Source organism: Ruminococcus bromii (assembly GCF_928721825.1).
GTDB classification, from domain to species: Bacteria; Bacillota; Clostridia; order Oscillospirales; family Acutalibacteraceae; genus Ruminococcoides; species Ruminococcoides bromii.
This window is the reverse complement of record NZ_CAKMVP010000003.1, coordinates 749,731-807,401: the sequence shown is the minus strand read 5'-3', so window position 1 is coordinate 807,401 and position 57,671 is coordinate 749,731. Positions and strand designations below refer to the sequence as shown.

Below are 57,671 nucleotides of genomic sequence, written 5' to 3'. Positions count from 1 at the left end.
AACGGCCGCTGAAGTTTTTCCTTTAGCGGCTTGTTTTTTTAACAACGGAAGAATTTAATATATACTGAGCCGTCGCCAAGCGGTAAGGCAACGGACTTTGACTCCGTCACCCGTGGGTTCGAATCCCGCCGGCTCAGCCATAAAGAGGTGCTTGCATAATCTTGTAAGTGCCTTTTTCCGTTGTATCAGTCTTTCGGTGGGTTACATTTTTCGTACAGGTTTTGTAAGCATCAATGGCAGACACTAATTTGCAAAAGATGTTAAAAAAACTCTTGACCTAAAGTTAGCTTTAGGCTGTATAATAAAGCCAAAGAGAAACTTCTCTGATTTATATTTAAAATTTATGCGATAAGGAGCTCTGATTACAATGTATATTGAAAAAATAAACGGACCGCAGGATGTTAAGAAGCTCAGTCTTGATGAGCTTAACGCTCTTGCATCGGAGATGCGTGACGCTTTACTTCACCGTGCAAGTGTCCACGGCGGTCACTTCGGTCCGAATTTCGGTATTGTAGAGGCTACAATTGCCCTTCATTATGTTTTTGATTCACCACATGACAAGTTTGTGTTTGATGTATCACACCAGTCATATCCTCATAAAATCCTCACAGGCAGAAAAGAGGCATATATTGCACAGGAGCATTACGATGATGTAACAGGCTATTCAAGCCCCATAGAGAGCGAACACGATATGTTTACTGTCGGTCATACATCAACCTCTGTCAGCCTTGCCTGCGGACTTGCAAGGGGCAGAGATGTAACAAACGGCAAGGGTAATGTTATTGCACTCATCGGTGACGGCTCAATCAGCGGCGGTGAGGCTCTTGAAGGTTTTAATGTTGCCGGTGAAATGGATTCAAACCTGATTATTATAGCAAATGATAACCAAATGTCGATTGCAGAAAATCACGGCGGACTCTATAAAAATCTCAAACTTCTTCGTGACACAGACGGCAAGGCTGAATGTAACCTTTTTAAGTCAATGGGGCTTGATTATGTATATGTCAAGGACGGCAACAATATTGAAGAGCTTATCAAAGCTTTTAAGTCTGTAAAAGACATTGATCATCCTGTTGTTGTTCATATTAACACTCTTAAAGGTAAAGGTTATAAGCCTGCTGAAACTGACAAAGAAAGCTGGCATTGGTGTATGCCGTTTGATATTGAAACAGGCAAAACTACTGTTAATTTTCCTGATGAGGAGGACTACAGCTCAATTACAACAGAATATCTCAGAAATAAGATGAAGTCTGACAAGTCAGTTGTGGCGATTACAGCCGGCACTCCCGCACTTTACGGCTTTACTCCTGATGAGAGAAAAGCATTCGGCAGACAGTTTCTTGATGTAGGCATCGCAGAACAGACAGCCGTTGCAATGGCATCTGCTATCGCAAAGAACGGCGGCAAGCCCGTATTCAATGTTTACAGCTCATTCATTCAGAGAACCTACGATCAGCTTTCACAGGACTTGTGCATTGACTCAAACCCTGCAACAATCCTTGTTCAGACTGCGTCGGTAAACGGTATGACAGATGTTACGCATCTCGGAATTTTTGATATTCCCATGATTTCAAACATTCCTAACCTTGTTTATATCGCTCCGACAACTAAGGAAGATTACCTTGCAGTCCTCGACTGGAGCATTGAGCAGACAGATTACCCTGTTGCAATTCGTGTTCCTGTTGCAGAACTTCTTTCAACAGGCAAGCCTTGCACAAAGAATTTTGCAGAACTTAATAAATATGAAGTTGCTCAGCAGGGCGGTAAGATTGCCGTAATCGCACTCGGTTCATTCTATGGAATGGGTGAACAGGCTGCAAAGCTTATTGAAGAAAAAACAGGTACAGCACCTACTCTTATCAATCCTTACTACATTACAGGCGTTGACACAGAACTTCTTGAAAGCCTCAAGAAAGACCATGATGTTGTTGTAACACTTGAAGACGGAGTGCTTGACGGCGGATTTGGTGAGAAGATTGCCCGTTTCTACGGTCCGTCAGATGTTAAGGTTATCAATTTCGGTCTTAAAAAGGAATTCCTTGACAGATATAATCCTGCCGATATCCTCAAAGAAAACCGCCTCACACCCGAACAGATTGCAGAAGATGCAGTCGCTTTGATTTAAATAATTTAAAAATAACTATTATAAACGAATTTTAGGAGTTGATATCAATGGTAAAACAGACAGCAGGAAGAGATAAACTCGGTGAGTTTGCACCGAAATTTGCAGAAATTAATGACGATGTGCTTTTCGGTGAAGTGTGGAGTAGGGAAGACAAGCTTTCACTTCGTGACCGTTCACTTGTTACAGTTGTTGCACTTATGTCACAGGGACTTGTAGATTCTTCTTTTAAGTATCATCTTATGTCAGCCAAAAACAACGGCATTACAAAGGAAGAAATTGCAGAAATCATCACTCATTCCGCATTCTATGCAGGATGGTCAAAAGCTTGGGCAGCTTTCAATATGGCAAAAGAGGTTTGGACAGAAGAATAAAGAGCAGTTGCATATATATTTCTCTTGTGATACAATAAACTCAGTTATCTTAAATCTTAATTTTTACAAAGGGAAGTATTATGAAAAAGACTAAATTTGTAATTACCTTGTTAATGGCTGCTCTGATGAGTTTTTCTTCGGCCTTTTGTCAAAGTGTATCTGCGGCGTCTTCGCCCGATGAGGCGGTGATTTCGGGCAATTATGACGGCATTGAGCCTATTCCCACAGAAAAGCCCGAGGACAAGCCCGTAAAGCACGGCAAGGGTTTTTCAAGCGAGGATTACGCATTGTTTTATACTCAGACAACATTCCTCGCACTTCTTGCAGGATATTTGATTATTTTCAAAGCAAAGGGTACAAAGACAAAAGAGAAAATGCACAGAAGAAAACTTGACAGAAAGTGAAGTGAAATATGAAAACAAGTGAAATATTTTTAACTGTTCTTTTTATTTTTTCGGCACTTTCGTCTTTACTGACCCAAATACCTGTTATAAGAAATTCGATGGTATTTTTTATTCTCTTGTTAGCACAGCTTTTGTTTGTATTTATATTTCATCACAACATAAAGAAAATGAAAATATACGGTACTGTTATTACTGTGCTTGCTGTATCCAACATTATCAACGGTATTATCGCATGGTGTTGGGCGTATCAATCAATTAACAGCATAAGCGTACCAATAAAACAGGGAACGGACATACTTGGAATTGTTATGGCAAAGGCATCATTTGGTATGTTTGCCTACCTTATTTCAGGGATTGCAATAGTTGTTTTTGCAGAATGTATTGTTTCGGTATTTATAAAATACCGAACAAAAAAGAAACAACAGCTTATTCACAACATCTAAAACAAAACGGATTGGCTCAATAAAAATGCCAATCCGTTTTATTAATGGGTTTACCCAGTGCCACGCTTGCGTGGCACAAACAACCACCCGCTATGCGGGTGTGCATAAAAAGTTATACAAAAAAATCACCAATCGTATTACAATAAGAATGTTCAAGTCTATTGTAAAAAAAGAAAGGTGATTTTAATGGCAAATAAAACAAATAGTTTATCCCACACAAAATGGATGTGCAAATACCATGTAGTGTTTGTGCCAAAGTATAGAAGAAAAATAATATATGCACAGTATCGACAGAGTTTGCAAGACATAATAAGATTGTTATGTCAGTACAAAGGAGTGGAGATACTAGAGGGGCATATGATGATAGATCATGTACACTTGCTCTTAAGTATACCACCGAAGATGAGTGTGTCAAGTTTTATGGGATATTTAAAAGGAAAAAGTGCGTTAATGATGTTTGAGAAACACGCAAATCTGAAGTATAAGTTTGGAAATAGGCACTTTTGGGCAGAAGGATATTATGTGAGTACAGTAGGTCTAAATGAAGCAACCATAAGGAAATACATAGAAGACCAAGAAAAGCATGATATAGCACTAGATAAATTAAGTGTACGAGAATATGAAGACCCTTTTAAGGGTGGCGAGTAATACAAACACCCTTTAAGGGGTGGCGAAAGAGGCAAAGGCAATAGGCTTGAACCAAGTGAAAGCCAGCGTCTTGAGACGCTGGCCGGTAGCATGGGCTTATAGCCCTAGAGCAAACCACCCGTTGGACGGGTGGTTTTGATTATGTTGACACATTAAAACAGCCCGACCAAATTACGGTCGGGCTGATAATTTATGCGCTTTCAGCACTTAATTCTTTAGCTTTTTTCAAAGCAGCATCTTTTTGCTTTTTCTTTTTGATTACCTTGAGTCGGCTGAATTCCTCACGATCCTTTTCGTCAAGTGCGTCGGAAATGAACTTAACTGTTTCCTCAAAACGGGGAATCATAATGTTCTTGAGAGCGTTTGCTCTCTTCTGAGTTTTCTTGATTGAATCGGCAAGGCGGTAAATGCTGTTCTCAATCTCGGCAAGCTCAACTGTAAGATTTTTAACTTCGGTAAATTTCGTATAAACCTTATCAATTGCCGAATTTGTTGTGCGCAGACCGTAGTGTAGGTAGTTATGGTCCTCTCGTTCCTCAATAGTGAGAATCGGAATTTCAACACCCATAACACTTCTTGAATCAAGCTTCAAGCCGTTCTCATAGGGAATAGCGTTAGAAATATCTTCACAAAAGCCGTTGGTAACATTTGCCGTTTGAAGTGCTGTGTAAGCCTCTGCATAAGCGTCATCAATTTTCTGCTGGATTGCGTTTGCATGGTCGATAAGCGTCATCATTTCTCTGATGAGAATGTTACGCTTTCTGTCCAACAGTTCATAGCCGTTTTTGGCGAGTGCAAGGGATTTCTTAGTATTCATAAGATTACCCTTGGTAGGTACTGTCTGTACTGCCATAAATGCTCACACTCCTTTCTTCAAACGATTATTTGTCACCCTTATAGTACTGATCAAGTAAAGCATCGTCAACACGGTCAAGTTCTGCTCTCGGCAATGTTGAAAGCAATTCCCAACCAAGGTCAAGACTCTGTTCAATACTTCTGTTTTCATTAAAGCCCTGATTAACGAACTTTGATTCAAACAATCTGCCAAACTCAATGTACTTCTTATCAGTAGGAGAAAGCTCCTCTTCACCGATAACAGATGCAAGCGATCTTGCGTCAATTACCTTTGCATAAGAAGCAAAAAGCTGGTTTGCAAGAGGCTGGTGATCGGCTCTTGTATAACCCTCACCGATACCGTCCTTCATAAGACGGGAAAGGGAAGGAAGAACATTAACAGGCGGATACAATCCCTGTCCCTGAAGTGAACGGTCAAGAACAATCTGTCCCTCTGTAATGTAACCTGTAAGGTCAGGGATAGGATGAGTAATATCGTCGTTAGGCATTGTCAAAATCGGAATCTGTGTAACAGAACCGTTGTGACCTTTAATCATACCTGCACGCTCATAAAGTGATGCAAGGTCAGAATAAAGATAACCGGGGTAACCCTTTCTGCCCGGAATTTCACCTTTTGATGACGAGAACTCACGAAGAGCCTCGGCATAAGATGTCATATCGGTCATAATAACGAGAATGTGCATATCAAGCTCAAATGCAAGATATTCAGCAATTGTAAGAGCACATCTCGGTGTAAGAGTTCTTTCAATGATAGGATCGTTTGAAAGGTTCAAAAGCATTACAACTCTTGAAAGTACGCCGCTTTCTTCAAAGCTCTTCTTGAAGTATTCGGCAACATCCTTCTGAACACCCATTGCGGCAAATACAACACCGAAGTTAGAGCTGTTTGCGCCGCTGATTTTAGCCTGTCTTACAATCTGAACGGCAAGGTCATTATGTTTCATACCTGAGCCGGAGAAGATAGGCAGCTTCTGACCTCTGATAAGAGTCATAAGCGTATCAATGGTTGAAATACCAGTGTTGATGTAGTTTTTAGGATAAACACGGGAAACAGGGTTGATAGGAGTACCGTTGATATTAGCCTTTTTAACAGGGAAAATATCTCCGAGTCCGTCAATAGGTTTGCCCGCACCGTCAAGTACACGGCCGATAATTTCAGGGGAAAGAGGCATCTCCATAGGATGACCTGTAAGTCTTGTTCTTGTGTTTTTAAGGCTGATTCTTCTTGTACCCTCAAAAACCTGAACAACTATTCTTTCGCCCTCAATCTGAACGACACGACCCTGACGCATTGTACCGTTATCAAGACGAATGTCAACAATTTCCTCGTTGGAAACGCCCTTAACACCGTCCATAACTATAAGAGAGCCGTTAATTTCTTTAACGCCTACATAATCTATAATCATTATTGCGTTCCCTCCTTATTAAGAAATTGCAGCAAGCTTTTCGTCAATTTCCTTAATGTAATCGTCAAACATTTCAGGCTTGCTGTTAGGAATATCATACTTCATCTTTGTAAGCTTATCAAACAGACCAAGGTTAAGAATCTTGGAAAGCGGAATATTCTGAGCAACTATATCCTTAGCTTTGGCATGAAGATGAAGAATGGTTTTCATCATAAGCTTTTGCTTTTCAAGCGGAACATAAGTATCATCGGCATGGAAAGCGTTCTGCTGTAAGAAACCTACACGAATTACTCTTGCTGTTTCAATTACAAGCTTTTGGTCATCGGGGAGTACATCCGAACCGATAAGCTTTACGATTTCCATAAGTGAACTTTCTTCCTGTAAAAGTGCGCTTATTCTGTTTCTGTATTCGATGAAATCCTCACCGAGATTTTCCTTAAACCATGGGTCAAGGTCATTGAAATATTCGCTGTAGCTGTCCATCCAGTTAATGGCAGGATAATGTCTTGAATAAGCAAGAGCTTTATCAAGAGCCCAGAAACATCTTGTAAAACGCTTTGTGTTCTGTGTTACAGGCTCAGAGAAGTCTGAACCCTGCGGAGAAACCGCACCGATAAGTGTTACAGAACCTTCGCCGCCGCTGAGAACCTCGGCACGACCGCCACGCTCATAGAACTCGGCAAGTCTTGAAGGAAGATATGCAGGGAAACCTTCTTCTGCAGGCATCTCTTCAAGTCGGCCTGAAATCTCACGGAGAGCCTCAGCCCAACGGGATGTTGAGTCAGCCATCATGGCAACATGGTAGCCCATATCTCTGTAGTATTCGCCAAGAGTAATACCTGTGTAAATTGAAGCCTCACGAGCCGCAACAGGCATATTTGATGTGTTGGCGATAAGTACGGTTCTGTCGGTCATAGGGCGCTGTGACTTTGGGTCAATAAGCTCTGAGAATTCCTCAAGAACCTGGCTCATCTCGTTACCACGCTCACCGCAACCGACATAGATGATGATATCGGCGTCGCACCATTTTGCAAGCTGGTGCTGAGTCATTGTTTTACCTGTACCGAAACCGCCCGGAATAGCCGCTGTACCGCCCTTTGCGATAGGGAAGAGAGTATCAATAACTCTCTGACCCGTGATAAGCGGAACAGATGATGTAAGTCTTTCCTTAACAGGACGGGAAGTTCTGATTGGCCACTGCTGACAAAGTGTAAGGTTGTGTTCAACGCCTTCGTCATCCTTGATTACAACAACTGTATCAAAGAGCTTGTAGTCGCCGTTGGGATTAACCTTTACAACTTCACCCGAAAGCTCAGGCGGAACCATAAGTCTGTGTTCAATGATAGGAGTTTCGGGGAGAGTAGCGTAAATCTGACCGCCCTCAAGCTTGTCACCGACTTTAACCTTCATTGTAACATTCCACAGCTTCTTGTCATCAAGAGCAGAAACCGAAGAACCACGGTTAATAAACGCACCTGCTTCTTCTTCAATAGCCTTCAGCGGTCTTTCGATACCGTCAAAGATGTTATCAATAATACCGGGGCCGAGAAGAACATTCATAGGAGCACCGGTACCCTCAACGGGATCGCCCGGTTTAAGTCCTGTTGTTTCCTCATAAACCTGAATAGTTGTGATGTCGTCTGTAATACCGATGATTTCACCGACAAGCTTTTGCTTGCCTACATGAACCATTTCCATCATCTCAAAGCTGTCGGTATTTTTTACGGTAACAACAGGTCCGTTTATTCCATATATAACATTGTTGTTTTCCATATTATTACCATCTCTTTCAAAAGAAATTAACAGTCAGCAAGATTAAAGCACACTCAGTCCGGAATTTTCAATAAACCATTCTTTCTGTGCATAGAGCTTGCTGTCAAGAGTTTCATCGGCAACAATATTCATTGCCTTGCAAAAGCCTTTGATTCCGCCGATTTTAATTGATTTGTCGGCAACAACCTCGGTGCTTCCTGCAAAAACTGCCTTGATTTTGTCTGAGTTCTTCATATCTCTTTCGTTGACATAAACAACACAGTCGTTGTCTGCAAAAAGCTTAGCAACTTCCTTTGCACTTTTAACAAGGCTGTTTGTATATTCTGATGTTTTTGTGTATTCAACAAGCTTTTCCTCAGCCTTTTTAAATACGCTTTTCGTCATTTCAGCTCTTTCAAGAAACAGTTTTTTCTGACCTTCCTGAATTTTCTTTGCAAGAATACCCGTCTGTCTGTTTCTTGATTCTTCAAGTTTGTCCTTGATATATTTTTCGCTGTCATGTCTGCCTTTTTCGGTTGCCTCTTTCAGCTTTTCTTCTTTAAGCTGAGCAACCTCTGTCTGCATGGCACTTCTTTGTTCATCAGCATATTTTTTAATGGCTTTCAGAAAGTTATCTGTTTTGTTTTTGGAGTTTTCCATTAAAAATAACCTCCCTGAATAGATTCAGATATGTGATAATTACAGCTTTACGCCGATTGCGTCCTGAACATATTTTGTAATACTGTCCTTGGTTCTTCCGTTACCGTGACGGTCGGGAATTTCAACAATAAGCGGCTGCTTGCGGTTAAGCTTAAGGTCATAAATAAGGTCGGGACAGAGCGAAACAAGTGTTTCCGTAATAAGAATAACTGCAATATCATCCCTGTTCACAGCCTTTTCAAGCTCACTGCGTACCTCATCCTCCTGATGAACAACTACGCCTTCAATACCTGCAAATCTCATACCCATTTTGGTATCGACATTATCACTTATAAGAAAAAATTTCATAATAATCAATCCTTAACGAAACTTAAATCGCTTAAATTATCTTGCAAAGATAAGAAGAATTGAAACGAGCATACCGTAAATAGCGATACCTTCACCAAGTACAACGAAGATGATTGCTTTACCGAATGCCTTAGGATCTTCACTTGTAGCACCGATAGCGGCAGGAGCAGCGTTACCAACGGCAATACCGCCGCCGATACATGAAAGACCTGTTGCAAGAGCGGCACCGATATATGCAAGACCGTCAGCCATACCCGATGTAGCGGCAGCGGCGTCACCTGTAGCAGCGCTTGCTACGATAGGGCATACCATGCAGAATGCAAATACAGCAGCGAATGAGCAAATCTGAGTAAGAACTGTTTTCTTTCTGCTCTTGCCGTGTTCAAAAGCCTTTACTGCAAGAATTGCAGATGCACAAAGGAATACTACCGGAACAGCTAACATAATTAAATTGAATAACATAATAATACCTCCAAAAAATTATCAATCAATATTTAATTTAACAGGTTCGTAAGGTCTGCCTTCACCGGAATAGAAACGGCTGAACATCTCGTAATATTCAAGTCTTAAAACCTGAATTGCAACAAGAAGTGCCTCAAGAACCATTACAAAAACATTACCTAAAACAACTACGGGCCAGTATGCAACGGCGGGAGCTGTTTGGGCAAGCACGAAAACAACTGTCATCATACCTGCGTGTACAAGAACGAATGCACCGACTCTCAAAAAGCTTACCGTGTTTGTAACATATTCAAGCAAAAATTCGATTGACTCGATGGCATGTTCAAGAATATATCCGCCCCAGCTTTCGGGCTGCCAGTCTTTTTCTCCTGCAATAAGAAGTCCGAGAGGCTCGCCAAAGAAGATAAGCAGATAGGGGAGAACGATAAGGCAAAGAATGTATGCAAGTGAGAATACCTGAAGACCGAGCACAAGCTGTCCTGCAACACCGAAAATAATTGAACAGTAGAATACAAGACCTGCACAACCGCTTGATCCGAACAAGGCTCTTCCCACATCTCCCTGCTTGAAGGAACTGTAAATATTAAGTCCCATAGCAACCACAACAAGCGTAATACCTATTGAAACCGCCGCAAGAAGAATCATAACAATTGAGTTTGATGACATTACTTCAATCGGTTTTTCATCAAGTCCGAAAAGTGCCTTGTAAAGAGGATCGAGTACATGCTCAAATCCGAACACACTTCCGAACACACAGCCGAATATCGCAGAAGAAATTCCGCACGGCATAAGAATTTTACCGATTTTCATTTTCTTGAGTTTCCACATAAGCGCACCGACAATTGATACACAGATGCCCTGACCGAGGTCAGCAAACATTATGCCGAATATAATGACATAAGTGATGGCGATAAAGAGCGACGGGTCAATTTCGTTATATTTCGGAACACCGTACATCTCCGTGTAAAATTCAAACGGTTTTGCAAGGAAACAGTTTTTGAGTTTGACAGGCGGCGATTTTGCAATCTCCGTCTTGCCGTCTGAAAAATCTACATTGACGCTGGCAATTTTTTTGAGTCTGCGTCTGAGAGGCTTAGCATCCTCTGTAGGAACCCAACCTACAATGATAAAGCTCTTGCTGTACTGCAATGCTTTGGTGCGGATTTTAGCATAAAGATTAAGCTCTTCAAGCTTAGAAAGGTATTTACAGATTCTAACCTCATATTTGTCAACATAATCGTCAACCCGTTTTTGAGCTTCTTTAAGCTTTTCCTCAAGGTGGGGGATAAGACTCTCAAGTTTTTTCAGATGAATTCTCGGTGTGTCATTAACTCCGAGAACATCGCATTTTTCAAAATATAATCCCGAAAAGATTCTGTCAATTTCCTCGGTTTTATCAATCGGAGCAAAATAAACACCCCAATAGTGTGATTTGTCTTCGGTACAGACAATAAAATCTACATAAGGATTATCTTTATAGGCTGAAAGCTTTTCAAAGCTTTCCTTAGGCAGTCTGCCAAAGCGTGAACTGATATACTTTAAGGTTAAAACCTTTTCAATTTCAACCCCAAGTCCGACAAAGTGTGTGGTTTCAACAAGATTTTCCTTTGCCTGCATCAGCTGTTCTTCAACAAACAGCCTGTCATCTGCAAGAACTTCAATGTCGCTGTTTATTTGATTTGTAAACAGTTCAATTTCTTTAAAGGTCGGATTAAAGTCACTTACATCAACAAGATTAAACTTGCGTTTTGTAAGACTTAATGTTGCCTTAAGAGTGTTAAGAGGTTCAGCATAGATGTTTTTTGATTGCAGATGCGTAAAATCCTTTGTGTTGCTGTAAAAGGATGAAACATCATCGGGATGGAACACACCTGATTCACCAAGTACCGATATTACATTATCAATATCATTTGTAAGCCCGATAATGCTTACGGCCTGCATGGTTGAAACAGCCAAATTTTAATCACCTCTTCTTAACAGTCATCACATTTTTTATTTAATAAGCAATGACTGCGTAAGTTTATTGTCAAGTTCATATCTTGTGCCTTCAATCAAAGTGATAATATTCATCAGCTCTGTTTCGGCAACAAACATATATGAAATCATTACAACCGAAGGGTTGTTGGAAAAGTGCATATTTTTCTTTGCAAGCCTGTATTTTACTCTTGGCGAAATATCGCTTGCATAGACATATCCGATTTTATCAATCAGTCTTCCGTTATGCGTATTCTGCATAATAGAAAATATCTCTCCGGAAGATTCTGCCTTACACATCATATCAATGGTTCTTTCGTTGAGATTAGTGTAATTAAGCAGAAGATTTGATTTGATGTCATCGGGAGAAAGCTTATAATATTTTTTCAATCTCAAAATTCTTGAGAAAATATTATAGTCGTTAATCGTGAAGAAAAAGTTGATTAACTCACGCTTTTCCTGTCCTTTGGTTGTTGCTTTAATCAGTTTGGTCAGCTTTCCGAACACTAAGTCATACAGCTTGTTCTCAATGTCCGATATCGGAAGTCGATTTTTCTCATCGGGAGAAAATTGCTTGAGAATATCGTAGAATTGGGAGGACTGTGTGGCGTTCAGAAACTCTTCATAATTTGTTGCATTGGCAAGCTTGTTGACATCAATTTCCGTATGCTTTGAAATATAACCCGGAAACTGGTAAATAAACTTGTCCGTTGAGTTTGAACTGAGCAGGATAAGAAATCTTACAATCTGCTCAACCTCTAATGTCGAGATAATGTACGATGACAACCCCGAGCTTACACTCGAATCGTATCTGCACAAAGAGTCAAATTCATAGAAAAGATTTTGCCTCAAAAGAGCCTCAAGCCTTCCTCTGTGAATTTCACGCTCGCTGACATCCGTCAGAGCCTTGGAGTAGTGCGTATTGTTTTTGAGATACGACATAATTTCTCCGACACTCTGGCACGCAAGCAAACTCTGGTAGTCCTTTTCTGTCAGTCTTTTACCAAACTTGGATCTTGCTTTCGTCAGAACGGCGAATGAAGTTTTTGACATTATCCGCATACACCTCCTTGTAAACAGTCAATGAAAGTTATTGAGCGACTGTTCTTTTGACGATTTCGTCAACCCACTTGTCGCAGTTAAGCTTAAAATCAGAGTCAAGCTTGATATGCACTGAATTGTGCTTGCCCTGAATTTTTTCCCATTGCTGCTCAGCTTTCTTTGCTTCCTGAATATCGTTGCGTTTCACAACCTCTTCAGCTTTTGCCATATAGTCATCGTAGATTTTCTTTGTCTCGATTTCTATAGATTTGGAAAGTTCCTCTTTTTCTTCAAGAGTATCCTTTTCCATGGCTTTGGCTTCGTTGTCGGCATCAACGATTTTTTTAATCATATTTTCCACAATACCACCCCCGTGAAAAATTAGTTTTTAAGCGCCTGAAGCGGAGCCGGAATCCTTCCGCCGCGCTTAATGAATACCTCCGGAGAACCTTTCCTTACAGGCATAACGGGACCTCTGCCGAGCAGTCCGCCGAAATTAAGTTCTTCGCCTGCACTTTTTCCGATAGCCGGAATAAGTCTTACCGCCGTTGTTTTGGTATTTACCATACCAATTGCAGCCTCGTCGGCAATGATTGCCGAGATAACCTCAGGAGTAATGTCCCCCGGCACTACAATCATATCAAGTCCAACCGAACAAACGGCTGTCATTGATTCAAGCTTTGTAATGTCAAGGAAACCTTCGTTGGCAGCATGAATCATACCTGCATCCTCAGAAACAGGGATGAAAGCACCGCTTAAACCGCCGACATGGGAAGAAGCCATAACGCCGCCTTTTTTAACAGCGTCGTTAAGAAGTGCGAGAGCAGCGGTTGTGCCGTGACATCCGCACACTTCAAGTCCCATCTCCTCAAGAATATATGCAACACTGTCGCCGACAGCAGGTGTCGGGGCAAGTGAAAGGTCAACAATACCAAAGGGAACACAAAGCCGCTTGCTTGCTTCTCTTGCAACAAGCTGTCCCATACGGGTGATTTTGAATGCAGTTTTCTTAACCATATCTGCAATTTCCGTGATGTCTTTTCCGGCACCGTCCTTTGCAAGAGCGGCTCTTACAACGCCGGGACCCGATACACCGACATTGATAACGGTATCGGCTTCACCGACACCGTGGAAAGCACCCGCCATAAACGGGTTGTCTTCGGGAGCGTTACAGAATACAACGAGCTTTGCCGCACCGATGCAGTTTCTGTCGGCTGTAACTTCTGCAGTCTGCTTAACGACCTTACCCATCATCTTAACTGCGTCCATATTGATACCGGCCTTAGTAGAACCGATATTTACAGATGAACAAACAAAATCGGTTTCGCTCAAGGCCTGTGGAATACTCTCGATAAGAGCATAGTCACCGCTTGCAAAACCCTTCTGTACAAGAGCGGAATAACCGCCGATGAAATTTACGCCGAGTTCCTTTGCGGCTTTGTCAAGAGTGTGGGCAAACTTGACAACATTCTTGCTCTGGCACGGAGCTGCTACCATACCGATAGGGGTAACTGAAATTCTTTTATGAATAATAGGAATACCAAATTCCTTCTGGATGTCTTCACCTGTTTTAACAAGGTCTTTGGCACTGCGGCAAATTTTGTCGTAAACCTTTGTACAAGCTTTGTCAATGTCCTCGTCAATGCAGTCGAGCAATGAAATACCCATCGTAATTGTTCTTACATCAAGGTTTTCATTATCTATCATATTTATAGTTTCAAGTATATCTCTTGTCTCCAACATATTATGTATATCCTTTCAATTCGGTAGCTCAGATTTAAATTCTGTGCATGCTGTTAAAGATGTCCTCGTGCATAACATGAACCTTTGTGTTTGTTGATTTGCCGACAGCCTTAAGATTTGTCTGAAGCTGTTCAAATCCAATGTTGGATTTGTCAATTTCAACAAGCATAATCATTGCAAACATATCCTGAAGAACGCTCTGCGTTACTTCAACGATGTTTACATCAGCCTTTGAGCAGGCTTCCGAAACTTTTGCAAGGATTCCAACGCTGTCTTTACCGATTACTGTGATAACTGCCTTCATTTTTTACCTCCTGCTTATGCAGATTTTCGTTGGAATTCTGCATAAAACTGCTTTTCTTTATTTGTGCATATTATATAACGATTTTTTAATAAAGTAAAGTGCAATATTGAAAAAATTTTTTTCATATGTTATCATCTTTTTTGTGAGGTGTTTTACTAATGAAAATATGTGATATTCATACCCATTCAAGCAACTCTTTTGACGCTGAAAATACAGTTGAAGAAATGTGTAACAGTGCCTGTAACAAGGGACTTTTTGCACTTGCAATCACCGACCACTGCGAAGCTCCCGAAATTCCGCTCGGCTCTGAAAGTGAGTACGGAGATTTCAGTAAGTTAATTCCAAAATCGAATTATGAAACTTCGGTTATGCAGGATAGATTTAAGGGAAAAATCAAAATCCTTAAAGGCATTGAACTCGGTGAGCCGATTCACAATGCCGAATGTACAAAAAAAGCACTTTGTTTTGGTGATTTTGACATAATAATCGCATCGGTGCATAACCTGAGAAACAGACCTGATTTTTATTATATGGATTTTAAAAAAGAAGATGTTAAGGCAATACTGAATATGTACTTTGACGAGCTTCTCGAAACCGCGTCATTTTCCGATTTCTGTACGCTTGCCCATCTTACATATCCTTTGAGATATATTAAGCGTGACACGGGCGTTATTCCGAGTCTTTCACCGTACAGAGATAAGATTGATCTTATCTATGAAACGCTTATTAAAAATGACAAGGCACTTGAAATTAATGTTTCGGGGCTGTTCAAAGGACTCGGTGAAACTCTCCCTGCATTTGATGAAATTAAACGCTATCACGATCTCGGCGGAAAATATATTACCGTTGGAAGTGACGCACACAATATAAATGATGTCGGCAGAGATATTGAAAAGGGGATAGAGCTTGCTTTTAAAGCCGGATTCAAATCATACTATACATATGAAAACTGTTGCCCCTATGAAATAACAATTGAATAACAAAGAATTAAAATAGTTCTTAAAAGCAAAAAGAGGATTTCGCACTGATATGATGTGAAATCCTCCTTGTTTTTTTGAATCCAATATTTAACTGCAGCACATTATACTGCACTTTTCTGAAAATTGCAATACCTTTTTACAAAGTTTTTGCAAGATTTTTTATGTAATCCTTCAATAAATCCTTTGTTTCAGGGTGTTCAAGCCCAATTTCTATCTGAGCCTGCAAGATTCCAAACTTATTGCCCATATCGTATCTCTTGCCCTCAAACTCAACGGCTGTCATTCCTTTTGTTATTGCAATCTCTCTCATTGCGTCTGTAAGCTGAATTTCTCCGCCGATTCCGGGCTTTGTATTTTCCAGAATTTCGAAAATCTCTGCCGGAAGAACGCATCTGTCAAGAATTGAATAAAGAGAAAGAACTTCTTCGGGAGTCTGCGGTTTTTCCTTCATATCGGTGCAGGCAAAAACATTGTCGTGCATATGTTCAACTTTGAGCGAGCCGTACTTATGAATGTCTTTGGCGTCAACCTTTTTAACGCCTACAACGCCTTCACCGTATTCACCGTAACAGTCAATGAGCTGTTTGATTGCAGGAACCTTGCCTGTAATAACGCCGTCACCGTACATAACGGCAAACGGTTCGTTGCCCACAAAGGATTTTGCCTTGAGAACGGCATGTCCAAGACCTTTCATTTCTTTCTGTCTGATAAAAGAAATGTTTGCAAGGTTTGAAATATTTCTGACTGTTTCAAGAAGTTCTGTTTTGCCGCTCTTTTCAAGCAGACTTTCAAGTTCGGGAGAAGCATCAAAATGATCCTCCATAAGTCCTTTACCACGGTTTGTGATGATGAGAATATCTGTAATTCCTGCCGCAACAGCCTCTTCAACAATAAACTGTATAGTAGGCTTGTCAACAATAGGGTACATTTCCTTTGGCATATTTTTTGTGGCGGGAAGAACTCGTGTTCCAAGACCTGCCGCCGGAATAACTGCTTTTGTAATGTGCATAGTGTTCCTTCTTTCTGCTTTGTTTTAGAGTTTTATTTAAATAAAAAATATCGGTAGATAATTTGCAACAATCAGTGCGGCTGCAACTGAGATTGCAAGCGGAAGGTTGACGCCGCCTTTGGTTTCAAGAACTTCTGTAAGATGTTCTTTATCTGTTGTGCTTTTGATTTTTTTAATCTTTTTAACTGAATGGTTAAAAAAGCATTTGTTTGCTGTTAAGCCGCATATCAACATCACCGCCATGGAAATTATATTTGCAATCAAGGGTGATAAAAACAGCCAAAAATCTTCGGCTGAAAGTCCAAAATTATTTGAGAGCGAAACAACCTGACCCGAACCCTGTGCCTGAAGTATGTTATTGTATATATTTTGCCAAGCAGGAAGAGTTTTTATATAACCCGAAGCAATTGTAGAACCGAATGTCAGCACGGAGAAAAGTATTCCCAAAGCATACATTTTTCTGTAAAGGAAATATATACCCGACAGAATAAATGCCGTAAAGTTAAATCTGCTCTTTTTGTACTTTTTGATAAAGCTGAAAACTCTCAAATGGTAAGGAGTATTCTTGCCGATAAACTTGGCGGCCTCACCTGCCGTAATGTCATCAATAAGCGGTTCATCGCTCTTCATGCCTGCCATAGGGTCAAAAGCGGCAGCCATCTGCGGATTTGTCTGACCGAAAGGAAAGCCAAACGGCGGCATTCCTTGATTTTGTTCGAAATTAGGATTAGGCTGACCGTTATTTTGATTTTGTCGAGGATTTTGTGTTTCCTCTTTATTATCGTAAAGCGGCGCTCCGCAGTTACTGCAATAGAACATTTCTTTAGGATTATCCGTACCGCAGCGTTTGCAGACCACTGTGCCGCTTTCGTCATCCTGCTCAGCCTGATCATCGGCAGCTCCGGACTGTTCCTTTTCAAAAGAGAAGCCGTCGCCGTGTTTGTCTGCAAAATGACAGCGGCCTTCTTTTTCGTAACATTCTCTGTGATGCGGTGCTCCGCATTCGGGACAAACAACAATATCGTCGCCCTTTTTAAATTGCTCACCGCACACCGGACATTTGTATTCTGTAAATTCCATTATTAACCTCCAAGGGGTACATAATATGGTGTACCTACACAACATAATTATAACAAATAGTATCGACAAATGCAACTTGTTTTTGTATATAAGTTCACTTGCAAACAAAATATCTGTTTTTCTTTACTTTTAAAGATAATTTTGTTATAATGTTTAATTGTGAAAGAATAAACTAAATTCAGAAAGGTACATGTTTATGGTACAGTTTGAGGAATTACTTTTAAAGCTTCAGGCCCTCAAGCCTGAAATAGACGATTTGTCCGACGCACTCGGTATGAAGGGTATGCTCTCGGAGATTCAGCAGCTTGAACTCAAGGCAACCGAACCGGGATTTTGGGACGATGTAGAAAAATCACAAAAAGTATTACAGCGTACAGGTTCTTTAAAGGGCAAGGTTGAAGCTTATGAAAACCTTGTTGCCAAATATGAAGATACACACGCTTTGATTGAGCTTGCAAATGAGGAAGAGGACGAATCTCTCCTTGAAGAGGCGGAAAGCGAAGTTGAGGCTGTCAAGGAAAATCTTGAAAAACAGCGTTTGCAGACCTTGCTCACAGGCGAATATGATAAAAATAACGCAATTCTTACATTTCACGCAGGTTCGGGTGGAACTGAGGCTCAGGACTGGGCTGAAATGCTTTACAGAATGTACACCCGTTGGGCAGAGGCTCACGGCTTTAAGGTTAAAGAAGTTGACTACCTTGACGGCGATGAGGCAGGACTTAAAAGTGCTGTGCTTCTTGTTGAAGGTGAAAATGCTTACGGTTACTTAAAGAGTGAGGCAGGCGTTCACCGTCTTGTCCGTGTATCTCCGTTTGACTCGGCAGGCAGAAGACACACAAGCTTCTCTTCTCTTGAAGTTATGCCTGAAATTGCAAAGGATACAGAAGTTCACATTCCGCCCGAAGACATTAAAATGGATGTTTACCGTGCCAGCGGTGCAGGCGGTCAGAAAGTAAATAAGACATCATCAGCTGTTCGTCTTACTCATATTCCTACCGGTATCGTTGTTGCCAGTCAGGTTGAGCGAAGCCAGTATCAGAACCGTGATGTTGCTATGAATATGCTTATCTCAAAGCTCGTTGAAATCAAAGAGCGTGAGCATCTTGAAAAGATTGAGGACATCAAGGGTGTTCAAAAGGAAATTACCTGGGGTTCACAGATCCGAAGCTATGTGTTTATGCCGTATACAATGGTAAAGGACCACAGAACCGGCTTTGAAACAGGTAACATTCAGGCTGTTATGGATGGCGATCTTGACGGCTTTATCAACGCATATTTAAAGTGTGCAAGTCTTGGCACACTTCAGAAATAAATTTCATATTATACGGAAAGGCTATGAATCGGTATGAAGTATTTAGTAATGCTCTGTGACGGTATGGCTGATGAGCCAAACGCACAGCTTGATAATTCAACTCCTATGGCAAAGGCTGTTAAGCCTTGTATGGATTACCTTGCCTCAAAGGGCGAGGTCGGAATGGTTAAAACCGTTGCCGAAGGACTTAAGCCCGGCAGCGATGTTGCAAACCTCTCTGTTCTCGGTTACGAACCTGCTGTTTATTACAGCGGACGCTCTCCGCTTGAGGCGGCAAGTATCGGTATTGACCTTAAAGACACCGATGTAACATTAAGATGTAACCTTGTAACTCTGTCCGATGAAGAAAACTACGAGGACAAGTCTATGGTTGACTACTGTGCAGGCGATATTTCAACAGAAGAGGCAAGAGAGCTTATCAACTATGTTGATGAAAAGCTCGGCAACGATATTTTTAAGTTCTATTCGGGTGTTGCATACCGCCATTGCCTTGTATGGAAAAACGGCAATCCTCATCCGGGCGAACTCACACCTCCTCACGATATCTCAGGTCGTGTGATTAAAGAATACATTCCAAAGGGTGACGATACTGCCGCTCTCTATGATTTGATGAAGAAAAGTTATGATTTGCTCAAGAATCATCCTGTAAACAAGGCAAGAGTTGAAAAAGGACTTCGTCCTGCCAATTCAATTTGGCTCTGGGGCGAGGGTACAAAACCCGCTCTTGACAGCTTCTTCGGCAAGTTCGGCAAAAAGGGCAGTATGATTTCTGCTGTTGACCTTCTCAAAGGCATTGCAATTTGTGCCGGCATGAAGAGCGTTGATGTTGAAGGTGCAACAGGCTATATTGACACAAACTTTGACGGAAAGTGCAAAGCCGCCATTGATGAATTCAAAAACGGTGCAGATTTCGTTTATATCCATGTTGAAGCTCCTGACGAATGTGGTCATAGGGGAGAGATAGAAAACAAAGTTAAGGCAATTGAACTCATTGATGAGCATATTCTCAAGCCTGTAACTGATTTTCTCAGAACATTTGATGATTTTGCCGTACTCGTATGCCCCGATCATCCCACACCGCTTTCTATCCGCACACATACTTCAAACCCTGTCCCTTATCTTATCTATGACAGCAAAAACGAAGTTGACAGCGGCGTAAGCAAATTCTGCGAAGAAGAGGCTAAAAAGACAGGCAATTATATTGAAAAAGGCTTCACAATGATGAACTATTTCCTTTCAAAATAATTTTTTGCTCTATACTACATAATTAACCAAAAAAATAACATCCTTGCAGATATAATGTAATTAAAAATCTGCAAGGATGTTTTTATGTTGTGTTTGTTCATTATCATAACAATAATGAGTATAATTACCTTGTTTGTAATTGTATTTTCTTATGCAGTAAAATTCCTTATCAGAATAATAAAGAAACTTATATGCAGAAAATGATTTAGATAAGTTTTAATGCTTCAACAAGAGCCTTTGAAAGCTGATCGGGGCAGGATGTGCCTCTGCCACGGCAGTCAATGCCTTTTAATCTGTCAATAGCGTCTTTTGCGTCCATACCTTTAACAAGCATACAAATGCCCTGAGTGTTGCCTGAACAGCCACCAACAAACTCACAGCTTGTGATTTTACCGTTGTCATCAAGTTCAAGATTGATCTGTCTGGAGCAAACTCCCGTAGGAAAATATGAATATTTCATTGTAATACCTCTTTTCATAATTTGAAATCATATTATCACAGAAACAGAAAAAAATCCAGATAATTTTATTTTTTTGTTTTTAAAATTGAAAATCTATGTTATAATTTAAATATAGATTGCACTTTGTTACAAACCTTGCTCCATGTTATGAAAGCAGAGCGTTGTTCTGATTAAAATCCAAGTGCAGATGTTCCATTACTTTAAGAGAATGAAACTATTATAAATATTGTAACAGACATTTACAAAAGCAAATCACAGAAAGTAGGATATAATGTCAATAAATATAGATTTGGGAGTATGGAACTCAATTTTTGCAGTTCCCTCCAAAGTAGTCGATGAAGGATTAAAATTTTCTGACGGCGTAAAGCTTAAAGTCCTTTTGTTTGTCCTTCGTAATGCAGGCTCATCTTTTGATGAATCTGAAATATCAAAAGCCACAGGCGTCAATGTAACGGATATTCCCGAGGCGCTTGACTATTGGGTAAGTATGGGTGTGTTTAATCGAATTGAAAATACCTTTACTCCTGCAAAAAATAACGAGGAATTTGTTCCTGCACCGCAGACTTCCGCTCAAACGGAACAGACACCGCAACCTGTTCAGACTGTTTTACAGCCACAACAGACAGTGCCACAGCCTGTTCAAGCGGTTCGAGAGCCTGTAAAACAGGAAACAGAACAGTCACCAAAGGAAAACGCAGAAGAACCGCAAAAACATTTTACGGCTACAAGACCGCAAAAGCCTGATTTTGTATTTACGGCACAAAGACTTGCAGTTGATGAAGAATTAAAAATGCTCGTTGACGAAACACAGACAACACTCGGAAAAGTTCTTTCAAATTCCGATATTGCAACTCTGCTTATGCTCAAGGATACCTGCGGACTTCCGCTTGATGTTATCTTTATGCTCATTCATTATTGCGTAAGCATTGATAAGGGCAATATAAGAACGATTGAAAATATCGGTATTCAATGGGCAAATGACGGTGTTTATTCGCTTGAGGCGGCTGATAACAAGATTGAGCAGATTCAGAAAACCACAGCTAATTTTTCTGTTGTTTCAAAGGCGTTCGGACTCAAAAATGTCGGATCGCCAACAAAAAAACAGCTTGAATACGGTGACAAGTGGATAAGCGAATGGAAGTTTTCTCCGGAAATGCTCAGAGAGGCGTATGAAAGATGCGTTGATACAAAGGGAACAATGAATCTTCGCTACATTGACGGAATCCTTAAGCGTTGGCACGCAGGCAATGTTCATACAATTGATGAACTTAATAAATATGAAAAGTCAGTAAATAAGCCGTCGCAAAAGCAGGCGTCGTCTTACGATATTAGTGAATTTGAAAAAATTAATTTACTGGAAGATTTTAAATAAGAGGTTAGTATGGGATACAGCAACAGTGTTTATAAGGCCGCTTCGGATATATTACATGAACGCAGGCTTAATGCCGAAAAGGCAGCAGAGAGAAGAAAAGAAGAGGTGTATGAAAGGTTTCCCCGTGTGAAAGAGCTTGAAAAGCAGATTTCCATGAGCGGAATCAAAACCGCCCGTGCAGTTCTTGCAGGCGGAGATGTAAAAGTTGAGGTAGAGAAACTTCGTGACAAAGATCTTGCAATGCAGGCGGAAGTCAAGAGGATTCTTACAGATAACGGATATCCTGCTAATTATTTTGAACCAAAATATTTTTGTAAAAAGTGTGAAGATAAGGGCTACTATGACATTAACGGCAAGACTGTAAGATGTTCGTGTATGAAATCGGCACTTATTTCTTGTGCGTGTGCAGAACTTAACAGATATGCACCCTTGTCGCTTTCTACATTTGAAAGCTTTAATCTTGACTATTATGATAAAACAGTAGATCCTGAACTTAAACTGTCTAACTATGACCTTATGAGTCGAGTTTTTAATTTCTGTCAAAATTATGCCGAAAAATTTAATGAGCATTCAAAAAGCATACTTATGAAGGGGGCAACCGGACTCGGTAAAACTCATCTGTCTCTTGCAATTGCCAATGAAGTAATTAAGAAGGGATACGGTGTAATTTACGCTTCTGCTCCGTCGCTTGTTTCTAAACTTGAAAAAAATTATTTTTCAAACAATGATGATGACTCCGCATTTAGTATACTTGTTGATTGCGACCTTCTCATTATAGACGACCTCGGAACGGAATTTCATTCTCAGTTTGGCGTGTCACAGTTTTACAATATTTTTAATTCAAGAATGTTATCAAACAAGCCTATAATCATAAATACAAATCTCTCGGTTAAGGAGTTGGAAAATAATTATTCTCAAAGATTCGTTTCAAGAATCTGCGGAAATGCTCAACAACTTAATTTTAAGGGAAAAGATATACGAGCTATACGAAGATAATTTTAAGCTTGTTATTTGTAAAAAATCCCATTGCTGCCGCACTTTTTAAAAGCCGCAGAACAGGTTCGGAAATTTTTTGAAAAAATTTTCAAAAAGGTATTGACTTTTAACCCGATATGTCTTATAATTCATATCGTTGCAAGTTCGGTAGCAATTACATCTTGTGGAATAGTGTAACGGTAGCACGACAGACTCTGACTCTGTTTGTTGGGGTTCGAATCCCTATTCCACAGCCATAGCCCCGAAAGTTTTCGGGGCTTTTTTACTACGAGGTGTAGCGCAGTTTGGTAGCGCACATCGTTCGGGACGATGGGGTCGCAAGTTCGAATCTTGTCACCTCGACCATTCAGCACCGAGCTCTTAGGAGTTCGGTGCTGTTTTTTTAATATTTTGGAGGTAGGTTTATGAAAAAAGTAATCTCATTTGCGGCTGTTCTTATCCTTTGTCTTTCAATCTTTGCCGGTTGCGGGGCAAAGGATGTTAATCTCGGCGATGTTTTGGATAAGATGAATACCGAATACAGTGTAGATGCTACCAAGTATGAAACAAAAGAAGATATGTACAAGTACTATAACATAAATGCCGATGACATCAAGCAGTTTGCCGCTGAGGTCGGTAAGTCTGATACAGACAGCAAGAATACAGAAATCGTTCTTGTTGAGGTAACTGATTCGGATGCCGCTTCAAGAGTTGAAACTGCTCTTACAAACCGCTATAATTCAATCTTCCAGCAGAATGCTTCCTATTCAGCTGAAGAGCTTGATATGGTGAAAAATTGTAAGGTTACAAAAGACGGTAACTTTGTGACAATGATTATCGGAGAAAAGGCATCCGATATGCTTACAATGTTTAATGACAGCATTAAATAATCGGATTAAACAAAACATAGGGCGAACATCGTTCGCCCATTTCTTTTGCAGAATAATTTAAGGCAGGATAATAATGTTACAGACTGAAATTCAGAAAAACTTTTCACATATGAACGATATGCAGAAACAGGCAGTTTTCTGCACGGAAGGTCCGTTGCTCATTCTTGCGGGAGCCGGTTCGGGCAAGACCACAGTTCTTGTCAACAGAATAGCCTATATTTTACAGTGTGAGCTTTGCAAGCCGTGGCAGATACTTGCCATTACCTTTACCAATAAAGCGGCAGGAGAGCTTAAAGAACGAATCTGTGCGGCAGTTCCCGAGGGCGGTGCCGACATCTGGGCGGCTACCTTTCATTCAACCTGTGCAAGAATCCTGCGCAGATACGGTGACAGAATCGGTTATACAAGTCATTTCACCGTTTACGGAACAGACGATCAGAAAAAGCTTGTTAAGGATATCCTGAAACAGCTTAATATCGCCGAGAAAACCTTGCCTGTAAAATCAATTCTTTCTGAAATTTCAAGGGCTAAGGATAAAATGCTCACCCCCGAAGAAATGCGTAAAGAGGCTGAATTTGACAGCCGTAAGGCACAGATTGCAAAGGTTTATGAAATCTATCAGACAAAGCTTAAAACAGCCGACGCAATGGATTTTGACGATATGCTTTGTAATACCGTAAAGCTTTTTGAAACAGCACCCGATATTCTTGATTATTACAGAAATCAGTTTAAGTACATTATGGTCGATGAGTATCAGGACACAAATAAGGTACAGTATAAGTTTGTAAGCCTGCTTGCAAGCAAATACGGCAACATCTGCGTTGTCGGTGATGATGACCAGAGTATCTACAAATTCCGCGGCGCTACAATAGAAAATATTCTTTCTTTTGAAAATACATTCAAGAACGCAAAGATGATTCGCCTTGAACAGAATTACAGAAGTACACAGAATATCCTCAATGCCGCTAACGAGGTTATCTCAAATAACACAATGCGTAAGGGTAAAACCTTGTGGACCGAAAACGGTCAGGGCGAGAAAATTAAGGTGCATACAGCCGAAAATGAGCGTGACGAGGCGAATTTTATTGCTCAGACTATTCTTGACGGTGTAGCCGACGGAAGAAAATATTCCGACTATGCAATTCTTTACAGAATGAATGCCCAGTCAAACGCAATTGAGCAGGCTTTGTCACGAAGCGGTGTTCCGCACCGTGTAATCGGCGGTCACAGATTCTATGACCGTGAAGAAATCCGTGATATGGTTGCTTATCTTCAGGTTATAAATAATCCTCATGATGATGTCAGACTTTCAAGAATTATCAATGTTCCGAAGAGGGGAATAGGTGCGACAACCGTTTCCTATGCCGCAGACATTGCCGCAGGACTCGGCGAAAGCATTTACGATGTAATCAAGGAGGCGGAAAACTATCCGCAGCTTTCTCGTGCCTCTGCAAAGCTCAAGGGCTTTGTTGCACTTATTGACGGACTTATTGAAGCCGAGCAGAGCGGCGATTATTCTCTTGCGGAATTATACAATCTTGTGATTGAACATACATCATACGAACAGTATCTTAAAACCGAAAAGGACAACCCCGAGGTTCGTATTGAAAATATCGAAGAGCTTTCTTCAAATATCGTCAAGTTTGAAGAGGACTACGGCGATGAGGCAGACCTCTCGGCATTTCTCGAAGAAATTTCTCTCCAGACCGATATTGATAACTACGACGCAGACGCAGATACATGTGTAATGATGACATTACATTCGGCAAAGGGACTTGAATTTCCTGTTGTATTCATTGCAGGTATGGAAGAAGGAATGTTCCCGTCTGTTGCGACGATGATGAATCCCGATGAACTCAACGAGGAAAGGCGACTTGCTTATGTCGGAATTACAAGAGCAAAGGAAATTCTCTATTTCACAAAAACAAATTCGAGAATGCTCTTCGGTTCAACAAGCTACAACAAGGGTTCAAGATTCTTAAACGAGATTCCCGATAATCTTCTTGAATACAGCGGCGGAAGAAAGCAGATGTTCACACAGGCATCTTCCGGCTTTGCATCGGGAACAGGTGAAAAAGTTTCCGTCGGCAAATCTTCGGGTAGCTCGTATTCACCAAATAAATCGTTCGGATTTACAAAGCCTCCCGTTAAGAGCGGTGCAGTGTTCAATGTCGGAGATTGTGTTCAGCACAAGGTATTCGGCAAGGGTATGGTAATGAAAGCCGAGAAAATGGGCAATGATACAATGCTTGAAATTGCCTTTGACAAAGCCGGCACAAAAACTCTTATGGCGAACTATTGCAGTAATATGAAAAAAATCTGAGGTGATTAAAGTGCTTATATCATCAAAAAAAATTCTGTGCCTTGCAATTTCTGCGTTGACAGCTTTTTCTGTGTGCTTTACAGGCTGCGGAAAAGACACGCAGTCTTCTGTATCCGCTACCGAGAAAACAACCGCCGTTGCTGCTTCACAGCCTGTAACAAAGGCGGCAACTTCCGATGAACAGAAGCAAGAACCAACATGGAATTATTCCGAACTTAAAAGAAAATCTGCTGATATCAGCAACACCCTTGATGATATAATTACAAGCAACAAGTATCGCGGAACGGTTTATGTGAAAATCGGAAATGCCCTTGAATATATCGGCACTAACGGATTTTCCGATAAGGACAGGCACACAAAAAATTCTACGGATACATGCTTTAGAATAGCTTCGCTCACAAAGCAGTTTACCGCAGTTGCGGTTATGCAGCTTGTTGAGGACGGAAAGCTTTCGCTTGATGCTACAATCGACAAATATTTTCCGTCATACAAATACGGCAAAAAAATCACCATTAAAAACCTGCTTACAATGACAGCGGGCATAAAGGATTACATCAACAAAGACGGCGATACAAATACTTATGCATATAACGAATCTCAGCTTGAATATAAGGTTTCAGCCAAAAATTCTGCAAAAGAAAATAAAAAGGCTGTAATGGACTGGATTTTTAATCAGAAACTCAATTTTGAACCTGATGAAAAATATATGTATTCAAACAGCGCATATTTTCTTCTCGGTGATATTATTGAACAGGTCAGCAAGACTTCATACGAAAAATATGTTGAAGAGAAAATTCTCAAACCGTCGGGAATGATGAACACAGGCTTTGAGAGCACAGATAAACTTGCAGTCGGATATCAGGATATATACGATAACGCGTGGACTTTATATCCCGGTGTAGGATATTCTGCAACTGGTTTAATTTCCAATGTTCCCGATTTACTCAAATGGGTTGACGCTCTTTGTACAAACAAGCTTGTTTCGGAAGAAACTTTTAAAGAAATGACAACACCTTACAAGGACAATTACGGTTACGGTTTTGTTGTATCAGAAGAAAGTAATGCGGTTTCTCACACAGGAAAAATCGACAAATATAATGCCGCTCTTGTTTTCACCAAAGACGGAAATCAAATTTATATAGCACTTTCAAACTATTCAAACAGCAGTCCGATTGCTCTGTTTAATAACATTCAGAAAACGCTTGCTCCGTTTTACGGATAAATTTCGGCTGTTAATCACCAAAAACAAAAACCTCCATAAAATGTATTGTTACAGTGCATTTATTGAACTGTCAATACTTTTACGGAGGTTATTTTTATGTCAGATGTACCTTTCTGTTCCTCGGAAAATGTATGTGCCGAAGGTAATGGGCAAACCAACGGCTGCGAACCTGTTTGTATCAATGTTTCACGAATTTATGACAGCTGCGGAGCAAAAGACTGCCTTTCAAATCTGCCTGTTATGTTTACCGAAGCAAACCAGAAAATTATTGATGGGGCTTGTTCCGTAAAGATAAGCAATGTGCGCATAATTACATCTACCGTTGAGGTTGAGCCTGTTGCGTTCCACCGTGGCTTTTATTCGGTTGATATAATGTACTATTTCGCTGTCACCGTAGAAGCCTACACAGCCGCAGGTGCAATTCCCGAAACCGTTACAGGTATTGCAATGTACGGCAAAAGGGTTGTACTTTACGGCGGAGAGGGCTGCGTAAAGTCATTCTCCAGCGACGAAGATGTTGTTTGCGATACATCGGATTCGGATTGTCTGTGCAAATATCCCTGCTGTCTGCCGAGAGCAACGGTTCAGGTTTCAAACCCAATGGCATTGTCCGCAAAGCTTCAGGATTACAACAATGCAAATCCGTCTGCTGTTTGCAGAACATTTCCAAATTGCGTTATTGATTATCTTGACGGAGAGCCTGCACAGCCTGAAACACAGCGAGTGCTTGCCACAATCGGTATTTTTACAATCACAAGGCTTGAAAGAGATGTTCAGATTATGATTCCGTCCTATGATTTTTGTGTTCCCCGCAAGGAATGTCCGTCAACACCTGATGACCCATGTGAAGTTTTCAGTAAAATTGATTTCCCGACAGATTCATTCTTTCCGCCGAGCACAATACATCAGGGTGATTGTGACTCCTCTCATACATCTTCTTACAAATGCGGTTGTGAAAACTGATTGCACAGAGAAAACGGGGCTGAGTTCAGTCCCGTTTTGTTATGTTAATTTGCAATTGTTTCATAAAGTAATTTTATTCCGCTTTCAATTTTTTTGTCCTTAATTCCCGAAAAACTTAGCACAATCATATTTTCGGCTTTGTTGAACTGCATAATTTTAATTGATGCGTCATCAATTTTTTTTGTAACAGCTTCGCCGATTATTTTATCCTTGAAAAACAGAGAAACATAAAGAGAGGTTTCGTTGAACACAATTTTAACGGAGGTCCCGAAATATTTTTTTATGCTTGAAAGCATAAGCTTACTTTTTTCAAGATAAATTCTTCTTGCTTTTCTCAGATGAACATCAAGCTTGCCGTTGTTAATGTACTTTGCAAGGGCAATTTGTTCCGTTTTTGACGCTGTCTGATTGGTGTATTTTTTGATTTTGTTGTATTCATCGGTTAATTTTTGCGGAAGAACCATATAACTGATTCTGACAGAGGGAAGAAGTATCTTTGAGAAAGAGCCGAGATAAACCGTGTTTTCGGTATCATAATTCTGCACGCACGGCATAGGATGCGTGCTGTATCTAAGCTCACCGTTGTAATCGTCCTCGATAATCAAAGCATTGTTTTCCTTTGCCCATTTAATTATCTCAAGTCTGCGTGTAACAGGCATTGTAATGTTGCTGTTTACGGTAAAATTAGGATTTAAAAGAATTATATCGGGATTGATTTCTTCAAGTGAATCAATACAGGCTCCGTATTTATCGCATCGAAAATATTTGATGTCATAACCGTGACTGTTGAACACATATTCGCTCTGAATGTAGCTGTAATCCGCAAGTGCGATTTTTTTATTATTACCGAGAAGTGAACAGAGTATGTGCAAAAGAGTCTGAGTACCTGCACCGACTATAATATTTTCGTAGGAGGTGTTTACGCTTCGTGTGCCTAAGCTGTATTTTTGCAACGCATTTCTCAAAATTTCTTCACCCTGTTCTTCACCGTATGAGGTGAGCAGATAATTTTGATTTAAAACTTCTTTTACATACTTTTTCCATTCGTTTATATTGATTATACCGTCATCAATACTTTTACTGCTGAAATCATATTCATAATACTTTTTTGACTTGTTTGCGGCAGATGAAGCTTTATCTGCTTTTGAGGGTGTATCGCTGAACTGCGCCTCAACATAGTAGCCGCTCTGGGGCTTGTTTGAAATATATCCCTCGGCGCAAAGCTGTTCATATGCACCGTTGACAGTAGTTTTTGAAACATCAAGGTCGGCACTCAATCGCCTTATTGACGGAAGCTTTGTTCCTTTTTTAAGACTGCCCGTTTCAATTGACTTTCTGACAGACATATAAATCTGCCTGTAAAGCGGAGTTTTATCTTTTTTATTGATAATTATAAAATCGTACAGCATAACATCACCTCTTATATTTTAACATTTTAAAAATATTATTGCAATATTGGTGTATACGGTTGAAATTGTAACTTTAAAAATGTATAATTGAAAGGTATGGCATAATCCTGCCGATACGGTATAAAATACTAAAATGGCATAAAATACTAATTGTAGAGGGGATTTTACAATGAACGCTATGGCTGATAAATTTTTTGACAGCATAAAAGGAAAAAAAGTTACTTTTATCGGAATCGGTACAAGCAATCTTCCGCTTATAAAGCTTTTTATCGAAAAAGGTGCAAAAGTAACGGCTTGCGATAAGAAGAATTTTGAAGATTTGGGACAGAACGGCATAAAGGCAAAGGAGTACGGTGCGGAGCTTTTGCTCGGCGAAAACTATCTTTCCGAGATTGACGCCGACATCGTTTTCAGAAGTCCCGGTACTCCTTTTTATAAGAATGAGCTTGTCGCACTTCGTAACAAGGGCGTTGTTCTTACATCTGAAATGGAAGTGTTTTTTGACCTTTGCCCGTGCAAAATTATTGCTGTGACAGGTTCTGACGGCAAAACAACCACAACTACAATTATTTCGGAATTTTTAAAGGCGGCAGGTCTTAATGTTCACCTCGGAGGCAATATCGGCAAGCCGCTTCTTCCGGATATTGAAAGTGTGAATGATGATGATTTTGCGGTAGTTGAGCTGTCGAGCTTTCAGCTTATCTCTATGAGAAAAAGTCCGGACATCGCTGTGGTAACAAACCTTGCTCCAAATCACCTTGACATACATAAGGATATGCAGGAGTATATTGATTCAAAGAAAAATATCATTCTTCATCAAAACGCTTTTTCAAAGGCTGTCCTTAATCTTGACAATGAAATCACAAACGGCTTTTCCGACAGCGTAAGAGGTCAGCTTGCAAAGTTCTCTGTAAAACAAAATGTTTCAAACGGTGCTTTTCTTGACGGCGATACAATCTGCTATAATGACTACGGAAAAATTACCCGCATTATGAACATTCACGACATCAAAATTCCGGGTATGCATAATGTAGAAAATTATCTTGCCGCTATTTCTGCCGTATGGGGACTTGTAGATGTTGAAACAATGGCAGCTGTTGCAAAAACCTTTGGCGGTGTTGCTCACCGTGCAGAGTTTGTAAGAGAGGTTGACGGTGTTAAGTATTACAACGATTCAATTGCGTCAAGTCCTACAAGAACCGCACTCGGCACACTTTCACTTTACAAGCAGAAAATCTGCATTATTGCAGGCGGATATGATAAGCATATTCCGTATGAGCCGCTCGGACCCGTAATCAACGATAAAGTAAAACTCCTTATTCTTCTCGGTGATACTGCCCCGAAAATTGAAAAAGCCGTTAAAGAGGCTTCAAACTATGACGCAGATGAAATTGAAATCGTCAATGTAACAAATATGGAAGAGGCTGTAGCTGTTGCCCGTGAGCGTTCAACAAAGGGAGATATTGTTTCGCTTTCACCCGCAAGTGCAAGCTTCGGACTTTACAAGAATTTTGAAGAAAGAGGTAATCACTTCAAGTCAATTGTCAACGCTTTGAAGTAAGATATACAATGAACACAAAAGAACTTATTTTTGAACTCTGTTGTGCAATGGGTGTGTCGGGCAGGGAAGAACCCGCTTTGTCTGTTGCCGAAAAGTTTTTATCGGATTACACGGATGACATAAAGATATCAAACGGCAGTCTTATGGCTGTTTGCGGTAACAAAAATTCAGATAAAACCATATTACTGGACGCTCACATTGACCGCATAGGATTTATGGTTACCGAAATAAATGAAAACGGATTTGTAAAAGCTTCTCCGTGCGGAGGAATTGACGCAAGAACTCTTGCCGATACTCTGATTTGTCTGCAAAACAATCCTGATGTAACAGGTGTTGTATGCTGTATGCCTCCTCATCTTTCCGACGGAAAAGAGGACAAGGCTATGCCAACCGACAAAATCTGGGTTGATTTCGGTCTGCCGTATGATGAAGTTAATAAACTCATTTCATTCGGTGATATGCTGACATTTGCCTCAAAGCCGGCAAATCTTTTGGACGGCAGAATTGTTGCGCCTTGCCTTGATAACAGATGTGGTGTTGCGTCACTTGTTAAGTGTGCAGAGTTATTGAAAGACAATGAAACAGATTATAAAGTAATTATCCTTTTAAGCTCTCAGGAAGAAACATTTGGCACAGGTGCTAAAACAGGTGCTTTTACAGTTGAAGCAGACGAGTCAATTGTTGTTGATGTAAGCTTTGCATCTCAGCCGGATGTTTTGGGATTTTATTCTTCAATTGAGCTTGACAAAGGTCCTATGATTTGCATTTCTTCAATTCTCAACAAAGAAATGAGCAAATCGCTTGAAAGCGTTGCAAAGAATAAAAATATACCGTATCAGCTTGAACCGATAGCAGGCAGAACCGGTACGAATGCCGACCATATTACAATCAGCGGAAAAGGTGTAAAAACTGCTGTTGTATCAATCCCACAGCGATATATGCATACACAGAATGAAGTTATTTCTGTAGCTGATGTTGACAATACGGCAAAGCTTATTGCCGAATACATTAAATGCGGAGGTGCTTTCAATGATTGACATAAAATTGCTTGAACAGCTTTGCCTTTGCAACGGTATTTCGGGTGATGAGGTTAATGTTCGCAATCTGATAATTAACGAGATTAAAGACTGTGCCGATGATATTAAAATAGATAATCTCGGCAACCTTATTGTGTTTAAAAAGGGAAAAAAGTCTGCAAAAAGCAAGCTTATGGTGTCGGCACATATGGACGAAGTAGGTCTTATGGTAACGGATATAACATCTGAAGGCTATCTTAAATTTGACGAGGTCGGCGGAATTGACAGAAGGGTTCTTCCGGGCAAGCGTGTATGTGTTGGCAGAAACGGTCTTAACGGTGTTATCGGTGTAAAGCCGATTCATCTTACAAACGGTGATGAAAAAACTGCTGTTCCGAAAATGAGTGATATGTACATTGATATCGGCGCCGAAAGCAGGGAAGATGCGCTTAAATATGTAAGCTACGGTGACAGTGTTAATTTTGAGGGTGATTTTAAGATTAACGGAAGAACTGTTGTTACAAAGGCACTTGATGACCGTTTCGGCTGCTATGTGCTTATCAACCTTATAAAATCCGAACCCGAGTATGATATGTATTTCACATTTGTTGTTCAGGAAGAGGTGGGACTCCGCGGTGCAAGACCAGCGGCTTTTACGGTCAATCCTGATTTTGCTCTTGTTATCGAAAGCACAACTGCCGCTGATGTTGCAGAGGTTGATGCATCTCATCAGGTATGCAATTTGACAAAAGGCGCAACGGTTACCGTAATGGATAGGGCGACAGTTTATGATAAAGAAATGATAAGTGCCGCTTTTGAACTTGCCGAGAAGAATAACATAAATGTTCAGTATAAGAGAGCAGTTGCAGGCGGTAATGATTCGGGTGCAATTCATCAGAGCAGAGGCGGAGTGAGAACTCTGGCGGTATCACTTCCGTCAAGGTATATTCATGCTCCTTCAACTGCGGCAAATCTCGATGATTGCGAAAGCGTTTTAAAACTTGCAAAAGTATTGTCCGATTATATTGCGGGCGGAAATTTAGCGAAAGGAAAGACGGTCTGAATGATTGTAACCGCCAATGAAAATTATATAAATGTAATTATGAATCTGTCAGCGGAAGATCCGTTTGCGTGCAGAATAATTTCTCAGTACAACAGTTACGATTCATCGCTTGCTTTCGTTGACTACTGGACAATAATTGACGATAAAACAGATGAGTGCACAGGTGCAATTTCCCGATGCGGAACAAGCTTTATTTTATTTCTTACAGATAAAACAAATCTTGAAGAGGTTTCGTCATTTATGCGTGTTGCAGGTGCTTCAAGTGCAATATGCAGCGGAGATTTCAACCTTAATTTATACGGCAGTAAATCCGTTTCGGGCGTTATTCTGAAAAAATCAGAACCGTTTGAAAATGTTGACGAAAGTATAAATTTTGATGTTCCCGATATTAAAGAGGTTTATAATCTCATCGTAAGCTGTGCCGATGAAAATTTTGTTCCGCCGCCGTTTGATGATTTTTATGTTGATGTGAATCACAAGCTTCGTCATAATGCAACTAGAATGTACGGAGTTTATGACGGTACAAAACTTGTTGCAATGGCTATGACCGTTGCCGAAAGCAGTAACGGTGCCGTGTTGGGTGCGGTGTCGTGTCATCCCGACTACAGAAAGCACGGCTACGGTTCAACTGTTGTAAAGTACATATCCAACAGACTGGTTGCCGAGAACAAGACCGTATATCTTCACAGAGCCAAGAATGCAAATCAGTCGTTTTATAATAATCTCGGTTTTGAACAGTGCGGAATATGGTGCGAATACTATTTTGAAAGGTGATATATTTGAGTTTTTTTGATATAGATGAAAGAGTTATAAAAGCATCCGAAAAGGCAATGGAGCTTTGCAAGGACAAGCTTGCGGAGATTGACGATATTCAGGAATACAACCAGCAGAAGATGATAAAGGCTTTTCAGCTTGCAGATGTTCGTGAAAGTCACCTTTGGGGTTCTACAGGCTACGGATATGATGATGCAGGCAGAGAGGCTCTTGACAAGGTCTATGCCTATGTTTTTGATGCAGAAGACGCACTTGTTCGTCATAATTTTGTCAGCGGTACACATGCCCTCACAGTTGCACTTTTCGGCGTTTTAAGGCCGGGGGACACAATGCTTTCCGTAACAGGAATGCCGTATGATACAATACGTTCTGCCATAGGCATTGAGGGTGACTATCCCGGTTCACTCAAAGACTTTTCAATAAAATTTGAAATGACCGAGCTTAAACCTGACGGAACGCTTGATTATGACAAAATCGCAAGTGACATTGCAGAGAAAAAGCCTAAAATGGTTTACATACAGCGTTCAAGAGGTTACAGCACAAGACCTACGCTCACATGGAGAGAAATCAAAAAGCTTTGTGAAATTTCAAAAGCCAATTCGCCCGAAAGTATTATTATGCTCGATAACTGTTACGGTGAATTTATTGACAAGGTTGAACCTTTGTCGGTTGGTGTAGATATGATGGCAGGCTCTCTTATCAAGAACCCCGGCGGCGGTATTGCTCCTACAGGCGGATATATTGCAGGTAAGAAAGAACTTGTAGAGATGTGTGCCTACAGACTTACCACTCCGGGTACAGGCAAAGAAATCGGTGCCACTCTTAACGCTAACCGTGAACTTTTTATGGGTGCATATCATGCTCCGCATGTTACAGGTGAAGCACTTAAAACTGCAGTATTTGCATCGGCACTTTTTGAAATTCTCGGTTATGAAACCAGTCCTAAGTACAATGATGCAAGAGGAGATATCATTCAGCTTATCATGCTCGGTAATGCCGAAAAGGTATGCCGCTTTTGCGAGGGGGTTCAGAGTGGTTCGGCTGTTGACAGCTTTGTTTCTCCGATTCCGTCTGATATGCCCGGCTACGAAAGTCAGGTAGTTATGGCGGCAGGTGCATTTACTCTCGGTTCATCTATTGAACTTTCTGCAGACGCACCGTTGCGTGAACCGTATGCAGTATGGATGCAGGGAAGTCTTAACTTCCACAGCGGTAAGCTCGGTGTAATGCTTGCGGCAAGTAAGATTTTAAGAGATGAAAAATAATATAATCCTGTTTCTTCAATTATAACAGCAAATAAAAAATCCCGCTTAAAAAAGCGGGATTTTTGCTATGATTTTTTATTGCGTAAGTTTTTAAAAAAGTCGGTGAGAAGTTTTGAACACTCCTCTTGCATAATGCCGCCGACTGATTCAGGCTTGAAATTGAACGGCATTTGGAACAGATTCGTAATTGTACCGCAAGCGCCGTTTTTTAAGTCGTATGCACCGAAATATACCTTTGGAATATGAGCATTGATTATTGCACCTGCACACATAGGGCAAGGCTCAAGCGTTACATAAATTTCACAGTTCCACAATCTCCAACCGCCAAGCTTTTGACAGGCATTGTAGATTGCATCTGTTTCGGCATGAAGAAGAGCGTTCTTTTCTTGCTCACGCCGATTTTTGCCCACGGCGATTATTTCATCATTTCTGACAATTACCGCACCGACGGGAACTTCGTTTTCTGCAGCGGCAATTTCAGCCTGTTCAATTGCTTTTTGCATATAATATAAGTTTTTATCCATTGCTTATCAAACCTAAATTTGTAATTGTAGTCAATAGAAAAAGTACAAGTGAAAGTATGATGCCGGGATTTACAAGAAATGCAGTCATTTTCTCTTTTAAGTTAAGTTCGCTAACAATTTCGTTTTTCTTATCGGACATTTTAAAAATATTTTCATTCCTTTTTGCAAGAACAATGTATGAAACAAATCCTGCAATACAGAAGAAAATAATCAGGCTGTAGCTTATTATTGTTGTCACATAATCGGAAAGGATGCTTGCATCTCTTAAAATGCTCATGGTAACAGCATATAGGTTATTAAGAAAATGGATTGCAATTGACGGAAAAATCGAATTGAACTTGCAGTCAATGTATGCAAAAATAAGACCTAAAATGAATGCAAACGGAATTTGTGATATATTCTGATGCATTGCTCCGAATAAGACAGCAGAACCGATAATTGCAACAGTGTCACCGTATTTTCTCAGAGAACCCATAACAATTCCTCTGAATGCAAATTCCTCTGCAAACGCAGGAACAATTGCGGTTGAAACAATATTCAAAACAATACTCAAAATACTCGAATCTCCGCTTGACAGTCCCGAAGATGTGTTTTCAATTCCGAAAAGCGAGAAATTGTCAACTACAATGCTCGTTGCAACATTTGCAATCATTGCACCCCCCATTCCGAGAAACAGAATGGGTATCATACTTTTTTGTTTTACATATTTTGTGCTGATAATATCATTTAAACTGTTTCTTGAAAGCTTTATATAAAAAAATGCAGGAACAACAACGGCAAATACGGAAATAAATATATCCATAAAGTAAGTCAGTATTGAATAATTGTCAGAATAAATATATTTTGCCGAACCAAAAGCCTTGAAAACTTCGGCGATAATCACAGCACAGGCTGTCATTGTCAGCGAATACGCAAATACGAAGAAGCCCAATCCGCTTGACTTTTGCTTGAGATTATCATACTGCATATCTTTTTTGAAATTACGGTTATAATTAAGATTATCGCCGTAAAACGGCATATTATTACCCGAAAACTGATTGTTTATCAAATTATCACACCCTTAAAGCTATTCTAACATAGAGATATATTATTTTCAAGGGAGTAAACCTCCGCATAAAGTATTATTATTGACAAAAAATACATCAATGTGGTATCATACAAGTAGTTATATCAAGGTGCAGACGCGTTTTTTGTTGCGTATTTGTGCTGTCGGTAAAATATTATATTTATTACAGCTTGTAAAGTAAAATCTTATTTATGTTTTGAAAGGATTGTCTTACTATGGTTACAGCTATGTTATTCGCCGGCGGTATCGGTGCAAGAATGAAGTATTCCGATATGCCTAAACAGTTTCTCGAGGTTGGCGGAAAGCCGATTATTATTCATACAATGGAGCATTTTGCCCGTCATCCAAAGGTTGACGCAATCGTTGTTGCATGCAAGGCTGACTGGATCGGTTATCTCAATGAGCTTATTGCCGCTTTCAATGTCCCTAAGGTAAAGACCGTTGTTCCGGGCGGTGCAAGCGGTTTTGATTCTATTCACAACGGTGTGATGGCTACTGCCGAATTTTCAAAAGATCCTGAGGATATCATTCTCATCTGTGACGGCGTTCGTCCTATGCTCAGCGAGGAACTCATCACTAACTGTATTAAAGATACAAAGAAATACAAAACTGCTGTTCCTGTTACCCCGAGTATAGATTCACTTCTTTATAGCGAGGACGGAGAAACCTGCGGTAAGAGCTATCAGAGAAGCACAATGTACATCACTCAGGCTCCGCAGGGTTACACAATGGAAAAAATTCTCTGGGCGCACGAAGAAGCATATAAAAGGGGCATTACAAACCCTGTTTCTTCAAGTGAACTCTTTATTGAACTTGGCGAAAAGGTTCACCTTTTCCTCGGTGAGAGATTCAATATTAAAGTAACTACACCTGAAGATCTTACAACATTGCGTTCACAGTTCTATTATGAAAACTACAAGCAGTTTGCAAAGGAAGAACTTAAATATGGATTATAATGTTCAGAGTAATATAAAAAAGACAGTTTTTTCTGATGTTGAAGAAATTACAAATACAAATGTTGACTGGAACAGATTTGACGGCAAAACTGTTCTTATAACAGGTGCAGGCGGATTTATCGGTTATTATCTTGTTCTCACATTTCTTGCGAGAAATGACCTTTACAGCAATAATATCAAAGTTCTTGCGTTAGTAAGAAACAGAGAGAGAGCAGAGAAAAAGTTCGGTGTTCTTCTTGAAAGAGATGACATTGAGCTTGTTGTTGCCGATGTTACAAACAGACTTGAATGTGAAAGAGCGGATTTTGTCATTCATGCCGCAAGTCAGGCAAGTAATATCCAGTTTGAAACCGACCCGGTCGGCACAATTAACGCAAATCTCAGTGGTACATCAAACATTCTCGATTTTGCTCTTGAAAGCAAAAGTGAGTCTGTACTTGTTGTTTCAAGCCTTAAAGTTTACGGTGCTTTGCACAATGGTAAAAACAGTATTTCCGAAGATGATATCGGTTATATTGATTTTACTTCCTATAAAAATTGTTATGCAGTGGGTAAGAGAGCGTCTGAAACTCTTGCCGCAAGCTATTGCAAGCAGTTCGGACTTGATATAAAGATTGCAAGACCGAGCTACATTTACGGTGCAAGCAGTCTTACAGACGACCGTGTTTGGGCGCAGTTCATTGCAAATGTTGTCCGTCACGAAAACATTCTTCTCAAGAGCAACGGTGCGGCTAACCGTTCGTTCTGCTATGTTACAGACACGGTTTCCGCTCTCATATACATTATGCTCAACGGAGAAAATGTTACACCGTATAACATTTCTTATGAAAAATCAGATACAACAATAAGAAATTTTGCAAAGACAGCTTGTGAGGTTTTCCCTGAGAGAAATATGACTTTGGCTTTTGCCAATCCCGAGGATGCAAAAGAGCCTGAGATTGACGCTTCCGCTCTTGCAAAAACTCCCGAAATTCTTGACAGTTCAAGACTTCGTGCCCTCGGCTGGAAGCCTTTTGTTGACCTTAAAGAAGGAATAAGAAGGGCTGTCGGCATTCTTGAAGAAGATTAAAATTTAACAATAGAAATTAGGAATACAGTTATGTCTGAGTTGTTACTTAACCAATTTGAACAGGACAGAGCCCTTGCAGCTTTGCGTTATAAAAATCTGAATATCCGTAAGTTATTCGGAAAATCTGTTTTTATAGCAGGAGGCGGAGAACCGGCTTTTTCACTTGTATCGTCCCTTCTTACGGTTAATTCAAAAAAGCAAGCGGACATAGCTGTTTTTTTGCTTGTTTCGGATTACGAAAGATATGACAGACGGTTTGATTTTATCAATTCATCGGATTTCGCAATTGTAAAATACTCCTCGCCTGATTCAATAAATAAAAGCGGAGATATACTCATCGAAACAGGATTCTTGCTTTCTGATAAGGTTGAAAGCACGGATGTATTTAAAAGTAATATCAGCAGAGCCGAAAATATTATTTCAGTTATCAAGGTATTGAAAATAAAAGAATTTGTTGTTTTATCCGATGCTTCGGTTTACGGAAAACTTGAAAAAGAACTTGTTATTTCTGAAAAAGAAAAAACACATTCTGATTTTTCCTCTGACTCACTGAAATCAATGTTGATTCAATCGGTTGAAAATCTTTATTTTTCAGCCGCTCATATGTACGGCTTTTCAATTAAAGTCATAAGATGCGGTAAGATTATATCTGCAAATTCAAATTCTGAATTTGTTGCAAACACGCTCAAATCGGCTGTTGGCGGCAAAATTCTGAATATTAAAAATAGATCATCCAAGGTATCGTATATAAGTGCCAACGACTTGATTTCTGCTGTTCTGTTTGTTGCTTGTAATGGGGCAGAGTGTCAGGCGTACAACGCTTGTTCGGATGATTCGACAGTCAATTCGGCTGAATTTGCACTTGCACTTTCTGATGCGTTTGAAAACTGCGAGGTAAACATAACCTCCGAAGGATGTTCCGCAGACGGTTGTGCAGTTGACTGTACAAGATTGAAAAAACTCGGCTGGTCATCAACGGTCAATTACAAAGACGCACTTCTTATTTCGGGACACGAGATGATGAATGACAACAGTGTGTTTATGTTTTCCGATTCATATGACGGCAAGCTAAATGACATTCAGCAAATTCTTCTCGGTTTTTTGCTTGAGGTTGACAGAATATGCAAAAAACATAATATAAAGTATTTTCTCGGTGGCGGAAGTCTTTTGGGTGCTGTACGACACAAAGGCTTTATTCCATGGGACGATGATGCGGATGTTATGATGCTGAGAAAAGATTACGACAGATTCCTTTCGGTATTGCCGAGTGAACTCCCGAATTATCTTTTTGCACAGACTCAGGAAAATGAAAAAGACAGCCACTTTCCGTTTACAAAGCTGAGAATAAACAATACTCTGCTTTCAACTGAATTTACTTCAAGATTTCCGAATATCCATAATGGAATTTTTCTTGATGTGCTTGCACAGGATTATACCTCAAACAATGCTTTCCTACGCAAAATTCATATGAAAGCAACCGCAAGCTCAAGGTGGCTTGTGCTTGATAAGTGGAGAGGCACCTCGGTAAACGCAAACAGCAGATTTTCTTCTTTGTGTGCGAATATTCTGAGAAAGATATTCCCGCTCGGCTTTTTGCAAAAGGTTCAGAACAAGCTTATTTCACTTCATAAGAATATGAAAAACCCTAAATATCTTTTTGACAGTATGGGAAGAAATGTTTCAAGAGGAGCTTTTCCTGCCGAATGGCTTGATGAAGCTATATGGGTCGATTTTGAAAATGCAAAACTGCCTATTCCGAAGGAATATGATAAGTACCTGAAATACCTTTACGGTGATTATATGGAGATGATTCCTGTCAGCGAAAGACATGTAAGTCATGATATCAAGCAGATTGACCTTGGTGAATATGCCGGTTATATTTACAAAGACACTTTGTAAAATTCTGAAATGCGTGCGTTAAAATGGCATAAACCGATTATATAAATCGCAAAGCAGCTGTTTATGATGCGAAGATTTGTTGCGGACATCTTTATCAATTATTGTTTACATCCATTTTCGGTTATGGTATAATCCTATTGATAGTGTTTTTTCTCGGAATGACTGAGGTGTGTTTTAGAAGTACGCCGTGATATAAAGCTTCCGTAAAATTCTATGGAGTTACTTGCTTTTCCTGCAAGCAGGGCGGAATCTGTTCCGATTTTATATTTAGTGATATTATAATTTAACGAAAAGTTGGGCTTATTATGAATAACGAAATGAACAACGAAATAAATGAAATTGAAGTAAATGACGCTGAAACAAGTGACATTTTTGAAGAAGAGGTTAATCTCACAAGAAGTGAGTCGAGAGAGCAGGCTTTTATGCTTTTGTTTTCAAAGTCTTTTGACGACGAACCTCTTGAAGAAACAATAGACGATAATTCGGAAATGTTTGTAGGCGGTGTTTGTGCTTATGCTCAGGCAGTAGTTTCAGGCATTGAGGACAAGCTCGAAGAGATTGACGAAATCATTGCAAGTCACCTAAAAAAAGGCTGGACTCTTTCAAGAATTTCAAAGCCGTCACTTGCAATTCTTCGCCTTGCAGTCTATGAAATGAAGTATCTTGACAATGTTCCGCAGAGCGTTTCAATCAACGAGGCTGTTGAACTTGCAAAGAAATACACAATTGACGAGAGCAAGTTTGTAAACGGTATTCTCGGAACATATTCTCGTGAAATTTCGGGAAAGTCGGAGAAGTGATATGAGCTTTTTTCTCGGAATTGACACTTCAAATTACACAACATCAACCGCTCTTTATGACAGCAAAACCGGCGAAATGGTTCAGCAGAAAAAACTTCTGCCCGTAAAAGAAGGACAGCTCGGACTCCGTCAGAGCGATGCTGTGTTTCACCACACAGCACAGCTGCACACGCTTATTGAAGAACTTTTGAAAGATGTTGACACAAGCAAAATAGCCGCAATTGCGGCGTCAAGCCGTCCAAGACCTGTTGACGGCTCATATATGCCGTGTTTCACCGTTGGAGAGAACACGGCAAAAATTTTATCTTCCGCAATGAAAATCCCTCTCTACACCTTTTCGCATCAGGAGGGACACATCTCGGCGGCACTGTTCGGCTCGCAGAGGACAGATCTGTTTGATAAGCAGTTTATCGCTTTCCATGTCAGCGGAGGAACAACCGAGGCAGTATTTGCCAAGGGCTTCGGCACAGGCTTTTCCGTTGAACTTGCGGCACACACTCTTGACCTCAATGCAGGGCAGGCGATTGACCGCACAGGACTTATGCTCGGACTGAAATTTCCGTGCGGTCCACAGCTTGAACAGCTTGCCCTTAAAAATACAGAAAAAATCAGGGTGAAACCAACCCTCAAAGGTTGTGATTGTTGCCTCAGCGGAGTTGAAAATCTATCCAAAAAACTGATTGACGAGGGCAAATCCCCCGAATATGTTTCGGCATTTTGCCTTAAATATATTGAGCAGACCTTGTCCGAAATGACAAAACGGTTGCTTGAAAAATACGGAAAACATCCATTACTCTTTGCAGGCGGAGTAATGTCAAATCAGATAATCAAAAATTCTTTTGAAGAAAAATACAATGCAATATTTGCACCGCCGCAGTTTTCGGCAGATAACTCGGCAGGAATTGCATATTTAGGATACAGGAAGTATAACGATGTACACACCCGAGTTTAACAAACCACGAGTTTTAAGTGTTTCGCAACTGAATTTCTATATAAAGTCAATTATTGAAAATGACGCAAGGCTGAATTTTGTCTTTGTTACGGGTGAAATTTCAAACCTTACCGACCATTACAGAAGCGGACACATCTACCTTTCAATCAAAGACGAAAAATCCGTTATAAGAGCCGTAATGTTTGCCGGCAATGCCCGTAATTTAAAGTTCAGACCGACCGACGGAATGAAAGTAATCTGCCGTGGCAGAGTTGCAGTCTATGAACCCACAGGTCAGTATCAGCTTTATATTGAAGATATGCAGCCTGACGGCATAGGTGCGCTTTCGCTTGCTTATGAACAACTTAAAAAGTCGCTTGCCGAAAAAGGACTTTTTGCTCCCGAACATAAGAAGAAAATTCCGCCGTTTCCTAATTCAATCGGTGTAATTACTTCTCCCACAGGTGCGGCAGTTCAGGATATCCGCAACATCCTTTCAAGAAGATTTCCGTCTGCCGACATAATTATGTGTCCCGTACTTGTTCAGGGAGAGAATGCTCCCGCTCAACTTATTGACGCCGTACAGAAACTTGATAAATACAACGCCTGTGATGTTATCATAATCGGCAGGGGCGGCGGTTCAATTGAAGATTTGTGGGCATTCAATGATGAAAACCTTGCTTATGCAATCTACAACTGTAAAATTCCGGTAATTTCCGCTGTCGGTCATGAAACCGATTTTACAATCTGTGACTTTGTATCCGATCTCAGAGCGCCGACTCCGTCTGCGGCGGCAGAGCTTGCAGTTCCCGATACTGCGGAGCTTGTTGATTACTATAAATCGCAAAAGCAGTATGTTTCGTCAATGGCAACATTGAAATTAAGACAGGAATATAATGCTCTTACAGAATTAAAAACAAAACTGTCCGTTGTATCACCACAACAGAGAATTTTTGAATATGAAAAATCTCTTGAACTTTGCAAAACGAAAATACAGCATTTTGTTCAGGAAACAATAAATAAAAAGACTGCCGACATCACAAAGACAGCCGCAAAACTTGAAGGACTCAACCCCGTTAAAATTCTTTCAAGAGGTTATTCAATTGCCGAAAAAGACGGCAGGGTGGTAAATTCCGCCAAAACACTTAAAAGCGGCGATGAATTTACTCTCCGTTTTTCAGACGGTGAAATAAAGGCAAAAGCAACAGGTGAGTAAAATGGCATTTACACATTTACATCTTCATACAGAATACAGTCTGCTTGACGGTGCCTGCCGTCTGAGCAGACTTGCAAAAGCCGCAAAAGAAAAGGGAATGACTGCACTCGCAATCACCGACCACGGTGTAATGTACGGTGCGGTCGATTTTTATAAGGAGTGCAAAAAGCAGGGTATAAAGCCGATAATCGGCTGTGAAGTGTATGTTGCACCGCATAGCCGCTTTGACAAGACTTCATCCTACGGAAAATACTATCATATGGTTTTGCTCTGCAAAAATCATACAGGCTATCAGAACCTTATCAAGCTTGTGTCAAAAGGCTTTACCGAGGGATTCTACACAAAACCGAGAATTGACGATGAACTCCTTGCCGAGTATCACGAGGGCTTAGTCTGTCTCTCTGCCTGTCTGGCAGGTGAAATTCCGCAAAAGCTCCTTGACGGCGATTACGCAGGTGCAAAGTCAAAGGCTGAATTTTACCGTGATATGTTCGGAAAAGAGAACTTTTTTATAGAGCTTCAAGACCACGGAATTGAGGAACAGAAGAGAATAATTCCAAGCCTTGTAAAAATAGCCCGTGAAATCGGTGTTGATATTGTTGCAACAAACGATTGCCACTATATTGAAAAGCAGGACAGCACAGTTCACAGTATTCTTCTCTGTATTCAGACCAACAGAACAGTCAATGACAGCGACAGAATGGAGTTCAAAACATCCGAATTTTATCTTAAAACAGAAGATGAAATGCGTGAGGTATTTGCAAATTACCCCGAAGCAATCGACAATACACAGAAAATTGCCGATATGTGCAATGTAGATTTTGAATTTGGCGTGCGCAAGCTTCCGAGATTTGATGTTCCCAATAATGAAGACCATCTGCATTATTTCAGAAGAAAATGCTATGAGGGGCTTTATAAACACTATGGTGAAAATCCCGACAAGGCTTTGATTGACCGACTCGAATATGAAATCAGCACCGTGTCGCAAATGGGCTTTGTAGATTACTACCTTATCGTAAATGACTTTGTAAGCTACGCAAAATCCTGCGGAATCCCCGTCGGTCCGGGAAGAGGCTCGGGCGCAGGCTCGCTTTGTGCCTACTGCATAGGTATAACCGCAATTGACCCTATAAAGTACAATCTTCTTTTTGAGCGATTTTTAAACCCCGAAAGAGTAAGTATGCCGGATTTTGATGTCGATTTTTGTAAGAAACGCAGGGGAGAGGTTATCGACTATGTTGTGCGTAAATACGGCGAAGATCATGTTGCACAGATAATTTCGTTCGGTACAATGGCGGCAAGAGGTGCAATCCGAGATGTAGGAAGGGTGCTTGAAATTCCGTATGCGGCAGTTGATTCGATTGCTAAACTCGTTCCAATGGAACACGATATGACAATTGAGGATGCTCTAAGACTTAATTCCGACCTGAGAAGTCGCTATAAAAATGAACCGCAGACAAAAAAACTGCTCGATGTTGCAATGAGCATTGAGGGAATGCCCCGTCACGCAACAATGCACGCCGCAGGTGTTGTAATCACCGATAAGCCCGTCAGCGACTATGTTCCGCTGTCAAAAAATGACGATAATGTTGTAACACAGTTCACAATGACTGCACTTGAAGAACTCGGTCTTTTAAAAATGGACTTTCTCGGACTCAGAAACTTAACCGTAATCAATGACGCCGAAAAGCAGATAAAGCATAATAATCCCGAATACAATCCCGATACGGTTGATGAAAACGATAAAAAAGTCTTTGAAATGTTTTCAAAAGGTCACACAGAGGGTGTGTTTCAGTTTGAAAGTCAGGGTATGAAAAATGTTCTCACTCAACTAAAGCCGGAGCGAATTGAGGACCTCATAGCAGTTACGGCGCTGTACCGCCCCGGACCTATGGACAGTATTCCGACCTATATCGACTGCCGCCACAATCCGTCACATATCCGCTACAAGCATCCGCTTCTAAAGGATATTCTCGGCGTTACAAGCGGTTGTATAATCTATCAGGAACAGGTTATGCAGATTTTCAGAACGCTTGCAGGCTACAGTCTCGGACGAGCAGATATAGTTCGCCGAGCAATGAGCAAAAAAAAGCTTGCCGTAATGGAGTCGGAGCGTGAAATATTCATTCACGGTCTTACGGATAATGACGGGAATATCATAGTTGAAGGATGTATTCGCCGTGGAGTTGACGAAAAAACAGCAATTTCCGTTTATGATGAAATGGAAAGCTTTGCTCACTACGCTTTCAACAAATCCCATGCGGCGGCTTATGCCAACATTTCCTACAAAACTGCATGGCTCAAATGTCACTACCCCCGTGAATATATGGCGGCTCTGCTTTCAAGCGTGCTTGACAATCAAAACAAGCTTGCGTCATATATCACTGAATGTAAACGGCTCGGAATCCGTGTATTACCGCCTAATGTGAACGAAAGCAATCTCCATTTTACTGTAAGCGGCAACGATATCCGTTACGGACTTCTTGCCGTTAAAAATCTCGGCAGGAATTTTATTGATGAAATAATTGCCGAACGGATAAATTCGCCCTACAAAGACTTTTTTGATTTTTGTAAAAGGCTTTACGGCCGCAATATGAACAGCAGGGCAATTGAAAGTCTGATAAAATGCGGAGCATTTGACGGTTTAGGAGCAAATCGCCGACAGCTTCTTGCAATTTATAAAACTGCGCTTGACAATGTTGAATATGAGAGCAGGCGCAATATGAACGGTCAGATGTCGTTTTTTAGTGATTCTGAAGCGGCAGAAGAATCAACAAGACCGAAAATTCCCGATTTGTCTGAATTTTCTGCTTCCGAACTTTTGCATATGGAAAACGAAATTGCGGGAATGTATCTCAGCGGTCATCCGCTCGATGAATACACAACTTTTTCAAAAGCAATCCATGCCGATAAAACAGGCGATATAATCAATAATGACAGCGGTATGTATTTTGACGGAAAAAAAGTCAGCCTTGTCTGCATAGTTGCAAAGCTGAAAACCCAGCTTACAAAAAATAACAAGCTTATGGCTTTTGTGAATGCAGAGGACAGAAACGGTATGCTTGAAATTGTGATTTTTCCGAATGTTTATGAAAAATATTCTGCCCTTCTCGGCACAGGCGGTGCGTTGCTGTTCCGCGGAGCTGTTAATCTCAAGGAAAACGAAGAACCGAAAATCATCTGTGATTCCGTAGCGTCTGCCCGTACAAACGAGGATTGCAAAAATAACCCTGTTGCAATAAAAAACACAGAACATTTTCCGCAAAATTATCAGATGCAAGCCGTGAAAACTGATACACAAAAGCCTTCTGCACTGTATTTGCGTATTGATGACCTCAATACCGATAAATACAACCGTGCAAAGCGCGTGCTTGATATTTTTGACGGCAGAACGCCTGTTATTTTTTATCTTACAGACACCAAAAGAAAGGTGAAAGCCCCTTCATCAATGTGGGTAGATATTAACCCTGTTATGATTAAAGAACTAAAATACCAGCTTGGTGATGAGAATGTGGTAGCAAAATGAATAAAAACTAACTTCTAATTCTGTGATTTGTAATAAAAATCAGTAAATGCTATTGAAAAAATCGTTTTTATGTATTATAATTTATGTTGTTAAAACACTTTATTGCATAAAAGTGCAGAAGTATATGATGCTTTACAGCACAAAAGTGCTGAAAGCTTAGGAGGAAATTAAAATGAAAAAAGCTAAAAAGATTGCCGCAGTTGCTCTTGCGGCGGCTTCTATGTCACTCGCATTTGCAGGATGCGGCGGTTCTGCAGAAAGCTCAAAGGCAGATAATTCAAGCACGGACGGTAAGGTTTACAACATCGGTATCTGTCAGCTTGTTCAGCACGAGGCTCTTGACGCCGCAACAAAAGGTTTTAAGGATTATCTCACAGAGAAGCTCGGTGCAGATAATGTAAAGTTTGACGAGCAGAACGCTCAGGGCGATTCCGCAACCTGTGCTACAATCTGCAACCAGTTTGTTTCTTCAAATTATGACCTTATTCTCGGCAACGGTACTGCCGCACTTCAGGCAGCATACACAGCAACACCGAATATTCCGATTCTCGGTACTTCAATCACAGACTACGGCACAGCACTTGACAAGTCTGATTGGAACGGTGTTTCGGGTATGAATGTTTCGGGTACAACAGACCTTGCTCCGCTTGACCAGCAGGCGGCAATGCTCAAGGAGCTTTTCCCCAACGCAAAGAATGTCGGAATTCTCTACTGCTCGGCTGAGGCTAACTCAAAGTATCAGAGCGATACGATCACTCCTTATTTCAAGGATGCAGGCTATACTGTAAAATCATATTCATTTGCAGATTCAAACGATGTTGCCGCAGTTGCAAAGACTGCCTGTGACGAGAGCGATGTTCTTTACATCCCGACAGATAACACAGCAGCATCTAACACAGGCATCATCGACAATGTAGCCACAGCTGCAAAAACTCCTATCGTTGCAGGCGAAGAAGGCATCTGTAAGGGCTGCGGTGTTGCAACACTTTCAATCAGCTATGACGAACTCGGCAGAAAAACAGGCGAAATGGCTTACAACATTCTTGTAAAGGGCGAGGATATCACAAAGATGAAGGTTGAGGCCGCTCCGAATGTAACAAAAGAATATATCAAAGACCGTTGTGACACATACGGAATCAAGGTTCCCGACGGTTACACAGAAATCAAAGCAGAATAATTCATATTCGGAAAAATAATATTGGCAGGGGTGCCGTGAAAGCGACACCCCGATATTTTATGTATAGGTGGTTTTTATGGATTTTTTAGCAAACTACTTCAGTTCTCTTAATCCTATGAGCTTTTTATCCGCACTTCCGGGTAATATCGCTCAGGGTATAATCTGGGGACTCATGGGACTCGGTGTATTTCTCACCTTTAAGCTGTTGAACTTTGCCGACCTCAGCGTTGACGGTTCATTTGCAACAGGCGGTGCGGTAACCGCAGTTATGCTCATCAACGGCTGTCCTGTTTGGGCAACAATCATCGTAGCAATCCTTGCAGGTCTTGCGGCAGGTCTTGTAACGGGACTTCTTCACACGCTTCTCGGAATTCCCGACATTCTCGCAGGTATCCTCACACAGATTGCTCTTTATTCAATTAACCTGAATATTATGGGAAAATCAAACCTCCCAATCAGTTACAGAAACTACACGCTTGTTGTTTCTGCAAGTAATATAAATATGGCAATTCTCGTAGGTCTTGGAATTTGTGCTGTTGTAGTTGCCGCAATGTATTGGTATTTCGGCACAGAACAGGGCTCAACAATCCGTTCAACAGGTTCAAACCCTGCAATGAGCAAGGCACAGGGCATTAACATCAATTTTACAAAGGTAATTGCCCTTGCACTTTCAAACGGACTCGTTGCACTTTCGGGTTCACTTTTTGCTCAGTATCAGGGCTTTGCTGATATCAATATGGGTAGAGGTGCAATCGTAATCGGTCTTGCGGCTGTAATCATCGGCGAAGTTCTCGGTGAGGCAATTTTCCGCAAGCACATGAATTTTATCATAAGAATGCTCTTTGTAATTGTCGGCGGTATTCTCTATTATATCGCAATGGGTATCGTACTCTGGCTCAAGATGCCGACAGACGATACAAAGCTCTTTACGGCAATTATCGTTGCAATCTTCCTTGCAGTTCCGTATCTCCAGAAAAAGAGAAAGACTTCATTCAAGAAAGTTGCAAAAATGAATGCTAAAAACGCACAGAAGGAGGGTTAAGAATGCTTGAAATCAAGAATGTATGGAAAACCTTTAATAAAGGCACAGTAAATGAAAAGCAGGCACTCTGCGGAGTTAATCTCACCCTCAATGACGGCGATTTTTGTACGGTAATCGGCGGCAACGGTGCAGGCAAGTCAACAACACTCAACGCAATTGCAGGCGTGTGGCCTGTTGACTGCGGTCAGATTCTTATTGACGGCAAGGATATTTCGGCATTGCCCGAGCATAAAAGAGCACCCTACCTCGGCAGAGTATTTCAGGACCCGATGACAGGCACGGTAGCCGATATGGAAATTATAGAAAACCTCGCAATTGCCGCAAGACGAGGCAAAAAAAGAGGACTTTCGTGGGGCGTAAAGGCTGATGAAAGATTCCGTTACCGTCAGATGCTTGCAGAGTTTGACCTCGGACTTGAGGACAGAATGTCATCAAAAGTAGGACTTCTCTCGGGCGGTCAGCGTCAGGCAATAACACTTCTTATGGCAACAATCAAAAAGCCGAAGCTTCTCCTGCTTGACGAACATACAGCCGCTCTTGACCCGAAAACAGCCGCTAAGGTGCTTGAGCTTTCCGACAAAATCATTGCCGAAAACAACCTTACGGCACTTATGGTAACTCATAATATGCATGACGCAATTACTCACGGCAACCGTCTTATTATGATGAGTGACGGCAAAATTATCCTCGATATCTCAGGTGAAGAAAAGAAAAATCTTACGGTTGAACACCTCCTCGAAATGTTTGAGAAGGCAAGCGGTTCAAAGATCGAAAATGACCGTATGCTTTTAAGCAAGGATAAATAAACTTAATATGAAATAATGAGGCTGTGAAGAAATGAAGCTTAATACTTCGTTCTTCACAGCCTGACTTGTTTTTGTTAGGCTGTTTTTCTACAGCCCCTATTGGTAATATCAATTATTTTGTTTTCTTTTCTGCACTCTCTTAAGTCTTTTATCATCTTTAAAAACCCATATTCTCTGCATTTTGTAGTTGACTGTCCAAAGCAACAGGTCAACAATAGCTTTTGTAAGAGTTACAGGGACAGGTAAGAACCAAAGTGCAGATACAATAAGCGAACTCGCACACATTATGCAGAAAAACAAAATGAAAAACCTGAGTGCCTGTTTTGCTCCGTTATCCGTATTGCCGAAGATGACTTTTCTGTTGATGAGAAAATTAATTCCGCCCGAAACGACTCGTGCCATAAGAGTTGCCAGCATAATGTTAAAGAACATATGTGACGGCAGAATATACGCAAAAACCGTGAACAAAACAAGGTCGATTATCGTACAGCCGATTGACGCCGTCGCAAATCTCAGCGGAGTTCTGTATATAAGATAGGTGTCCTTAACAAGTCGAAAATTACTGCTGCAGTTTGTGCAATCGGCAACTATGGTTACAAAGTAAAACGGAACTCTCATATCCGCACATTTTGTGAGGAAATTCATCTCAAAGTCAAAGCGGTTTCCTTTTGTTTTCATAACCGTGTCGTACAAAAATGCGGGAATGCCTCGCAGTCCTGTTTGAGTATCGCTGCAGCTTTTGCCGGTTATAACCTTAAAATATGCAGAAGAAAGGCGGTTGCCTATCCGTATGTTAAGCGGCATTTTGGATTTTTTATAATCTCTTTTTCCAAGAATAAGACAGCCGTTTCTAAGGTCAAGCATACGGCTGATTTTCATAACATCATTTGCAGTGTGCTGACCGTCGGCGTCACAGGTAATATAACCTGTAATGTTATAAAGGTTGTCGTGGGCATACCGTATTCCTGCTTTAAGGCTTGCACCCTTGCCGTTATTATTTTTTAGGTGAACAAGATGACAGCCGATGCTTGTCAGTTCGTTAAAATATTCCGAGTTAGAGTCAAGACCGTCATTGACAACAACAATATGTTCGGCACCAAGCTCCTGAAGCTCATTGCAAAGGTTGATTGTATTCTTATTTTCACAATAAATAGGAATAATTACTGCGTGACTCATACGGTTGTTCCTTTCTTTTTTATGCTTTTAGTATACAACAATTTTTCTTTTGTGACAATATTCAATTTTTTTCTATTGTAAACATCGTAACGATTTTTTGCTCAAAAACGTAGTTTGTGTCATTATTGGCGTTTTAATAAAAAAATATGGCAAAAATGCCAAAAACTATTTAAAAATCATATCATTTATGTTATACTGTATTGAGCAGATTAAAAAACAGAAAGACGGTGAATTATGTTTAAAAAATTATCAGCAGGTATTCTTTCGGCTCTTATGGTTACTGCCGTTGCAGTATCCGGTACCGGCTGCTCGCAATCTCAACCGGCGTCAATTGACTACAAAACAGCTGACAAGGTGGCTGACGGTGCAATTCTTCAAGCTTTTTGCTGGAACTTCAACACAATAAAGGAGTCAATGGGGGATATTGCCGCAGCAGGCTATTCGGCTGTGCAGACATCTCCGATTAACGAGTGTCTTGAGGGCGAAAACGGCGGTATGGATCTTTACGGTGACGGAAAATGGTATTACCACTATCAACCTACTGATTTCAAAATCGGCAATTATCAGCTCGGTACCCGTGATGAATTTAAGGCCATGTGCGATGAAGCTCACAAGTACGGCATAAAGGTAATTGTCGATGTAATCGCAAACCATACTACGCCATCAACCGATGAGGTCAGTGAAGACCTTATCAAGGCAGGCGGCGGAAGTCTTGAAACCCTTTATCACAAGGAGGGCAGAACGCCCCTTAATGATTTCGGCGACAGACTTGCCTGTACAACGCATGAGATGGGCGGACTTCCCGACATCAACACGGAAAGACCTTCGTTCCAAAAGTATTTCTTTAATTACATTAACGATTGTATTGCCTGCGGTGCTGACGGTTTTAGATATGACACCGCAAAGCATATCGGACTTTCCGATGACCCAAAGGAAGATGACGGCTTTAAAAACAACTTCTGGGAAAAAGCAACCAAAGAAGTAGATAATGCAGAAAATCTTTTTATCTACGGTGAAGTGCTTCAGGGCGACAATGACAGACTTGCAGATTATATCAAAGAAATCGGCAGAACCACATCAAGCACCTACGGCAGTAAAATTCGTTCGGGAATTGCAAGTGGCAATATCGACACGGCAGTTGTGTCTGATTACTGGATTGGCAATGCAGACCCGAATATCGTAACATGGGTTGAATCCCACGATAACTACATCAACGACTGTACATACAATAATATCGACAGCGAACAGGTTATCCTCGGCTGGGCAATAATCACGGCAAGAAAAGACGGAACACCGCTCTTCTTTGACCGTCCGTACAACAGCTCAATTGACAATTCATGGGGTATGAACCGAATCGGCACACAGGGCGATGATATGTACAAGGACAACCGTGTTTCTGCGGTGAACTTCTTCAGAACTGCAATGAAGGGCGAAGACGAAAATCTCGTTAATCCTAACCTTGACTCAACTGCTCTTATGATTGAAAGAGGTACAAAGGGAGCTGTCATCGTCAACACAAATGATGCTCTCAAGGTTGATTTTGAAACAAATCTTGCTGACGGAACATATGTTGACCGCGTTGACCGCAAGACCGAATATAAGGTTAAAAACGGTAAAATTACCTGTGATACTGATATTCCTGAAAATTCAGTTGTAGTTCTCTACAATGAGGGCTACACCGAATATGCAAGACCTGCAAGCGTGGGTGTTGACTCAAAAACAGAATTTACCTACAGTGATGACACATACGAGGTAACTCTCACCTGTTCAAACACCGACAACGCAACATATTCCCTTGACGGCGGAAAGGCTGTTTCGTACAAAGACGGCGACAAAGTAACAATCAAGCACGGGGACAGTGATGTTTCAAAGCTTGAGCTTCGTGCAGAAAATGCCGAAGGCGTCAAAACTTACGAAAGACTTGAATTTACCTATATATAATGAAATTTACAGTTTTTCATCACAATAAAAATTTTACTTCACCGTATAATATTTTCAGTGACGGTGACGCATCCGACATCCGGCAATGTTATCGGAATCAGACCATTGCCGTGGTGCCGGACAAAAATTATACATAAGAATAACGGAGGTAACAAAGCATGAGCAAACTTAAAGGCGCAAAAATGGAAGGAAGCAAAGTGCCGGCAGAGCAGATTAAGAATCCCGATCTCGTTGCCGCAATTGAAAAGATGCAGGAGGACAACACAACCGAAAATATCAATAAGATGATTGATGAGGTTATGAAAGCAAAATTCATTCTCCCCGCAAAGGTAACACCAAAGACAGAGGCTAAAACAACCAACGGTCAGACTGTTATGCAGCAGTCAACTCAGGTTCAGTTCAGACTTCTTGAAAACGGCAACAAAGAAAAATTCTTTGGCGTATTCACAGATACCGATGAGCTTTTCAAGTGGAAGGACACACAGGAGTCACAGAAGGTTGTTACTGACTTTGACAGTATAGCACAGATGGTAATGGACCCGCAGGCTGATGTAGTAGGCTTTGTAATCAATCCTTTCGGAAAAAGCGTAACATTCCCTAAACAGATGGTTCATTCCTTTAAACAGCAGAAGGATTATATGAATCTTAAAAAGCAGACTATTGAACCCGGTGCGCCGATAAGCCTCGGAGAACCAAAAGAATATCCTATTGATCTTATGGCTGCCCTGATAAATCACTTCAGCACAGAGCCGACCGTAAATGCTGCATATCTTCGCTTGATTGAGCAGAACGGTCAGAAGAGCTATTTCATTGTGGTTGATTTCTTCGGTGATATAGAAAGCACATTCGATGCAATCAGCAAGGTTGCAAATCCGTTCCTTGACGATGAAATCCAGCTTTCAATGATGCCGTATTCAATGGATTTTGCAAAAAATGCAGTAAAGGGTGTTGAACCTTTCTACAGAAAAGAAAACTGATTATTCATATATTGTTTTTGAAAAACATTAAATCCGCTGACATAAACTGTCAGCGGATTTTCATGGTCAAAATATGTTGTGATATAGTCAAAATAAACTTTGTTTAATTAAGCCTACAAAACTTTGCACAATAACTTGTACAAAGAAACAAAAATGTGATAATGAATTGAAAAAACAAGTGCAAAATGCTATAATAAAATCAATCATATTGCCAATGATTAAAAATAAGGAGGAATCAATAAAATGAAAAGGACAAGAAAATTCACGAGCATTGTTCTTGCCGCACTTATGGTGCTTTCAACACTTATTGTGTCGGCAGGGGGTGTTTCGGCAGCAACATCGTCAGGCTCAGAGGTGTACTTTGACAACTCAAAGTTCGGATGGAAGGATGTTTATGTTTACGCATACGGCACAAAGGAAAATTCCGAGTGGCCCGGCGAGCTTATGACAAAAGAGGACAGCGGTCTTTATAAGGCAAGCTTTGCGTCTTCTTTTAAATCGGAAAAAATTATCTTCAACAACGGTCTTGAAAAAGGCAAGGGTAAGGAGCAGTATCCTGAGGCAGCAGGTCTTTCACTCAAAGCTGGCGAATGTAAAATGCTCACAGCCGAAAAGCAGTGGATTGACTACGGCAAACCCGACGGTCACGCTTACGGCTACATTCTTACAGCCAATAATACGGCTTTTTCAACAGAATCTCTTGATGTAAAGCTTGCACTTAAGAATGCCGATAAGGGCTATTATTCCGTTGACGGTTCAGCTAAGAAGGAATTTGTAAACGGTGATTCGGTAAAAGTCGGCGAGGGTAAAATCGGTAACTCAAGAATTTCGCTTACACTCTATGCAACAGGTGCAGACGGAGTTGAAACAGAGCAGACATATACCTTCAAAAAGACTTTCACAGCGTCAAAGACAACCTTTTCCGCTAAATCAGACGGTCACACAACAGAGGCAGAGGGCGGCTATTACGGCACAAACCCTGAAATGCAGCTCGGCAAGCATAAGACAATCTCTGTTGACGGTGATTTAAGCGACTGGGACAGCTCAATGATTATTGCTCAGGGTGTTGCAAACGATGATCCCCGAGTTTATATGCCTTCTTCAATGCATGAACAGCCGTGGGATGCTTATGCTCTTTACAGTGCATGGGACGACGATAATCTTTATTTCCTGCTTGAAATGGCTAACACAACATACATAACTTCTCCCGAGGACAACTTTGCCGCATCAAATGAGGCCCGTCCTTGGAGAAACAGTATTCCTATGTATCTTGCTTTGTCAATTGACCCTGCAAAGCAGGCAACAGGCAAGGCAGTAGGTACAAACAAGGACGGTTCTGTGTATACCAATCCGTTCGCATGGGGTTGCACAAACGGCACTGCAAAAGACGGAGGCACAGGCTTTACAACTCATATAGACACACTTGTTGCATTTGACTCCAACAACTCAAACGGCGGCGCTTCAATCTTCAAGGCGGATACTCAGGACACAGACGGAACATATATGTTCAACTATGACACAAGAATTCCAATCGGTGTAACAAGTTTTCAGGCTCAGGATAATAAAAACGGATTTAAAATCAAATACGCTAACGGCACAAAAAGCACTTCCATCTTCGGTATCAACGCTCCAAAGGGTTCAAGAGTAATGGGCGATAACCTCGATATGAACTCAAACTGGGTTGACTTCTTCGATGAAGGTTACAAGAACTCATACGGCTATGTTTACGAAATTGCAGTTCCGCTCAATACTTTAGGTATTGACCGCAGCTACATTGAAACACAGGGTATCGGTGCAATGCAGATTCTCACATACGGCACATCGGGCATGGACACACTTCCGCATGATCCTTCAATGCTTGATCAGGCAAATCTTGAGTACAGCTACGATCCTTCAACCTCACACGAGAAAGAGGATATCGACAACATCACAGTTCCGCTTGCAAGAATCGGCGCACTTCTTCCCGACACAGAAATAAACGAAGCTCCGCTTGAAGTGAACTTTGGTGCAAACCTCAATTCTGGACAGAATGCAGGCACACCTATCACACTTTCCGCAGAAAGCTATCATGCAACAGGAGATGTTACTTACACATTTACGGTGAACGGCGAAACCGTTCAAAGCTCAACAGCAGATTCATATGTATGGATTCCGACAGCCGACGGCACATATTCAATCGGTGTGGTTGCAGTTGATGCAAACGGCAACAAAGCAGAGTCAACAAAAACATTTGTTGTAGGTTCTTCTTCGCCCGATGAAACTCTCAAGGGCGATGTTAACCGTGACGGCAGAGTAACTGTTGTTGACGCAACACTTGTACAGAAGTATGTTGTAAGCCTTGTAGAATTTGACAGCGAAACACTTAAGGTTGCTGATATAAATGGTGACGGAGAGGCTAATGTTGTTGATTCAACTTTGATTCAGAAAATAGTTTCCGGACTTCTTGTTTAATAATTAAACAATCTAATTAACATTTGGCGGTTGTACTTAGCAGTATGACCGCCTTTTTATGCAACAAAAATGGCTGTGCATTCGCACAACCATAAACTTTGTTTGCTTTATTAAAGTCTGACCGAAATTCCTTTTTCGTTGAGATATTTTTTTAGCTTGGGGATCGGAATTTCGCCAAAGTGGAAGAGAGATGCCGCAAGAACTGCGTCAGCCTTGCCCTCGGTAAACGCATCATAAAAATGCTCAAGAGCGCCCGCACCGCCGCTTGCAATAACAGGAATGTTCACCTTTTCTGAAACTGCCCTTGTAAGTGCAATGTCATAGCCTTTTTTCTGACCGTCCTCGTCCATACTTGTGAGCAAAATTTCGCCTGCACCGAGTTCTTCACACTTAGCAGCCCATTCGATTGCATCCATACCTACAGGAGTTCTTCCGCCGTTCACATAAACTTCCCAGCTGTTTCCGCTTCTCTTGGCATCTATAGCGGCAACAACGCACTGACTGCCGAATTTATAAGCCGCCTCGCTGATGAGCTCGGGACGATGAACAGCGGCTGAATTTACGGACACCTTGTCTGCGCCGGCTCTGAGCAGAACATTAAAATCGTCAACGCTTCTGATACCGCCGCCGACTGTGAACGGAATGAAGATTGAATT

Annotated in this window: 51 protein-coding genes and 4 tRNA genes (2 of these 55 only partly in view); 36 read left to right on the top strand and 19 right to left on the bottom strand. The window is 40.9% G+C overall.

Going from position 1 to position 57,671, the window contains the following annotated elements:
• The 7 genes from QDI94_RS04095 to tnpA all read left to right on the top strand — a co-directional run.
• Position 1 (top strand) — tRNA-Lys (locus tag QDI94_RS04095); it begins 75 nt to the left of the window's first position.
• Positions 2-65: 64 nt separating this feature from the next.
• Positions 66-140, top strand: a tRNA-Gln gene (locus tag QDI94_RS04090).
• Between the two features lie 227 nt (positions 141-367).
• Positions 368-2,125, top strand: coding sequence for a 1-deoxy-D-xylulose-5-phosphate synthase (locus QDI94_RS04085; protein ID WP_278867360.1), 1,758 nt, complete (start codon positions 368-370; stop codon positions 2,123-2,125).
• Between the two features lie 47 nt (positions 2,126-2,172).
• Positions 2,173-2,496 (top strand): carboxymuconolactone decarboxylase family protein, encoded by a 324-nt coding sequence (locus QDI94_RS04080; RefSeq protein WP_015524011.1) that lies wholly within the window; start codon positions 2,173-2,175, stop codon positions 2,494-2,496.
• Between the two features lie 80 nt (positions 2,497-2,576).
• Positions 2,577-2,900: a hypothetical protein gene (locus tag QDI94_RS04075; protein ID WP_278475185.1), complete on the top strand. Its 324-nt coding sequence runs from the start codon at positions 2,577-2,579 to the stop codon at positions 2,898-2,900.
• Between the two features lie 167 nt (positions 2,901-3,067).
• The gene (locus tag QDI94_RS04070) at positions 3,068-3,343 is read left to right on the top strand and encodes a hypothetical protein (RefSeq protein ID WP_169923284.1); all 276 of its coding nucleotides are present in this window, start codon (positions 3,068-3,070) and stop codon (positions 3,341-3,343) included.
• 186 nt (positions 3,344-3,529) lie between these two features.
• A complete protein-coding gene (gene tnpA / locus QDI94_RS04065) occupies positions 3,530-3,991 on the top strand; it encodes an IS200/IS605 family transposase (RefSeq protein ID WP_101105764.1) in 462 nt (153 codons plus the stop codon).
• Between the two features lie 190 nt (positions 3,992-4,181).
• On the opposite strand, the gene QDI94_RS04060 is transcribed toward tnpA, so the two are convergent.
• Genes QDI94_RS04060 through QDI94_RS04010 form a run of 11 tightly spaced genes read right to left on the bottom strand, consistent with a single transcriptional unit; the run spans position 4,182 to position 14,536 of the window.
• Positions 4,182-4,844 (bottom strand): V-type ATP synthase subunit D, encoded by a 663-nt coding sequence (locus QDI94_RS04060; protein WP_278867356.1) that lies wholly within the window; start codon positions 4,842-4,844, stop codon positions 4,182-4,184.
• A 28-nt stretch (positions 4,845-4,872) separates the two neighbouring features.
• On the bottom strand, positions 4,873-6,252 hold the full coding sequence (locus tag QDI94_RS04055; RefSeq protein WP_021882860.1) for a V-type ATP synthase subunit B: 1,380 nt from the start codon (positions 6,250-6,252) through the stop codon (positions 4,873-4,875).
• A gap of 18 nt (positions 6,253-6,270) precedes the next feature.
• Entirely contained in the window at positions 6,271-8,025 is a 1,755-nt protein-coding gene (locus QDI94_RS04050) for a V-type ATP synthase subunit A (protein WP_101029316.1), read from the bottom strand.
• Positions 8,026-8,067: 42 nt separating this feature from the next.
• Positions 8,068-8,664 carry a V-type ATP synthase subunit E gene (locus QDI94_RS04045; RefSeq protein WP_278867353.1) on the bottom strand — a complete coding sequence of 199 codons (597 nt, stop codon included), beginning with the start codon at positions 8,662-8,664 and terminating at the stop codon, positions 8,068-8,070.
• A gap of 39 nt (positions 8,665-8,703) precedes the next feature.
• Positions 8,704-9,012, bottom strand: a complete 309-nt coding sequence (locus QDI94_RS04040; protein WP_015524005.1) for a V-type ATP synthase subunit F — start codon at positions 9,010-9,012, stop codon at positions 8,704-8,706.
• Between the two features lie 36 nt (positions 9,013-9,048).
• On the bottom strand, positions 9,049-9,474 hold the full coding sequence (locus tag QDI94_RS04035) for an ATP synthase subunit C (RefSeq protein ID WP_101029314.1): 426 nt from the start codon (positions 9,472-9,474) through the stop codon (positions 9,049-9,051).
• A gap of 21 nt (positions 9,475-9,495) precedes the next feature.
• Entirely contained in the window at positions 9,496-11,430 is a 1,935-nt protein-coding gene (locus tag QDI94_RS04030) for a V-type ATP synthase subunit I (protein ID WP_278867350.1), read from the bottom strand.
• Between the two features lie 36 nt (positions 11,431-11,466).
• Positions 11,467-12,501 (bottom strand): V0D/AC39 family V-type ATPase subunit, encoded by a 1,035-nt coding sequence (locus QDI94_RS04025; protein WP_278867347.1) that lies wholly within the window; start codon positions 12,499-12,501, stop codon positions 11,467-11,469.
• A 37-nt stretch (positions 12,502-12,538) separates the two neighbouring features.
• Positions 12,539-12,850 (bottom strand): hypothetical protein, encoded by a 312-nt coding sequence (locus tag QDI94_RS04020; RefSeq protein WP_278867344.1) that lies wholly within the window; start codon positions 12,848-12,850, stop codon positions 12,539-12,541.
• Between the two features lie 20 nt (positions 12,851-12,870).
• Positions 12,871-14,232: a PFL family protein gene (locus QDI94_RS04015; RefSeq protein WP_278867341.1), complete on the bottom strand. Its 1,362-nt coding sequence runs from the start codon at positions 14,230-14,232 to the stop codon at positions 12,871-12,873.
• 34 nt (positions 14,233-14,266) lie between these two features.
• Entirely contained in the window at positions 14,267-14,536 is a 270-nt protein-coding gene (locus QDI94_RS04010; protein WP_101029309.1) for an ACT domain-containing protein, read from the bottom strand.
• A gap of 158 nt (positions 14,537-14,694) precedes the next feature.
• On the opposite strand from QDI94_RS04010, the gene QDI94_RS04005 reads away from it, so the two are divergent.
• Entirely contained in the window at positions 14,695-15,516 is an 822-nt protein-coding gene (locus tag QDI94_RS04005; RefSeq protein WP_278867338.1) for a histidinol-phosphatase HisJ family protein, read from the top strand.
• Between the two features lie 136 nt (positions 15,517-15,652).
• On the opposite strand, the gene galU is transcribed toward QDI94_RS04005, so the two are convergent.
• Together galU and QDI94_RS03995 are read right to left on the bottom strand one after the other, a co-directional pair.
• Positions 15,653-16,525, bottom strand: a complete 873-nt coding sequence (galU, locus tag QDI94_RS04000; protein WP_278867335.1) for a UTP--glucose-1-phosphate uridylyltransferase GalU — start codon at positions 16,523-16,525, stop codon at positions 15,653-15,655.
• Positions 16,526-16,561: 36 nt separating this feature from the next.
• Positions 16,562-17,605 (bottom strand): RING finger protein, encoded by a 1,044-nt coding sequence (locus tag QDI94_RS03995; protein ID WP_278867332.1) that lies wholly within the window; start codon positions 17,603-17,605, stop codon positions 16,562-16,564.
• A gap of 196 nt (positions 17,606-17,801) precedes the next feature.
• Between QDI94_RS03995 and prfB the strand changes: the two genes are divergently transcribed.
• Both prfB and QDI94_RS03985 read left to right on the top strand, forming a co-directional pair.
• Positions 17,802-18,920, top strand: a complete 1,119-nt coding sequence (gene prfB / locus QDI94_RS03990; protein WP_101029305.1) for a peptide chain release factor 2 — start codon at positions 17,802-17,804, stop codon at positions 18,918-18,920.
• 33 nt (positions 18,921-18,953) lie between these two features.
• Positions 18,954-20,165 (top strand): cofactor-independent phosphoglycerate mutase, encoded by a 1,212-nt coding sequence (locus QDI94_RS03985; protein ID WP_278867328.1) that lies wholly within the window; start codon positions 18,954-18,956, stop codon positions 20,163-20,165.
• Positions 20,166-20,370: 205 nt separating this feature from the next.
• Here the strand turns inward: QDI94_RS03985 and QDI94_RS03980 are convergent, their stop codons facing one another.
• The gene (locus tag QDI94_RS03980; protein ID WP_101029303.1) at positions 20,371-20,625 is read right to left on the bottom strand and encodes a TIGR03905 family TSCPD domain-containing protein; all 255 of its coding nucleotides are present in this window, start codon (positions 20,623-20,625) and stop codon (positions 20,371-20,373) included.
• Positions 20,626-20,896: 271 nt separating this feature from the next.
• Between QDI94_RS03980 and QDI94_RS03975 the strand changes: the two genes are divergently transcribed.
• The 8 genes from QDI94_RS03975 to QDI94_RS03940 all read left to right on the top strand — a co-directional run bounded on the left by QDI94_RS03975 (position 20,897) and on the right by QDI94_RS03940 (position 28,370).
• Complete coding sequence (locus tag QDI94_RS03975) at positions 20,897-21,997, top strand: DnaD domain protein (protein ID WP_101029302.1); 1,101 nt, start codon at positions 20,897-20,899, stop codon at positions 21,995-21,997.
• Positions 21,998-22,006: 9 nt separating this feature from the next.
• Complete coding sequence (locus tag QDI94_RS03970; protein ID WP_101029301.1) at positions 22,007-22,993, top strand: ATP-binding protein; 987 nt, start codon at positions 22,007-22,009, stop codon at positions 22,991-22,993.
• A 162-nt stretch (positions 22,994-23,155) separates the two neighbouring features.
• Positions 23,156-23,229 (top strand) — tRNA-Gln (locus tag QDI94_RS03965).
• Between the two features lie 32 nt (positions 23,230-23,261).
• Positions 23,262-23,338 (top strand) — tRNA-Pro (locus QDI94_RS03960).
• Between the two features lie 59 nt (positions 23,339-23,397).
• A complete protein-coding gene (locus tag QDI94_RS03955) occupies positions 23,398-23,862 on the top strand; it encodes a DUF4358 domain-containing protein (protein ID WP_278867324.1) in 465 nt (154 codons plus the stop codon).
• Between the two features lie 73 nt (positions 23,863-23,935).
• Positions 23,936-26,185 (top strand): ATP-dependent helicase, encoded by a 2,250-nt coding sequence (locus QDI94_RS03950; protein WP_278867321.1) that lies wholly within the window; start codon positions 23,936-23,938, stop codon positions 26,183-26,185.
• A gap of 10 nt (positions 26,186-26,195) precedes the next feature.
• Entirely contained in the window at positions 26,196-27,407 is a 1,212-nt protein-coding gene (locus QDI94_RS03945; RefSeq protein WP_278867319.1) for a serine hydrolase domain-containing protein, read from the top strand.
• A 96-nt stretch (positions 27,408-27,503) separates the two neighbouring features.
• Positions 27,504-28,370: a hypothetical protein gene (locus QDI94_RS03940; RefSeq protein WP_278867316.1), complete on the top strand. Its 867-nt coding sequence runs from the start codon at positions 27,504-27,506 to the stop codon at positions 28,368-28,370.
• A gap of 44 nt (positions 28,371-28,414) precedes the next feature.
• Here the strand turns inward: QDI94_RS03940 and QDI94_RS03935 are convergent, their stop codons facing one another.
• The gene (locus QDI94_RS03935; RefSeq protein ID WP_278867315.1) at positions 28,415-29,779 is read right to left on the bottom strand and encodes a MocR-like pyridoxine biosynthesis transcription factor PdxR; all 1,365 of its coding nucleotides are present in this window, start codon (positions 29,777-29,779) and stop codon (positions 28,415-28,417) included.
• 169 nt (positions 29,780-29,948) lie between these two features.
• Between QDI94_RS03935 and murD the strand changes: the two genes are divergently transcribed.
• Genes murD through QDI94_RS03910 form a run of 5 tightly spaced genes read left to right on the top strand, consistent with a single transcriptional unit; the run spans position 29,949 to position 35,458 of the window.
• Positions 29,949-31,340, top strand: a complete 1,392-nt coding sequence (gene murD, locus QDI94_RS03930; protein ID WP_278867313.1) for a UDP-N-acetylmuramoyl-L-alanine--D-glutamate ligase — start codon at positions 29,949-29,951, stop codon at positions 31,338-31,340.
• An 8-nt stretch (positions 31,341-31,348) separates the two neighbouring features.
• A complete protein-coding gene (locus QDI94_RS03925) occupies positions 31,349-32,377 on the top strand; it encodes a M20/M25/M40 family metallo-hydrolase (RefSeq protein ID WP_278867310.1) in 1,029 nt (342 codons plus the stop codon).
• On the top strand, positions 32,370-33,419 hold the full coding sequence (locus QDI94_RS03920; RefSeq protein WP_278867307.1) for a M42 family metallopeptidase: 1,050 nt from the start codon (positions 32,370-32,372) through the stop codon (positions 33,417-33,419). The genes QDI94_RS03925 and QDI94_RS03920 overlap by 8 nt, the downstream gene beginning before the upstream one ends.
• Positions 33,420-34,193, top strand: a complete 774-nt coding sequence (locus QDI94_RS03915) for a GNAT family N-acetyltransferase (RefSeq protein WP_278867305.1) — start codon at positions 33,420-33,422, stop codon at positions 34,191-34,193. It abuts the gene before it with no gap.
• A 5-nt stretch (positions 34,194-34,198) separates the two neighbouring features.
• Positions 34,199-35,458 (top strand): methionine gamma-lyase family protein, encoded by a 1,260-nt coding sequence (locus QDI94_RS03910; protein WP_117970835.1) that lies wholly within the window; start codon positions 34,199-34,201, stop codon positions 35,456-35,458.
• A gap of 65 nt (positions 35,459-35,523) precedes the next feature.
• Here the strand turns inward: QDI94_RS03910 and QDI94_RS03905 are convergent, their stop codons facing one another.
• Positions 35,524-35,982 carry a nucleoside deaminase gene (locus QDI94_RS03905; RefSeq protein WP_278867303.1) on the bottom strand — a complete coding sequence of 153 codons (459 nt, stop codon included), beginning with the start codon at positions 35,980-35,982 and terminating at the stop codon, positions 35,524-35,526.
• Positions 35,975-37,030 (bottom strand): CPBP family intramembrane glutamic endopeptidase, encoded by a 1,056-nt coding sequence (locus tag QDI94_RS03900; RefSeq protein WP_278867301.1) that lies wholly within the window; start codon positions 37,028-37,030, stop codon positions 35,975-35,977. Before QDI94_RS03900 ends, QDI94_RS03905 begins: the two co-directional genes overlap by 8 nt.
• A gap of 233 nt (positions 37,031-37,263) precedes the next feature.
• Here QDI94_RS03900 and QDI94_RS03895 point away from each other — a divergent pair, with 233 nt between their 5' ends.
• From QDI94_RS03895 to QDI94_RS03850, 10 genes are all read left to right on the top strand, one after another.
• On the top strand, positions 37,264-38,004 hold the full coding sequence (locus QDI94_RS03895) for an IspD/TarI family cytidylyltransferase (protein ID WP_101029288.1): 741 nt from the start codon (positions 37,264-37,266) through the stop codon (positions 38,002-38,004).
• Positions 37,994-39,073, top strand: coding sequence for an NAD-dependent epimerase/dehydratase family protein (locus QDI94_RS03890; RefSeq protein ID WP_278867298.1), 1,080 nt, complete (start codon positions 37,994-37,996; stop codon positions 39,071-39,073). Before QDI94_RS03895 ends, QDI94_RS03890 begins: the two co-directional genes overlap by 11 nt.
• Positions 39,074-39,103: 30 nt before the next feature.
• Positions 39,104-40,972: a LicD family protein gene (locus QDI94_RS03885; RefSeq protein WP_278867295.1), complete on the top strand. Its 1,869-nt coding sequence runs from the start codon at positions 39,104-39,106 to the stop codon at positions 40,970-40,972.
• 305 nt (positions 40,973-41,277) lie between these two features.
• Positions 41,278-41,772, top strand: coding sequence for a transcription antitermination factor NusB (gene nusB / locus QDI94_RS03880; protein WP_278867293.1), 495 nt, complete (start codon positions 41,278-41,280; stop codon positions 41,770-41,772).
• A 1-nt stretch (position 41,773) separates the two neighbouring features.
• Positions 41,774-42,724, top strand: coding sequence for a tRNA (adenosine(37)-N6)-threonylcarbamoyltransferase complex transferase subunit TsaD (locus QDI94_RS03875; protein WP_278867290.1), 951 nt, complete (start codon positions 41,774-41,776; stop codon positions 42,722-42,724).
• Positions 42,705-43,919: an exodeoxyribonuclease VII large subunit gene (gene xseA / locus QDI94_RS03870; protein ID WP_278867288.1), complete on the top strand. Its 1,215-nt coding sequence runs from the start codon at positions 42,705-42,707 to the stop codon at positions 43,917-43,919. Before QDI94_RS03875 ends, xseA begins: the two co-directional genes overlap by 20 nt.
• Before the next feature lies 1 nt (position 43,920).
• On the top strand, positions 43,921-47,445 hold the full coding sequence (locus tag QDI94_RS03865) for a DNA polymerase III subunit alpha (protein ID WP_278867285.1): 3,525 nt from the start codon (positions 43,921-43,923) through the stop codon (positions 47,443-47,445).
• Positions 47,446-47,617: 172 nt separating this feature from the next.
• Positions 47,618-48,622, top strand: coding sequence for an ABC transporter substrate-binding protein (locus QDI94_RS03860; RefSeq protein ID WP_101029281.1), 1,005 nt, complete (start codon positions 47,618-47,620; stop codon positions 48,620-48,622).
• A 76-nt stretch (positions 48,623-48,698) separates the two neighbouring features.
• Entirely contained in the window at positions 48,699-49,664 is a 966-nt protein-coding gene (locus tag QDI94_RS03855; protein ID WP_101029280.1) for an ABC transporter permease, read from the top strand.
• Positions 49,665-49,666: 2 nt separating this feature from the next.
• Positions 49,667-50,470, top strand: a complete 804-nt coding sequence (locus QDI94_RS03850) for an ABC transporter ATP-binding protein (protein ID WP_278867282.1) — start codon at positions 49,667-49,669, stop codon at positions 50,468-50,470.
• A 108-nt stretch (positions 50,471-50,578) separates the two neighbouring features.
• Here the strand turns inward: QDI94_RS03850 and QDI94_RS03845 are convergent, their stop codons facing one another.
• On the bottom strand, positions 50,579-51,646 hold the full coding sequence (locus QDI94_RS03845) for a bifunctional glycosyltransferase family 2/GtrA family protein (RefSeq protein WP_278867279.1): 1,068 nt from the start codon (positions 51,644-51,646) through the stop codon (positions 50,579-50,581).
• Positions 51,647-51,880: 234 nt separating this feature from the next.
• On the opposite strand from QDI94_RS03845, the gene QDI94_RS03840 reads away from it, so the two are divergent.
• From QDI94_RS03840 to QDI94_RS03830, 3 genes are all read left to right on the top strand, one after another.
• Positions 51,881-53,587 (top strand): alpha-amylase family glycosyl hydrolase, encoded by a 1,707-nt coding sequence (locus QDI94_RS03840; protein WP_278867276.1) that lies wholly within the window; start codon positions 51,881-51,883, stop codon positions 53,585-53,587.
• A gap of 158 nt (positions 53,588-53,745) precedes the next feature.
• The gene (locus QDI94_RS03835; RefSeq protein ID WP_278867274.1) at positions 53,746-54,564 is read left to right on the top strand and encodes an enhanced serine sensitivity protein SseB; all 819 of its coding nucleotides are present in this window, start codon (positions 53,746-53,748) and stop codon (positions 54,562-54,564) included.
• Between the two features lie 243 nt (positions 54,565-54,807).
• On the top strand, positions 54,808-57,015 hold the full coding sequence (locus QDI94_RS03830) for a starch-binding protein (protein WP_278867272.1): 2,208 nt from the start codon (positions 54,808-54,810) through the stop codon (positions 57,013-57,015).
• Between the two features lie 110 nt (positions 57,016-57,125).
• Here the strand turns inward: QDI94_RS03830 and hisF are convergent, their stop codons facing one another.
• Positions 57,126-57,671, bottom strand: the 3' portion of a protein-coding gene (gene hisF / locus QDI94_RS03825; RefSeq protein ID WP_101029274.1) for an imidazole glycerol phosphate synthase subunit HisF. The gene runs 210 nt beyond the window's last position; 546 of the gene's 756 nt are visible here — the last part of the coding sequence; the start codon falls outside the window, past its right edge; its stop codon occupies positions 57,126-57,128.

What these genes read in the sequence shown, in the direction of transcription:
- xseA (WP_278867288.1), top strand. Translation starts at nt 42,705, where the DNA reads ATGTACACACCCGAGTTTAACAAACCACGAGTTTTAAGTGTTTCGCAA.
- QDI94_RS04060 (WP_278867356.1), bottom strand. Translation starts at nt 4,844, where the DNA reads ATGGCAGTACAGACAGTACCTACCAAGGGTAATCTTATGAATACTAAG.
- galU (WP_278867335.1), bottom strand. Translation starts at nt 16,525, where the DNA reads ATGCACATTACAAAAGCAGTTATTCCGGCGGCAGGTCTTGGAACACGA.
- QDI94_RS03890 (WP_278867298.1), top strand. Translation starts at nt 37,994, where the DNA reads ATGGATTATAATGTTCAGAGTAATATAAAAAAGACAGTTTTTTCTGAT.
- QDI94_RS03830 (WP_278867272.1), top strand. Translation starts at nt 54,808, where the DNA reads ATGAAAAGGACAAGAAAATTCACGAGCATTGTTCTTGCCGCACTTATG.
- nusB (WP_278867293.1), top strand. Translation starts at nt 41,278, where the DNA reads ATGAATAACGAAATGAACAACGAAATAAATGAAATTGAAGTAAATGAC.
- QDI94_RS03850 (WP_278867282.1), top strand. Translation starts at nt 49,667, where the DNA reads ATGCTTGAAATCAAGAATGTATGGAAAACCTTTAATAAAGGCACAGTA.
- QDI94_RS03925 (WP_278867310.1), top strand. Translation starts at nt 31,349, where the DNA reads ATGAACACAAAAGAACTTATTTTTGAACTCTGTTGTGCAATGGGTGTG.
- QDI94_RS03855 (WP_101029280.1), top strand. Translation starts at nt 48,699, where the DNA reads ATGGATTTTTTAGCAAACTACTTCAGTTCTCTTAATCCTATGAGCTTT.
- QDI94_RS03935 (WP_278867315.1), bottom strand. Translation starts at nt 29,779, where the DNA reads ATGCTGTACGATTTTATAATTATCAATAAAAAAGATAAAACTCCGCTT.
- QDI94_RS04075 (WP_278475185.1), top strand. Translation starts at nt 2,577, where the DNA reads ATGAAAAAGACTAAATTTGTAATTACCTTGTTAATGGCTGCTCTGATG.
- QDI94_RS04070 (WP_169923284.1), top strand. Translation starts at nt 3,068, where the DNA reads ATGAAAATATACGGTACTGTTATTACTGTGCTTGCTGTATCCAACATT.
- QDI94_RS03985 (WP_278867328.1), top strand. Translation starts at nt 18,954, where the DNA reads ATGAAGTATTTAGTAATGCTCTGTGACGGTATGGCTGATGAGCCAAAC.
- tnpA (WP_101105764.1), top strand. Translation starts at nt 3,530, where the DNA reads ATGGCAAATAAAACAAATAGTTTATCCCACACAAAATGGATGTGCAAA.
- QDI94_RS04035 (WP_101029314.1), bottom strand. Translation starts at nt 9,474, where the DNA reads ATGTTATTCAATTTAATTATGTTAGCTGTTCCGGTAGTATTCCTTTGT.
- QDI94_RS04010 (WP_101029309.1), bottom strand. Translation starts at nt 14,536, where the DNA reads ATGAAGGCAGTTATCACAGTAATCGGTAAAGACAGCGTTGGAATCCTT.
- QDI94_RS03920 (WP_278867307.1), top strand. Translation starts at nt 32,370, where the DNA reads ATGATTGACATAAAATTGCTTGAACAGCTTTGCCTTTGCAACGGTATT.
- QDI94_RS03975 (WP_101029302.1), top strand. Translation starts at nt 20,897, where the DNA reads ATGTCAATAAATATAGATTTGGGAGTATGGAACTCAATTTTTGCAGTT.
- QDI94_RS03970 (WP_101029301.1), top strand. Translation starts at nt 22,007, where the DNA reads ATGGGATACAGCAACAGTGTTTATAAGGCCGCTTCGGATATATTACAT.
- QDI94_RS03875 (WP_278867290.1), top strand. Translation starts at nt 41,774, where the DNA reads ATGAGCTTTTTTCTCGGAATTGACACTTCAAATTACACAACATCAACC.
- QDI94_RS03980 (WP_101029303.1), bottom strand. Translation starts at nt 20,625, where the DNA reads ATGAAATATTCATATTTTCCTACGGGAGTTTGCTCCAGACAGATCAAT.
- QDI94_RS03950 (WP_278867321.1), top strand. Translation starts at nt 23,936, where the DNA reads ATGTTACAGACTGAAATTCAGAAAAACTTTTCACATATGAACGATATG.
- QDI94_RS04050 (WP_101029316.1), bottom strand. Translation starts at nt 8,025, where the DNA reads ATGGAAAACAACAATGTTATATATGGAATAAACGGACCTGTTGTTACC.
- QDI94_RS03940 (WP_278867316.1), top strand. Translation starts at nt 27,504, where the DNA reads ATGTCAGATGTACCTTTCTGTTCCTCGGAAAATGTATGTGCCGAAGGT.
- QDI94_RS04015 (WP_278867341.1), bottom strand. Translation starts at nt 14,232, where the DNA reads ATGTTGGAGACAAGAGATATACTTGAAACTATAAATATGATAGATAAT.
- QDI94_RS04005 (WP_278867338.1), top strand. Translation starts at nt 14,695, where the DNA reads ATGAAAATATGTGATATTCATACCCATTCAAGCAACTCTTTTGACGCT.
- QDI94_RS04085 (WP_278867360.1), top strand. Translation starts at nt 368, where the DNA reads ATGTATATTGAAAAAATAAACGGACCGCAGGATGTTAAGAAGCTCAGT.
- QDI94_RS04055 (WP_021882860.1), bottom strand. Translation starts at nt 6,252, where the DNA reads ATGATTATAGATTATGTAGGCGTTAAAGAAATTAACGGCTCTCTTATA.
- QDI94_RS03840 (WP_278867276.1), top strand. Translation starts at nt 51,881, where the DNA reads ATGTTTAAAAAATTATCAGCAGGTATTCTTTCGGCTCTTATGGTTACT.
- prfB (WP_101029305.1), top strand. Translation starts at nt 17,802, where the DNA reads ATGGTACAGTTTGAGGAATTACTTTTAAAGCTTCAGGCCCTCAAGCCT.
- QDI94_RS03835 (WP_278867274.1), top strand. Translation starts at nt 53,746, where the DNA reads ATGAGCAAACTTAAAGGCGCAAAAATGGAAGGAAGCAAAGTGCCGGCA.
- QDI94_RS03860 (WP_101029281.1), top strand. Translation starts at nt 47,618, where the DNA reads ATGAAAAAAGCTAAAAAGATTGCCGCAGTTGCTCTTGCGGCGGCTTCT.
- murD (WP_278867313.1), top strand. Translation starts at nt 29,949, where the DNA reads ATGAACGCTATGGCTGATAAATTTTTTGACAGCATAAAAGGAAAAAAA.
- QDI94_RS03905 (WP_278867303.1), bottom strand. Translation starts at nt 35,982, where the DNA reads ATGGATAAAAACTTATATTATATGCAAAAAGCAATTGAACAGGCTGAA.
- QDI94_RS03915 (WP_278867305.1), top strand. Translation starts at nt 33,420, where the DNA reads ATGATTGTAACCGCCAATGAAAATTATATAAATGTAATTATGAATCTG.
- QDI94_RS03885 (WP_278867295.1), top strand. Translation starts at nt 39,104, where the DNA reads ATGTCTGAGTTGTTACTTAACCAATTTGAACAGGACAGAGCCCTTGCA.
- QDI94_RS04080 (WP_015524011.1), top strand. Translation starts at nt 2,173, where the DNA reads ATGGTAAAACAGACAGCAGGAAGAGATAAACTCGGTGAGTTTGCACCG.
- QDI94_RS03845 (WP_278867279.1), bottom strand. Translation starts at nt 51,646, where the DNA reads ATGAGTCACGCAGTAATTATTCCTATTTATTGTGAAAATAAGAATACA.
- QDI94_RS03895 (WP_101029288.1), top strand. Translation starts at nt 37,264, where the DNA reads ATGGTTACAGCTATGTTATTCGCCGGCGGTATCGGTGCAAGAATGAAG.
- QDI94_RS03955 (WP_278867324.1), top strand. Translation starts at nt 23,398, where the DNA reads ATGAAAAAAGTAATCTCATTTGCGGCTGTTCTTATCCTTTGTCTTTCA.
- QDI94_RS03995 (WP_278867332.1), bottom strand. Translation starts at nt 17,605, where the DNA reads ATGGAATTTACAGAATACAAATGTCCGGTGTGCGGTGAGCAATTTAAA.
- QDI94_RS04045 (WP_278867353.1), bottom strand. Translation starts at nt 8,664, where the DNA reads ATGGAAAACTCCAAAAACAAAACAGATAACTTTCTGAAAGCCATTAAA.
- QDI94_RS03865 (WP_278867285.1), top strand. Translation starts at nt 43,921, where the DNA reads ATGGCATTTACACATTTACATCTTCATACAGAATACAGTCTGCTTGAC.
- QDI94_RS04025 (WP_278867347.1), bottom strand. Translation starts at nt 12,501, where the DNA reads ATGTCAAAAACTTCATTCGCCGTTCTGACGAAAGCAAGATCCAAGTTT.
- QDI94_RS04040 (WP_015524005.1), bottom strand. Translation starts at nt 9,012, where the DNA reads ATGAAATTTTTTCTTATAAGTGATAATGTCGATACCAAAATGGGTATG.